The 55,208-nt window shown below is 73.8% G+C and carries 53 protein-coding genes, 1 other RNA gene and 1 riboswitch (2 of these 55 running past the window's edge); of the genes, 27 read left to right on the top strand and 27 right to left on the bottom strand.

All coding sequences use genetic code 11. The features are described 5' to 3' along the window. The 5 genes from OOK31_RS24585 to OOK31_RS24565 form a co-directional block, all read right to left on the bottom strand. On the bottom strand, nt 1–1,592 hold the 5' portion of the coding sequence (locus OOK31_RS24585; RefSeq protein ID WP_267089469.1) for an ABC transporter ATP-binding protein. It extends 247 nt beyond the left edge of the window; the window shows 1,592 of its 1,839 coding nt (coding positions 1–1,592); its start codon is at nt 1,590–1,592; the stop codon falls past the left edge of the window. Next, a complete protein-coding gene (locus tag OOK31_RS24580; RefSeq protein ID WP_267089468.1) occupies nt 1,589–2,824 on the bottom strand; it encodes an energy-coupling factor transporter transmembrane protein EcfT in 1,236 nt (411 codons plus the stop codon). The genes OOK31_RS24585 and OOK31_RS24580 overlap by 4 nt, the downstream gene beginning before the upstream one ends. Continuing rightward, a complete protein-coding gene (locus OOK31_RS24575) occupies nt 2,821–3,519 on the bottom strand; it encodes an SCO2322 family protein (RefSeq protein ID WP_267089467.1) in 699 nt (232 codons plus the stop codon). Before OOK31_RS24575 ends, OOK31_RS24580 begins: the two co-directional genes overlap by 4 nt. Continuing rightward, a complete protein-coding gene (locus tag OOK31_RS24570; protein ID WP_267089466.1) occupies nt 3,516–4,766 on the bottom strand; it encodes a prenyltransferase/squalene oxidase repeat-containing protein in 1,251 nt (416 codons plus the stop codon). The genes OOK31_RS24575 and OOK31_RS24570 overlap by 4 nt, the downstream gene beginning before the upstream one ends. Before the next feature lie 131 nt (nt 4,767–4,897). After that, nucleotides 4,898–4,976, bottom strand: a riboswitch (cobalamin riboswitch). A 134-nt stretch (nt 4,977–5,110) separates the two neighbouring features. Then, complete coding sequence (locus OOK31_RS24565; protein WP_267089465.1) at nt 5,111–6,211, bottom strand: MBL fold metallo-hydrolase; 1,101 nt, start codon at nt 6,209–6,211, stop codon at nt 5,111–5,113. A gap of 172 nt (nt 6,212–6,383) precedes the next feature. On the opposite strand from OOK31_RS24565, the gene OOK31_RS24560 reads away from it, so the two are divergent. The 3 genes from OOK31_RS24560 (at nt 6,384) to OOK31_RS24550 (ending at nt 8,773) form a co-directional block, all read left to right on the top strand. Next, nucleotides 6,384–7,835, top strand: a complete 1,452-nt coding sequence (locus OOK31_RS24560; RefSeq protein WP_267089464.1) for an aldehyde dehydrogenase — start codon at nt 6,384–6,386, stop codon at nt 7,833–7,835. Next, nucleotides 7,835–8,068, top strand: coding sequence for a ferredoxin (locus OOK31_RS24555; RefSeq protein ID WP_267089463.1), 234 nt, complete (start codon nt 7,835–7,837; stop codon nt 8,066–8,068). Before OOK31_RS24560 ends, OOK31_RS24555 begins: the two co-directional genes overlap by 1 nt. 195 nt (nt 8,069–8,263) lie before the next feature. Continuing rightward, a complete protein-coding gene (locus OOK31_RS24550) occupies nt 8,264–8,773 on the top strand; it encodes a hypothetical protein (RefSeq protein ID WP_267089462.1) in 510 nt (169 codons plus the stop codon). A 117-nt stretch (nt 8,774–8,890) separates the two neighbouring features. Here OOK31_RS24550 and OOK31_RS24545 read toward each other — a convergent pair whose 3' ends face one another. Together OOK31_RS24545 and OOK31_RS24540 are read right to left on the bottom strand one after the other, a co-directional pair. Next, nucleotides 8,891–10,042, bottom strand: coding sequence for a serine hydrolase (locus OOK31_RS24545; RefSeq protein ID WP_267089461.1), 1,152 nt, complete (start codon nt 10,040–10,042; stop codon nt 8,891–8,893). Nucleotides 10,043–10,161: 119 nt separating this feature from the next. After that, nucleotides 10,162–10,797, bottom strand: a complete 636-nt coding sequence (locus tag OOK31_RS24540) for a TetR family transcriptional regulator (protein ID WP_267089460.1) — start codon at nt 10,795–10,797, stop codon at nt 10,162–10,164. A 227-nt stretch (nt 10,798–11,024) separates the two neighbouring features. Between OOK31_RS24540 and OOK31_RS24535 the strand changes: the two genes are divergently transcribed. The 5 genes from OOK31_RS24535 (at nt 11,025) to OOK31_RS24515 (ending at nt 15,528) form a co-directional block, all read left to right on the top strand. Next, a complete protein-coding gene (locus OOK31_RS24535) occupies nt 11,025–12,359 on the top strand; it encodes a glycosyltransferase family 4 protein (RefSeq protein ID WP_267089459.1) in 1,335 nt (444 codons plus the stop codon). A gap of 100 nt (nt 12,360–12,459) precedes the next feature. Further along, a complete protein-coding gene (locus OOK31_RS24530) occupies nt 12,460–13,194 on the top strand; it encodes a class I SAM-dependent methyltransferase (RefSeq protein ID WP_266577493.1) in 735 nt (244 codons plus the stop codon). Then, the gene (locus OOK31_RS24525) at nt 13,191–14,282 is read left to right on the top strand and encodes a prenyltransferase (protein WP_267089458.1); all 1,092 of its coding nucleotides are present in this window, start codon (nt 13,191–13,193) and stop codon (nt 14,280–14,282) included. Before OOK31_RS24530 ends, OOK31_RS24525 begins: the two co-directional genes overlap by 4 nt. Nucleotides 14,283–14,481: 199 nt before the next feature. Next, nucleotides 14,482–15,048: a hypothetical protein gene (locus OOK31_RS24520; protein ID WP_267089533.1), complete on the top strand. Its 567-nt coding sequence runs from the start codon at nt 14,482–14,484 to the stop codon at nt 15,046–15,048. Between the two features lie 72 nt (nt 15,049–15,120). Beyond that, entirely contained in the window at nt 15,121–15,528 is a 408-nt protein-coding gene (locus OOK31_RS24515) for a hypothetical protein (protein ID WP_267089457.1), read from the top strand. Here the strand turns inward: OOK31_RS24515 and OOK31_RS24510 are convergent. The 8 genes from OOK31_RS24510 to OOK31_RS24475 all read right to left on the bottom strand — a co-directional run bounded on the left by OOK31_RS24510 (nt 15,525) and on the right by OOK31_RS24475 (nt 23,546). Beyond that, the gene (locus tag OOK31_RS24510) at nt 15,525–16,040 is read right to left on the bottom strand and encodes an RICIN domain-containing protein (protein WP_267089456.1); all 516 of its coding nucleotides are present in this window, start codon (nt 16,038–16,040) and stop codon (nt 15,525–15,527) included. The two genes, OOK31_RS24515 and OOK31_RS24510, sit on opposite strands and share 4 nt — an antisense overlap. Nucleotides 16,041–16,195: 155 nt before the next feature. Further along, the gene (locus tag OOK31_RS24505) at nt 16,196–17,206 is read right to left on the bottom strand and encodes an LLM class F420-dependent oxidoreductase (RefSeq protein WP_267089455.1); all 1,011 of its coding nucleotides are present in this window, start codon (nt 17,204–17,206) and stop codon (nt 16,196–16,198) included. A gap of 120 nt (nt 17,207–17,326) precedes the next feature. Then, nucleotides 17,327–18,127, bottom strand: coding sequence for a DUF5336 domain-containing protein (locus tag OOK31_RS24500; protein ID WP_267089454.1), 801 nt, complete (start codon nt 18,125–18,127; stop codon nt 17,327–17,329). A gap of 153 nt (nt 18,128–18,280) precedes the next feature. Continuing rightward, nucleotides 18,281–19,267, bottom strand: coding sequence for an N-acetylmuramoyl-L-alanine amidase (locus tag OOK31_RS24495; protein WP_267089453.1), 987 nt, complete (start codon nt 19,265–19,267; stop codon nt 18,281–18,283). A 113-nt stretch (nt 19,268–19,380) separates the two neighbouring features. Further along, nucleotides 19,381–20,022 carry a class I SAM-dependent methyltransferase gene (locus tag OOK31_RS24490; RefSeq protein WP_267089452.1) on the bottom strand — a complete coding sequence of 214 codons (642 nt, stop codon included), beginning with the start codon at nt 20,020–20,022 and terminating at the stop codon, nt 19,381–19,383. Between the two features lie 91 nt (nt 20,023–20,113). Then, the gene (locus OOK31_RS24485) at nt 20,114–20,443 is read right to left on the bottom strand and encodes a hypothetical protein (RefSeq protein WP_267089451.1); all 330 of its coding nucleotides are present in this window, start codon (nt 20,441–20,443) and stop codon (nt 20,114–20,116) included. Between the two features lie 151 nt (nt 20,444–20,594). Beyond that, a complete protein-coding gene (locus OOK31_RS24480; RefSeq protein WP_267089450.1) occupies nt 20,595–21,560 on the bottom strand; it encodes a hypothetical protein in 966 nt (321 codons plus the stop codon). Between the two features lie 159 nt (nt 21,561–21,719). Further along, a complete protein-coding gene (locus OOK31_RS24475) occupies nt 21,720–23,546 on the bottom strand; it encodes a serine/threonine-protein kinase (RefSeq protein WP_267089449.1) in 1,827 nt (608 codons plus the stop codon). Nucleotides 23,547–23,778: 232 nt separating this feature from the next. Between OOK31_RS24475 and OOK31_RS24470 the strand changes: the two genes are divergently transcribed. Further along, nucleotides 23,779–24,879, top strand: a complete 1,101-nt coding sequence (locus OOK31_RS24470; RefSeq protein WP_267089448.1) for an NAD(P)/FAD-dependent oxidoreductase — start codon at nt 23,779–23,781, stop codon at nt 24,877–24,879. A gap of 9 nt (nt 24,880–24,888) precedes the next feature. Here the strand turns inward: OOK31_RS24470 and OOK31_RS24465 are convergent, their stop codons facing one another. Next, on the bottom strand, nt 24,889–25,299 hold the full coding sequence (locus OOK31_RS24465; RefSeq protein WP_267089447.1) for an ATP-binding protein: 411 nt from the start codon (nt 25,297–25,299) through the stop codon (nt 24,889–24,891). 85 nt (nt 25,300–25,384) lie between these two features. On the opposite strand from OOK31_RS24465, the gene OOK31_RS24460 reads away from it, so the two are divergent. From OOK31_RS24460 to OOK31_RS24430, 7 genes are all read left to right on the top strand, one after another. Continuing rightward, on the top strand, nt 25,385–26,233 hold the full coding sequence (locus OOK31_RS24460; protein ID WP_267089446.1) for a helix-turn-helix transcriptional regulator: 849 nt from the start codon (nt 25,385–25,387) through the stop codon (nt 26,231–26,233). Continuing rightward, nucleotides 26,193–26,450, top strand: a complete 258-nt coding sequence (locus OOK31_RS24455) for a DUF397 domain-containing protein (RefSeq protein WP_267089445.1) — start codon at nt 26,193–26,195, stop codon at nt 26,448–26,450. Before OOK31_RS24460 ends, OOK31_RS24455 begins: the two co-directional genes overlap by 41 nt. A 53-nt stretch (nt 26,451–26,503) precedes the next feature. Continuing rightward, nucleotides 26,504–28,021: a serine/threonine-protein kinase gene (locus tag OOK31_RS24450; protein WP_267089444.1), complete on the top strand. Its 1,518-nt coding sequence runs from the start codon at nt 26,504–26,506 to the stop codon at nt 28,019–28,021. Next, nucleotides 28,018–29,553, top strand: coding sequence for a serine/threonine-protein kinase (locus OOK31_RS24445; protein WP_267089443.1), 1,536 nt, complete (start codon nt 28,018–28,020; stop codon nt 29,551–29,553). The genes OOK31_RS24450 and OOK31_RS24445 overlap by 4 nt, the downstream gene beginning before the upstream one ends. A 10-nt stretch (nt 29,554–29,563) precedes the next feature. Then, a complete protein-coding gene (locus tag OOK31_RS24440) occupies nt 29,564–31,192 on the top strand; it encodes a serine/threonine-protein kinase (protein WP_267089442.1) in 1,629 nt (542 codons plus the stop codon). An 81-nt stretch (nt 31,193–31,273) separates the two neighbouring features. After that, on the top strand, nt 31,274–33,418 hold the full coding sequence (locus tag OOK31_RS24435) for an acyl-CoA dehydrogenase family protein (RefSeq protein WP_267089441.1): 2,145 nt from the start codon (nt 31,274–31,276) through the stop codon (nt 33,416–33,418). Nucleotides 33,419–33,430: 12 nt separating this feature from the next. Further along, nucleotides 33,431–34,615, top strand: a complete 1,185-nt coding sequence (locus OOK31_RS24430; RefSeq protein ID WP_267089440.1) for a lipid-transfer protein — start codon at nt 33,431–33,433, stop codon at nt 34,613–34,615. A gap of 65 nt (nt 34,616–34,680) precedes the next feature. Here the strand turns inward: OOK31_RS24430 and OOK31_RS24425 are convergent, their stop codons facing one another. Next, entirely contained in the window at nt 34,681–35,733 is a 1,053-nt protein-coding gene (locus OOK31_RS24425; RefSeq protein ID WP_267089439.1) for an amidohydrolase family protein, read from the bottom strand. A gap of 236 nt (nt 35,734–35,969) precedes the next feature. On the opposite strand from OOK31_RS24425, the gene OOK31_RS24420 reads away from it, so the two are divergent. Continuing rightward, nucleotides 35,970–37,295 carry a cytochrome P450 gene (locus OOK31_RS24420; protein ID WP_267089438.1) on the top strand — a complete coding sequence of 442 codons (1,326 nt, stop codon included), beginning with the start codon at nt 35,970–35,972 and terminating at the stop codon, nt 37,293–37,295. 84 nt (nt 37,296–37,379) lie between these two features. Here OOK31_RS24420 and OOK31_RS24415 read toward each other — a convergent pair whose 3' ends face one another. Continuing rightward, on the bottom strand, nt 37,380–37,739 hold the full coding sequence (locus tag OOK31_RS24415; protein ID WP_267089532.1) for a DNA-binding response regulator: 360 nt from the start codon (nt 37,737–37,739) through the stop codon (nt 37,380–37,382). A gap of 240 nt (nt 37,740–37,979) precedes the next feature. Here OOK31_RS24415 and OOK31_RS24410 point away from each other — a divergent pair, with 240 nt between their 5' ends. The 3 genes from OOK31_RS24410 to OOK31_RS24400 all read left to right on the top strand — a co-directional run bounded on the left by OOK31_RS24410 (nt 37,980) and on the right by OOK31_RS24400 (nt 40,963). Beyond that, nucleotides 37,980–38,834: a MaoC/PaaZ C-terminal domain-containing protein gene (locus tag OOK31_RS24410; protein ID WP_267089437.1), complete on the top strand. Its 855-nt coding sequence runs from the start codon at nt 37,980–37,982 to the stop codon at nt 38,832–38,834. 29 nt (nt 38,835–38,863) lie between these two features. Next, entirely contained in the window at nt 38,864–39,940 is a 1,077-nt protein-coding gene (locus tag OOK31_RS24405; protein ID WP_267089436.1) for a Zn-dependent alcohol dehydrogenase, read from the top strand. A gap of 81 nt (nt 39,941–40,021) precedes the next feature. Next, nucleotides 40,022–40,963, top strand: coding sequence for a 3-oxoacyl-ACP reductase (locus tag OOK31_RS24400; RefSeq protein ID WP_267089435.1), 942 nt, complete (start codon nt 40,022–40,024; stop codon nt 40,961–40,963). A 7-nt stretch (nt 40,964–40,970) separates the two neighbouring features. On the opposite strand, the gene OOK31_RS24395 is transcribed toward OOK31_RS24400, so the two are convergent. Next, entirely contained in the window at nt 40,971–41,444 is a 474-nt protein-coding gene (locus OOK31_RS24395; protein ID WP_267089434.1) for a hypothetical protein, read from the bottom strand. A 71-nt stretch (nt 41,445–41,515) separates the two neighbouring features. Here OOK31_RS24395 and OOK31_RS24390 point away from each other — a divergent pair, with 71 nt between their 5' ends. After that, entirely contained in the window at nt 41,516–42,220 is a 705-nt protein-coding gene (locus tag OOK31_RS24390; protein ID WP_267089433.1) for a DUF4913 domain-containing protein, read from the top strand. Between the two features lie 20 nt (nt 42,221–42,240). Here OOK31_RS24390 and OOK31_RS24385 read toward each other — a convergent pair whose 3' ends face one another. Together OOK31_RS24385 and iscB are read right to left on the bottom strand one after the other, a co-directional pair. Continuing rightward, the gene (locus OOK31_RS24385) at nt 42,241–43,296 is read right to left on the bottom strand and encodes a hypothetical protein (protein ID WP_267089432.1); all 1,056 of its coding nucleotides are present in this window, start codon (nt 43,294–43,296) and stop codon (nt 42,241–42,243) included. A gap of 30 nt (nt 43,297–43,326) precedes the next feature. Next, complete coding sequence (gene iscB / locus OOK31_RS24380; protein ID WP_267089431.1) at nt 43,327–44,637, bottom strand: RNA-guided endonuclease IscB; 1,311 nt, start codon at nt 44,635–44,637, stop codon at nt 43,327–43,329. A gap of 593 nt (nt 44,638–45,230) precedes the next feature. Here iscB and OOK31_RS24375 point away from each other — a divergent pair. From OOK31_RS24375 to OOK31_RS24365, 3 genes are read left to right on the top strand one after another with little or no spacing between them, the layout of a single operon-like run. Beyond that, on the top strand, nt 45,231–46,088 hold the full coding sequence (locus OOK31_RS24375; RefSeq protein WP_267089430.1) for a Nif3-like dinuclear metal center hexameric protein: 858 nt from the start codon (nt 45,231–45,233) through the stop codon (nt 46,086–46,088). After that, nucleotides 46,085–46,828 carry a zinc ribbon domain-containing protein gene (locus OOK31_RS24370; protein ID WP_267089531.1) on the top strand — a complete coding sequence of 248 codons (744 nt, stop codon included), beginning with the start codon at nt 46,085–46,087 and terminating at the stop codon, nt 46,826–46,828. Before OOK31_RS24375 ends, OOK31_RS24370 begins: the two co-directional genes overlap by 4 nt. Next, the gene (locus OOK31_RS24365; protein ID WP_267089429.1) at nt 46,828–48,186 is read left to right on the top strand and encodes a bifunctional RNase H/acid phosphatase; all 1,359 of its coding nucleotides are present in this window, start codon (nt 46,828–46,830) and stop codon (nt 48,184–48,186) included. Before OOK31_RS24370 ends, OOK31_RS24365 begins: the two co-directional genes overlap by 1 nt. Nucleotides 48,187–48,316: 130 nt before the next feature. On the opposite strand, the gene OOK31_RS24360 is transcribed toward OOK31_RS24365, so the two are convergent. Both OOK31_RS24360 and rnpB read right to left on the bottom strand, forming a co-directional pair. Further along, nucleotides 48,317–48,517, bottom strand: coding sequence for a hypothetical protein (locus OOK31_RS24360; protein ID WP_267089428.1), 201 nt, complete (start codon nt 48,515–48,517; stop codon nt 48,317–48,319). Nucleotides 48,518–48,594: 77 nt separating this feature from the next. Further along, an RNA gene (gene rnpB, locus OOK31_RS24355) (RNase P RNA component class A) lies at nt 48,595–48,997 on the bottom strand. Between the two features lie 106 nt (nt 48,998–49,103). Here rnpB and OOK31_RS24350 point away from each other — a divergent pair. Both OOK31_RS24350 and OOK31_RS24345 read left to right on the top strand, forming a co-directional pair. After that, entirely contained in the window at nt 49,104–49,862 is a 759-nt protein-coding gene (locus OOK31_RS24350; RefSeq protein ID WP_267089427.1) for a MerR family transcriptional regulator, read from the top strand. Beyond that, a complete protein-coding gene (locus OOK31_RS24345) occupies nt 49,859–50,704 on the top strand; it encodes a hypothetical protein (protein ID WP_267089426.1) in 846 nt (281 codons plus the stop codon). The genes OOK31_RS24350 and OOK31_RS24345 overlap by 4 nt, the downstream gene beginning before the upstream one ends. 106 nt (nt 50,705–50,810) lie before the next feature. Here the strand turns inward: OOK31_RS24345 and OOK31_RS24340 are convergent, their stop codons facing one another. Next, nucleotides 50,811–51,719: a helix-turn-helix domain-containing protein gene (locus tag OOK31_RS24340; RefSeq protein WP_267089425.1), complete on the bottom strand. Its 909-nt coding sequence runs from the start codon at nt 51,717–51,719 to the stop codon at nt 50,811–50,813. 68 nt (nt 51,720–51,787) lie between these two features. Next, the gene (locus OOK31_RS24335) at nt 51,788–53,230 is read right to left on the bottom strand and encodes an RNB domain-containing ribonuclease (RefSeq protein ID WP_267089424.1); all 1,443 of its coding nucleotides are present in this window, start codon (nt 53,228–53,230) and stop codon (nt 51,788–51,790) included. A 311-nt stretch (nt 53,231–53,541) separates the two neighbouring features. Here OOK31_RS24335 and yaaA point away from each other — a divergent pair, with 311 nt between their 5' ends. Then, nucleotides 53,542–54,342, top strand: a complete 801-nt coding sequence (yaaA, locus tag OOK31_RS24330) for a peroxide stress protein YaaA (RefSeq protein WP_267089423.1) — start codon at nt 53,542–53,544, stop codon at nt 54,340–54,342. A gap of 225 nt (nt 54,343–54,567) precedes the next feature. Here yaaA and OOK31_RS24325 read toward each other — a convergent pair whose 3' ends face one another. Next, the gene (locus tag OOK31_RS24325; protein WP_267089422.1) at nt 54,568–54,792 is read right to left on the bottom strand and encodes a DUF6243 family protein; all 225 of its coding nucleotides are present in this window, start codon (nt 54,790–54,792) and stop codon (nt 54,568–54,570) included. A gap of 35 nt (nt 54,793–54,827) precedes the next feature. Further along, nucleotides 54,828–55,208, bottom strand: the 3' portion of a protein-coding gene (locus tag OOK31_RS24320) for a bifunctional DNA primase/polymerase (protein ID WP_267089421.1). It continues 369 nt past the right edge of the window; the window shows 381 of its 750 coding nt (coding positions 370–750); its start codon lies off the right edge, out of view; its stop codon occupies nt 54,828–54,830.

Genomic DNA, 55,208 nt, shown 5'->3' with positions numbered 1-55,208 from the left:
AGCAGCTCGATCAGGCGGGCCTTGGCGGCGTAGTCCAGCCCGCGCGTCGGCTCGTCGAGGAGCAGCAGGGCCGGTCGGCCCGTCAGCACCAGGGCCAGGGCCAGGGTCAGCCGCTGCCCTTCGGACAGGTCCCGGGGGTGGGTGTCGTCCGGTACGTCCGGCAGCAGGGCGTTGACCAGACCGCGGCAGGTGCCGGGGGCGGCGCCCGCGTCGGAGTCGGCGGCGGCGCACTCGGCGGCGACGGTGTCGGCGTAGAGGAGGTCCCGGGGCTCCTGGGGCACCAGGCCCACCCGGCGGACCATCTCGGCGGGCGGCGTACGGTGCGGGGCGCGGCCCCCGACGGTCACCTGGCCGGTGGTGGGGGCGAGGGTACCGACGAGGGTGGCGAGGAGGGTGGACTTCCCGGCGCCGTTGCGGCCCATGAGGGCGACGGTTTCGCCGGGGGCGACGGTGAGGGTGACGTCGCGCAGGACCTCTGCGCGGGCGCGGCGGACGGTGAGGGCCGTTGCGCTGGCCGCTGTGGGGGTGGGGGCGGGTGCGTTCCCGCTGCGGCGCAGCAGGCGGGCGAGTGAGCCGCTGCGCGGGGCCTCTCCCCCACCCCGCCCCTTCCCGAAACCAGGGGCTCCGCCCCCGGACCCCCGCGCCTCAAACGCCGGCGAGGCTGAAAGATCCAGCCTCGCCGGCGTTTGAGGCGCGGGGTCCGGGGCGGAGCCCCGGGAAGCGGCGGCGCGCGTGGACGCGGGCAGGGTGGGGGTCGAGGCCCCGGGCGGGGTGCAGGAGGACAGGCGGGACCTGAGCGGAGCGGCGAGGCGGCGGGCGTCGCGGATCGAGAGGGGGAGGGGGGACCAGCCCGCGAGGCGGCCCAGGGAGACCACCGGGGGGTGGACGGGGGAGACGGCCATGATGTCGGCCGGGGTGCCGAGGACCGGGGCCTCGCCCGGGGCGGGCAGGAGCAGGACGCGGTCCGCGTACTGGACCACCCGCTCCAGCCGGTGCTCCGCCATCAGCACGGTCGTGCCCAGGTCGTGCACGAGGCGTTGCAGTACCGCGAGGACCTCCTCCGCCGCCGCCGGATCGAGCGCGGAGGTGGGTTCGTCCAGGACGAGGACCTTCGGGTGCGGGGTGAGGACCGAACCGATCGCGACCCGCTGCTGCTGCCCGCCGGACAGGGTGGCGATGGGGCGGTCGCGGAGTTCGTTCAGGCCGAGGAGGTCCAAGGTCTCCTCCACGCGGCGGCGCATCACCGCGGGCGGCAGGCCCAGGGACTCCATCCCGTACGCCAGCTCGTCCTCCACCACGTCCGTCACGAAGTGCGCCGGCGGGTCCTGGCCCACCGTGCCCACCACGTCCGCGAGCTCCCGCGGCCGGTGAGTGCGCGTGTCACGGCCCGCGACCGTGACCCGCCCGGTGAGGGTGCCGCCCGTGAAGTGCGGGACGAGCCCGGAGACCGCGCCGAGCAGGGTGGACTTGCCGACCCCGGACGGGCCGACGAGCAGGGTCAGCTCACCCTCCGGGAGGGTGAAGTCCGCGTCGCGGAGGGAAGGGTGCGGGGCGCCGTCGTACGTGACCGACACCTGCTCGAAGCGGATCACCGGGGGGACTCCTTGGACGACGGCGGAGGGACGGGTGCCACGAAGGCCGGGAGCAGGCCGATCAGGACCGCCGCCGCCGGCCACAGCGGCAGCGTCGGCACGACCAGCGGGACCACGCCGGGCCGCAGCGCCTCCGGGTCCACCGACGCCGCGTGGATCAGCAGGGCCGCGACCGCCGCCCCCGAACCGGCGACCAGCCACGCCCGCAGCCCCCACCGGTCCGGCCGGTAGCGGGTGCGGATGCTGCGCCGGCCGCCGAGCCGCAGTCCGGCGAGGGCCAGGACCAGGCCGATGCCGAGCACGGGCAGCCCGTACGCGGCGCCCTCGGCGGCGAGCAGCCCGTACGTGCCCGCGCACATGCCGAGCAGTCCGCCGAGGGTGAGGACGTTGGTGGTGTGCCGTACCGCGGGCGGGACCTCGGCCGTACGGCCGTAGCCGCGCGCGTCCATCGAGGCGGCCACGGCCACCGACCGCTCCAGGGCGCCCTCCAGGACCGGCAGCCCGATCTGGAGGACGGCCTTCACCCCGCCGGTGGGGCGGCCGCGCAGCCGGCGCGCGGTCCGCAGCCGGGCCACGTCCGCGACCATGTTCGGCGCGAAGGTCATGGCCACGACCACGGCCACCCCCACCTCGTACAGGGCGGCGGGCAGCGACTTCAGCAGCCGCGCCGGATTGGCGAGCGCGTTGGCGGCGCCCACGCAGATCAGCAGGGTGGCCAGTTTCGCGCCGTCGTAGAAGGCGAACACCAGCTGCTCGGCGGTGACCCGCCCGCCGAAGCGGACGCCCTGCGCCCACGACGGCAGCGGCACCTCCGGGAGGGTGAACAGCAGGTGCGTGCCGGGGATCGGCGAGCCCAGCAGCACGGAGAAGACCAGCCGCAGCCCGATCACGAACAGGCCGAGCTTGACGAACGCCCCGTAGGAACGGGCCCACGGCGCGTCCGTACGGCGGGCGGCGACCACGTACCCGGCGACGCCGACGATCATCCCGAGGAGCAGCGGATTGGTGGTCCGGGAGGCGGCGGTGGCGAGCCCGAGGGCCCACAGCCACCAGGCCCCCGCGTGCAGCGCGTTGCTGCGCCGGGCCTCGGGAGCCCGCCAGGGGTGGTCCTTCTTCCTGTACGTCGGCCCGTGCGGGGCGCCGGCCCGCCCGGCCGCGCCGGACCGGGCCGGGGGTGCGCCCGCGGGTGCCGCGCCGTGGGTGGTGCGCCGCGCCCCGGCCGGACCGGTCATCGCTTGCGGCGGCGGGACTGCCAGACGGTGGCCGAGCCCAGGGCGAGGAGCGCCGCGATGCCCAGGAACAGGCCCGCGGAGGGGAGGGAGGAGTTCTCGGACCCGGAGTCGGACTCGGCCTCAGGAGCGGCCGGCGCCGACGCCGACGCCGGCGGCTTCGGTTCCGCGTCGGCGATCGGTTCGCCGCAGCCCGTCCTCGGGTAGCCCGAGATCCCGCACAGCAGCGCCGCGCCGTTGTAGCGCAGCGGCTTCGCCACCTCCGCCAGCGCCTCGGCGGCCGTGGCCTCCGGGGCCACCTGGGCGCAGGCGGTGCGCGGGGCCTCCTGCGGCGGGGTCTCGCCGCCGGGGGCCTCCGCGGGAAGCCCGAAGTCGACGACGATCCCGATCCGCTTCTTGCCGGCGGCCGGGGCGGTGCCCGCGCAGGCGGCGTCGAAGTCGGCGGCGGCGCGCGGCTTGGCCGCCTCGTCCCCGGCGTCCTTGCTCACCGCGAAGCGGAAGCCGAGCACCGTGCCGTCCGCCGGCCGGGCCGTGGACGGCCCCTGCGTGGCGTACGCCCAGGTGCCGCCCGTACCGTCCCAGAACGACCAGTAGCGGTAGCTCGCCGCCAGCGCCGGGGTCGCGGCGAACAGGGTCAGGGCGAGACCCAGGACGCCGAGGAGGCCGAGGAGCCCCCGCGGACGGGGACCGCCCGTCACAGCTGGTTCTTCTTCCGGCGGCCGCTCAGCAGGATGCCGATGCCCATGCCGGCCGCGGCGCCCGCGCCGATGATCCACCAGATGTTCTGGCCGCCGGAGCTCTTGTCCTTCTTGCTCTCGACGGGGGTGGCGTCCGCGTCGGCGGCCTGCGGGGCGGGGCCGGTCGCGTTCAGCGCCGTGACCAGGTCGGCGCCGCCGAAGGCCTTCGGGTCGGTGCCCGTCGCGTGCGCGACGAGGACGAGGGTGCCCAGCGCCGCCGGGTTGCCCTGCGACCACTGGGCGGAGTTCTTCTGGAGCCACTCCAGGGCGCCCGCGGCCGACTGCCGGTGCCCGGCCGCGGCCAGGGCGATCACGGCGTCGGCGGTGTTGCCGGTGTCGGGGAGGGGCTGGTCCGCGCCCGGGGTGACGGCCGTCAGGTGGCCGTCCTTCTTCAGGGCCTCGGCCAGGTAGCCGGCCGCGCCCTGGGCGGCGCCCGTCGCGTCGGCGGAGCCCGCCGGGCAGGCCAGGGCGGCGGCCGGGGTGTCCGTACCGGCCGGGTCGACGAGGAGGCCCTTGCCGAGGCCGGCCAGCGCGGCGGCGGCCGTGGCGTCGGCGTTGGCGGCGAGCTTGCCGTCGGCCGGCTGGTACCCGAAGGCGCCCCGGTCGGCGGCCGGCTCGGCGGAGCAGCCCAGCTGGAAGGAGAGGAGGCCGTCGTACGCGGACTTGCCGGCCTTCGACTTCACCTCGGCCGGCTTCTCGCCGGCGACGGAGAGGGCGCTGGCCACGAGGGAGGTCGAGCTGCCCTCGCTGGGGGAGCCCGGGACGTAGGCCCAGCCGCCGTCCTCGTTCTGGACGGACTTCAGCCAGTCCACGCCCTTCTTCACCGTGGCGTCCTGCCCGCCGAGGGCCTTCAGGGCCTGTACGGCCATGGCGGTGGCGTTGGTGTCGAGCGCGGTCGTCGCGTCGCAGGCCTTGGCGGCGTCCGCGCGGAAGGAGGCGAAGCCGCCGTTCGCGCACTGCTGCGCGAGGAGCCAGCGGACGGCCTCCGGGGCGGGCTTCGCCCCGACGGTCCGCTGGGCGAGCAGCGCGATCGACTGGCGCCACACCCCGTCGTACGTCGGATCGGCCTTGCCGAACAGGCCCGACGGGATCACCGGGGGCGCGGAAGGGGCGGCCGGCGGGGCGGTGTCGGCGAGGGCGGCGGGCGCGGAGACCGCACAGAGCACGGCGGAGGCGGCGAGCGCGGCGGCGCTGCGGCGGACGTTCATGGCGGGGCGGGTGCCTCTCGTGCTGGGGGGCGGGAGGCAGGCACGCGAAGGCACCGGGCTCCGGCTCCGTTTACCTCGACGGTGCCGGCCGCCGGGGGCCCCGACGGCACGAGCCGCGCACCTCCGGCACGGGGCATTCCGGCTTGCGTCCCGCACGCGGCGGGCCGGGTCACGGCTGCGGGTCAGCGCCGGATTCGCACCGGCTTCCCCCCGTCCGGAAGGATGGACGACGGGCTCACTCTACCGGCCCGTAGCCCCCGGACCGGGGGGCACGGCCCCGCAGCGCCCCTTACCGGCCACCCCGCCGGAGCGGCCCCGCGCGGCGGCCCGCCCCGGTCCCCCGGTCAGGTGGCGCGGTACTCGACCGGGTCCGTGCCCGGGACGGCTTCGGCGCGGCCCGCTTTGACCAGCCGCCGCAGGTGGGCCTCCGCTTCCGAGACGGCGATGTTCCGGGAGCCGTACGGGATCTGCGCCCAGGGCCGGTTCCACTCCATCCGTTCCGCCAGCGCCCACGGGGTCAGGGGCCGGGCCGCCAGCAGGGCGTGCAGTCCGGCGAGCCGTTCCTCGTGGTGGGCGAGGAGCTCCCGTACGCGGGCGGGCGCGTCGGTGAAGGCGTGCTGATGGGCCGGGAGCACCTCGGCCGGGCCCAGGCGGCCGATCCGTTCGAGGGAGTCGAGGTAGTCGCCGAGGGGGTCGGTGACGCGGTCGCCGGACGGGTCCTCGTAGAGGCCGATGTGCGGGGAGATCCCGGGCAGCAGGTGGTCGCCGGAGAAGAGCCGGCCGTTGCCGGGCAGGCGCGCCGGGTGGGCCTCCTCCAGGTGCAGGCAGACGTGGCCGGGGGTGTGGCCGGGGGTCCAGATCGCCCGCAGCCGGCGCCCGGCGAGCGGCAGCAGCTCGCCGGGGACGATCTCCCGGTCGGGAACGGCGGCCCGCAGCCCGGGCAGGGCCGGGGTCCGGCCGGCCGCGCGGGCCGCCCGGAGCGGGGCGACGTGCTCCTCGGGCGCTCCGGCGGCGGCGAGCTTGTCGCTCATGTAGTCGAACCAGACTCCGGGCTCGGCCGAGCGGGTCCGTACGACGACCTCGGTGTCGGCGGCGTGCATGGCGATCCAGGCGCCCGAGGCCTCCCGGACCTGCCCGGACAGGCCGTGGTGGTCGGGGTGGTGGTGGGTGATGACCACCCCGTGCACATCGGCGACGGCGGTGCCGAGCGCGGCGAGTCCGGCGGTGAGGGTGTCCCAGGAGCGGGGGTCGTCCCAGCCGGTGTCGACGAGGACGGGGCCGCGGTCGGTGTCGAGGACGTGGACGAGGGTGTGTCCGAGGGGGTTGTCGGGGATCGGGACCTTGACCGCCCACACCCCGCCGCCGTGGTCGGTCACCTGGGGCGCGTCCGCCGGCGCGCCCCCCGGTGTGCCCTGTGACGTGTCGTGCGCGATGCCCTCTGGCATGAGACCCCCTGGAGTGACAACAGGAACATGTTCCACTGGTAGCCCAAGTCGACCATCTTCGCCCCCTCCTGACTAGTCACCAGATCTTCCGGGCTGTTCCGTCCTGGCCGTGGACTCCTCGAACTAGAACTGGTATCAGTTTCGAAACGCCCAGCCCCAGGAGGCAGCAGCGATGACCGAGCTCGTGGAACACGGACAACTGTTCATCGGCGGCGAATGGACGGATCCGCTGGGCACCGACACCATCCGGATCGTCTCCCCCCACACCGAGCAGGTCATCGGCAGCGTCCCCCACGCCTCCCGCGCCGACGTGGACCGGGCCGTAGCCGTCGCCCGCAAGGCCTTCGACGAGGGCCCCTGGCCCCGCGCCTCCCTGGAGGAGCGGATCGCCGTCGTCACCCGCATCAAGGACGCCATCCTCGTCCGCCACGAGGAGATCGCCCGCTCCATCAGCTCCCAGAACGGCTCCCCGTACTCCTGGAGCGTCCTCGCCCAGGCCCTCGGCGCGATGATGGTCTACGACTCCGCCATCAAGGTCGCCACCGACTACCCCTACGAGGAACGCCGCCAGGGCGCGCTCGGCCCGATCCTCGTACGCCGTGAACCGGTGGGCGTCGTCGCCGCCGTCATCCCCTGGAACGTCCCGCAGTTCGTGGCCGCCGCCAAGCTCGCGCCCGCGCTGCTCACCGGCTCCGCGGTGATCCTCAAGCCCTCGCCCGAGGCCCCGCTCGACTCCTACATCCTGGCCGACATCGCCCGCGAGGCCGGACTGCCCGAGGGCGTGCTGTCGATCCTGCCCGCCGACCGGGAGGTCAGCGAGTACCTCGTCGGACACCCCGGCATCGACAAGGTCGCCTTCACCGGATCGGTCGCGGCCGGCCGGCGGGTCATGGAGGTCGCCGCCCGCAACCTGACCCGGGTCACCCTGGAACTCGGCGGCAAGTCCGCCGCCGTGATCCTGCCCGACGCCGACCTGGACACCACCGTCGCCGGGATCATCCCCGCCGCCTGGATGAACAACGGCCAGGCCTGCGTGGCCCAGACCCGCATCCTCGCCCCGCGCGCCCGCTACGACGAGATCGCCGCCGCCCTCGCCGCCGCGGCCGGCGACCTGGTCGTCGGCGACCCCCTGAACCCGGCGACCCAGATCGGCCCGCTCGTCGCACGGCGCCAGCAGCAGCGGTCGCTGGACTACATCCGGATCGGCCAGGAGGAAGGCGCCAAGATCCTCACCGGCGGCGGCCGCCCGGCGGGCCTGGAACGCGGCTGGTACGTCGAACCCACCCTCTTCGGCGACGTCGACAACTCGATGCGGATCGCCCGCGAGGAGATCTTCGGCCCGGTCGTCTGCCTCATCCCCTACGGCGACGAGGAGGAGGCCCTGCGGGTCGCCAACGACTCGGAGTTCGGGCTGAGCGGCAGCGTCTGGACCGCCGACGTCGAGCACGGCATCGACTTCGCGCGCGGGGTGCGCACCGGCACCTTCAACGTCAACACCTTCAGCCTGGACATGCTCGGCCCGTTCGGCGGCTACAAGAACAGCGGCGTGGGGCGGGAGTTCGGCCCGGAGGGACTGAGCGAGTACCTGGAGCACAAGATGATCCACCTCCCGGCGGGCGCGTGATGGGCGACCGCTGGCGGGTCGAGGTGGACCGGGGGATCTGCATCGGCTCCGGCATGTGCGTGAACCACGCCCCCGAGGGCTTCACCCTCGACTCGGCCCGCCAGTCACACCCCCGCGCCCCGCAGACGGACGCGAACGAACCCACCCTGACGGCGGCCGAGGGCTGCCCGGTCGAAGCCATCCTCATCACCCTCGCCACGACGGGCGAACCGGTGTTCCCCCCGGAGGACTAGCCCCTCGGACCACCGGCCGGGGCCCGCGAAAACGGGCCCCGGCCCCCGCTCCGGAGACACGCACGACCCCTCCTCCAGTGAGTTCCGGCTCAAGCGGCGGGCCCGGTGCCGGACCCGTGGCCCCCGCCGACGGGGGTTAGTCTGCGCGGAGCCGGCGGACGGACCGGGTGCGGCGGTGCGGTGCGGGGCGGGGACATGGGCAGGACCGGGTGGGCCGTCGTGGTCCTGGTGGCGGCGGCGGTGACGGGTGTTCTCGCCTGGGACGGGCTCGTTCCGAGTGAGCCCGCGGGGGAGTGGGTGTCCGTAGGGGAGGTTTCCGCGCGGGCCGGGGCGGATGTGCCGGCCGGGGTGGTGCGGGACGAGCTCGGGGTCGTTGCCTCGGGGGCCGGGCTGGCCCCGGGCGCGGGCGGTCCCGAGGCCGGGGAGCTCGTCGGCTGCGTCGCGGACTGGACGGGGAACGGGCCCGCCGACGCGGGGCAGTGGGCCGCGCTGGAGGCCGGGCTGACGGCGAAGGGCTGGCGGGTCACGGCCCGCCGGGGCGAGCCCGTACCCGGGACCCGGCTGGAGGAGGGGCCCTGGACCCTGGAGATCACCAACGGCGGGCTCCTCGACACCCTGTCCCTCTACGCCCACCGCTCGGGCGCCCGTTGCGAGGAAGCCTTCCGGAGGGAGGCGGCCCGGCGGGCGGCGACCGAGCGGGGCTGAACCGCCTCAGAGGCGACGGGCGCCCCGGAGGGCCGGGCCGGGGACAGGCCGGAGGCGGGGGTGGGGCGAACGGGAGCCGAACAGCAGGTCCGTTCGCCGCCCCCCGCCCCGGCCCGGTCACTTCCGGCACAGGGCGGTGTCCACGAGGGCCTGGGCGTGCTCGGAAGCCTCGGGGGTGGGCGCCATGTTGGCGGTGACGGCGACCGCGGCGGCGCGGCCGTCGTCGGTGGCGGCGGTCTTCGTGCTGTAGCCGGGGGTGTCGCCGCCGTGGCCCCACAGCAGGCCGCCGCAGCTCAGGGGGACGCTGAACAGGCCGAGCCCGAACCGGGTCCCGGGCTGGTAGCCGGCCCCCGCCGGAGCCGCGACGGTCCTGCGCATCTCGGCGAGCTCGGCCGGCCGCAGCACCTTGCCGCCCAGCAGGGCCCCGTAGAAGCGGCTCAGGTCACCGGGGGTGGAGATCAGCTGGCCGGCGGCCCAGCCCCAGGAGGGGTCCAGTTCGGTGATGTCGTCGAGGGGCTTCCCGGGCCCGGGCGCGTGGTAGCCGCGGGGGTGCGCGCCGCGGATGCCTTCCTCGCCGACGCCGGGGAAGTAGGTGTGGCGCAGCCCGGCCCGCTCGATCACCCGCCGGGTGATCTGTTCGGCGAGGGGCCGGCCGGTGATCTTCTCGACGAGGAGCCCGGCGACGACGTAATTGGTGTTGCTGTACTCCACGCCCGTGCCGGGCGCGAAGCGGGCCTTGTGGGCCAGGGCCACGTCGATCAGGGTGCGCGGCTGGTAGTAGGTGTGGCGCTGCTCGCCGAGGACGGCGTCGAGCATCGACTCGGTGTAGTTGGGCAGCCCGCTGGTGTGCTGGAGCAGCTGGCGGACGGTGATGACGCGGCCGTCGATGCCGTCGCCGCGCAACAGGCCCGGCAGGTGGCGTTCGACGGGGGCGTCGAGCTCGACCTTCCCCTCGCCGACCAGTTGCAGGACGACCGCCGCCGTGAACGTCTTGGTGTTGCTGCCCGCCCGTACCTGGCCGTCGAGCGGGGCCTTCGCCCGCGTCCTCAGGTCGCCGACGCCCGCCGCGTAGTCGCGCACCCGTCCGTCGCGGTCCGTGGTGGAGGCCAGCGCGGCCGGGTAGCGGTCCTCGGACACCAGCCGTTCCACCCCTTGGCGCACCACGTCACCCGTGCCGCGCGCCTGCGCCGCCGAGGGCAGCAGCCCTCCCACGGCCACCGCCGCCAGTACCGCCACCATCACCGTCTTGGACATACCGTGTGAACTCATGCCCCGAGGCTAGGAACCGGGCCCTTCCCCGCACATCGCCCGCCGGCACGAGGACCTGGGTCCTGCCCGCGGCCGCGACCGGTACCCCGGTCCCGGCTCGACGCGGTGCTACAGCGGGATCAGGACTTTTCGGGGGAGGTCAGGTCGATCAGGCGGCAGACCGTCTCGATGTCGATCTTCACCTGGGCGATCGAGGCGCGGCCCGACAGCCAGGTGATCAGGGCCGAGTGCCAGGTGTGCTCGATGACGCGGACCGCCGAGAGCTGTTCCGCCGTCGGCGGGGCGTCCAGCCCCATCGCGTCGAGGATGATGGCCGTGGTCAGCCGGGAGACCGTGTCCACCTCCGGGCTCACGCTGCGGTCCGCGAAGGTCAGCGCGCGGACCATGGCGTCCGCGAGGTGGGGTTCGCGCTGCAGGGCCCGGAAGGCGCGCATCAAGGTCTCCGCGACCCGCTCGGCCGGGTCGTCGGAGGCCGGGGGGCGCTTGCGGAGCGTGGCGTGCATGTGCTGGAGCTGGTCCTGCATGGTGGCCACCAGCAGGTGCACCTTCGACGGGAAGTACCGGTACAGGGTGCCGAGCGCCACGCTGGAGGACTCCGCGACCTCCCGCATCTGGACGGCGTCGAAGCCGCCCCGGCTGGCCAGTTGCGCGCTGGCGTGCAGGATCCGGCGGCGGCGTGCCTCCTGGCGCTCCGTCAGGGGAGGGGACGCCGGTGTGGTCGCCGGTGTCGTGACGGCCTTCGCTTCCGCTGTCATGTGTCCCGTTCCTGGCGTTCCGTGTCGGTGCGGCGGCTGATTCCGGGATGGCCCGCGGCCCAGCATGTCAGGCGTGCGAGCCGTGGCGCGAATCACCCGCTCCGCCTCTTACGGTGTGGTTTCCGGCCGGTAGATTCAATGGTCTTCGACGGATCAAGTCTGAAACTTGTTCTACATTATCCGAGCGGTTACGCTCCGGCGAAAGTGCAGGGAGAAGGGGGCCGAGAGTGACCGCAGAGGCCATGGTGACGAGCCCTTTCGCGGGTTCCGCCACCGACGGCGACCGCCCGTTGCGCATCGCACTCCTCACCTATAAGGGGAACCCGTTCTGCGGCGGGCAGGGCGTCTACGTCCGCCACCTCTCGCGCGAGCTCGTGAAGCTGGGCCACAGCGTCGAGGTCATCGGCGCGCAGCCCTACCCGGTCCTCGACACCGGCGCCACGCTGACCGAGCTGCCGAGCCTGGACCTGTACCGCAGCCCCGACCCCTTCCGCACCCCCAAGCGCGACGAGTACCGGGACTGGATCGACGCCGTCGAGGTCGCCACCATGTGGACCGGCGGCTTCCCCGAACCGCTGACGTTCTCGCTGCGCGCCAGGCGCCACCTCCAGGCGCGCGCCGGGGAGTTCGACGTCGTCCACGACAACCAGACCCTCGGCTACGGACTCCTCTCCGACCTCGGCGCCCCGCTCGTGACGACGATCCACCACCCGATCACCGTCGACCGCAAACTCGACCTCGCCGCCGCCAAGGACCGCAAGAAGCGGGCCTCCGTGCGGCGTTGGTACGCCTTCACGCGCATGCAGGGCCGCGTCGCCCGCCGCCTCCCCTCCGTGCTCACCGTCTCCGGCTCCTCCCAGCAGGAGATCGCCGAGCACCTGGGCGTGCGCGAGGGCCGCATCCACGTCGTCCACATCGGCGCCGACACCGACCTGTGGTCGCCCGACCCGTCCGTGGCCGAGGTGCCCGGGCGGATCGTGACCACCTCCAGCGCCGACGTCCCGCTCAAGGGCCTCGTCCACCTCGTCGAGGCCCTCGCGAAGCTCCGTACCGAGCGCCCCGACGCCCACCTCGTCGTCGTCGGCAAGCGCGCCGAGAGCGGACCCGTCGCCCGCGCCATCGAGAAGTACGACCTCCAGGACGCGGTGCGCTTCGTCAAGGGCATCACCGACGCCGAACTCGTCGACCTCGTGCGCAGCGCCGAAGTCGCCTGCGTGCCCTCCCTCTACGAGGGCTTCTCCCTCCCGGCGGCCGAAGCCATGGCCACCGGCACCCCGCTCGTCGCCACCACCGGCGGAGCCATCCCCGAGGTGGCCGGCCCCGACGGCGAGACCTGCCTGGCCGTACCGCCCGGCGACGCGGGGGCGCTGGCCGCCGCGCTGGGCCGGCTGCTGGGGGACGCCGGGCTGCGCGCCCGCCTCGGAGCCGCCGGACGGGACCGGGTCCTGTCCCGCTTCACCTGGGCCAAGGCCGCCGAGGGCACCGTCCGCCACTACCGCGCCGCCATCGAGCAGCAGCAGCGCGCCGTGGCCGCCGGCCGTGGCCGCCGGGCCTCGCGGTGACCTGTCGCCCCCACCGGCCGCTCCGCACCACCCGCTCCACCCGCAGTCCCCACCACTTCCTCCACCCCCTCCACCCCCGCGACCGCGAAGGCAGGACCCCGTGCTGACCGTCGATTTCTCCCGGTTCCCGCTCGCCGCAGGCGACCGTGTGCTCGATCTGGGCTGCGGCGCAGGCCGGCACGCCTTCGAGTGCTACCGGCGAGGCGCCCAGGTGGTCGCCGTCGACCGCAACGGCGAGGAGATCCGCGAGGTCGCCAAGTGGTTCGCGGCCATGAAGGAGGCCGGCGAGGCCCCGGCCGGCGCCACCGCCACCGCCATGGAGGGCGACGCCCTCGCCCTGCCCTTCCCCGACGAGTCCTTCGACGTCGTCATCATCTCCGAGGTGATGGAGCACATCCCCGACGACAAGGGCGTCCTCGCCGAGATGGTCCGCGTCCTCAAGCCCGGCGGCCGCATCGCCATCACCGTCCCGCGCTACGGGCCGGAGAAGATCTGCTGGGCGCTCTCCGACGCCTACCACGAGGTCGAGGGCGGCCACATCCGCATCTACAAGGCGGACGAGCTGCTCGGCAAGATGGAGGCCGCGGGCCTCAAGCCGTACGGCACCCACCACGCGCACGGCCTGCACTCCCCGTACTGGTGGCTCAAGTGCGCCTTCGGCGTCGACAACGACAAGGCCCTGCCCGTCAAGGCGTACCACAAGCTGCTGGTCTGGGACATCATGAAGAAGCCCCTGGCCACCCGCCTCGCGGAGCAGGCCCTCAACCCGGTCATCGGCAAGAGCTTCGTGGCCTACGCGACGAAGCCGCACCTGCCCGTCGGCGCGGCCCAGTGAGCTCGCCGGGGCGCACCGCACCCGAACACCTCGTCCTGGACGGCGTACTGACCGCCGAGGAGGCCGCCCTCACCGTCGCCGGGATCCTCGGCGCGCAGCGCGCGGACGGGGCCATCCCCTGGTTCCGCGGCCACCACCTCGACCCGTGGGACCACACCGAGGCCGCCATGGCCCTCGACGCGGCCGGCGAGCACGAGGCGGCGGAGCGCGCCTACGACTGGCTCGTGCGCCACCAGAACCAGGACGGCTCCTGGTACGCCGCCTACGCCGACCGGCCCGAGGGCGTCGACACCGCCGAGCCGCAGGACGCGAGCCGCGAGTCGAACTTCGTCGCGTACATAGCCGTCGGCGTCTGGCACCACTACCTGGCCACCGGCGACGACGCCTTCCTGGACCGGATGTGGCCGGCCGTCGTGGCCGCCGTCGAGTTCGTCCTCGGCCTCCAGCAGCCGGGCGGCGAGATCGGCTGGAAGCGGGAGGCGGACGGCACCGCCGTCACCGACGCCCTGCTGACCGGCTCCTCCTCCATCCACCAGGCGCTGCGCTGCGCCCTGGCCATCGCCGAGCACCGCGGCGATCCGCAGCCGGACTGGGAGCTGGCGACGGGCGCCCTCGCGCACGCCGTCCGCCGGCACCCGGAGCGCTTCCTCGACAAGTCCCGCTATTCGATGGACTGGTACTACCCGGTCCTGGGCGGGGCGCTGACGGGGGAGCAGGCGAAGGCGCGCCTCGCGGAGCGGTGGGAGGAGTTCGTCGTACCGGACCTCGGGGTGCGGTGCGTCCTGCCGAACCCGTGGGTGACGGGCGGGGAGTCCTGCGAGCTGGCGCTCGCGCTGTGGGCGACGGGGCAGTCCGACCGGGCGCTGGAGATCCTGCGCTCCATCGGCCACCTGCGCGACGGGAACGGCATGTACTGGACGGGTTACGTCTTCGAGGACCGGGCGGTCTGGCCGGTGGAGCAGACGACCTGGACGGCGGGGTCGCTGCTGCTGGCGGTGGCCGCGCTGGGCGGGGACGAGGCGACCGGGCAGGTCTTCGGCGGCCTCACCCTGCCGACGGGCCTGGAACCGGAGTGCTGTAGCCGCTGAACGGCGCGGGGCCGCCCGGCGTGGCCCGGCTGCTTCTACCGCCCCCCGCGGCGACCCGAACGGGTCGCCCGGGTGGCGCAGCCGCGGGGGCGGGGTGAGGCTGCGGGGGACACCTCAGTCCCCGGAGGCACCCGTGTCCGTACCCACAACCGTCCGATTCCGACGCGCCCTCACGGCGGTGGTCCTGTCCACCGCCCTGCTGGCCGGAGCCACCGCGTGCGGCGGCGACCGGGGCGCGCGGGAGGAGCTCTCCATGGCCTCCGCCGCCGAGCTGGCCGCCCTCGCGCAGGCGGAGCCGGCCGCCGCGGAAGCCGATGAGGCGGCCGCGGCGACGCCCTCGCCGAGCACCTCGGCGGAACGGCAGAAGTTCGCCAAGACCCGCTTCGTCGCCAACGCCGGCCTCGCGGCCGGGGCCACCTACCAGTGGATCATCAAGCCGTACCGCGCGGGCAAGTTCAAGAAGGGCGCGAGCGGCCGTACCTTCGCGCTCATCAAGGCGGGCCTCGCGGGCGCCTTCGCGTACAACCGGCTGAAGGCGGCGGCGGAGAACGCCAAGGGCGATCCGCTGCTGTCGAAGGCGATGGTCCCGCTGACGGCCGGCATCGAGTCCCTCAAGGGCCTCGGCGCCAAGCTCCGCAAGGGCCAGGCGGGCGACGCCGACATCGACTCCTTCAACAACGTCATCAACGGCGTCAAGGAAGCCGGCAAGGGCGCGGGAGCCACGGTCACCGACCAGGTCCCGAGCCTGTCCCAGCTGGGCGGCTAGCCGGGCGGACAGCCCCCGACGTACCGGACCCGTCCGCTCCGGCGGGCGGGTCCGGCTGTTTCAATGGCCGGTGTGATCGAGTTCGCGCTGTTCGCGCTCCTGGCCGCCGCGACCGGCTGGCTGGTGCGCCGCAAGCACCGCCAGAGGCTGGCCGCCGGGAGCCCCCAGGGCATCCCCGGCATGGCCCGCTGCCCCGCCGGGTCGGGCCGCTGGCGCCCCGGCCGCCTCTACGCCGACCAGGGCGCCCCCCGCTGGCAGCCCGGCCGGGGTCCCGCCGTGCCCCTGGAGGGCGCCCGTGCGACCGGCGTACGGGTCCCCACCGTGCGGGAGGGCATCTCCATCAACCCGGGCTCGCGGATCGTGACCTGCGCCCTGCCGCGGGACGGCGGGGCCGTGGAGATCGCCGTGATGCCGCTGGACCTGCGGCCGCTCCTGGAGGCCGTCCCGCAGACCGAGGCCGGCGATGGTGGTGTGGGCTAGAACCAGAGCTGGTTCTTGCCCCAGTGGCAGTCCCACTGGGTGGCCGGGTCGCCGTTGCTGGTGCGCCAGCCACCGATCTCCAGGCACTTGCCGCTGTTCACGTTGACCAGGTACAGGTTGCCTTCGCCCAGGTAGTAGGGCTTCCACTTCTGGTTGGCGCCGCCGTGGCAGTCCCACTGGCCGATGGCGGCGCCGTTGGCGGTGGACCAGGCCTTGACCTCAAGGCACTTGCCGCTGTGCCGGTTGTAGATGAGGGTCCCGTCGGTGTACTCGATCCCGGTCCACTTCTGGTTGTCGCCGTCGGTGCAGTCCCACTGGTTGATACCGGCCCCGTTGGCCGTGGACCAGCCACCCACTTCCAGGCACTTGGCGCTGTTCCAGTTGCCCAGCCAGCTCCACCTGGACAGATCGACGGCGGAGGCGGGCGCGGCGGGCAGGGCCATCGAGATGAGCAGGGCCCCGCAGGCGGTACTCAGGACACGGCGGACGGACTTGGCGATGTTCAGGCGCACGAAAAAATCCCCCTCATACGGCCGATCGCGGTCGGCTTCGACGAAATCGAGCCTGACCTTAAGTGATCTTCAATCTGCCGTCGAGTCGTTTCCACCCCTCGGTCTCGCCCTCAAGTGCCCTGCGGGCGTGGGTCATTCGCCAGCCGGTCACAGCACTAGCTGTTCAGCTCCGCCAGGACCCGCAGGGTGTGCGGGTCCGGGGCGGTGACGAGGAGGTCGGTGACGGGGCCCTTGCGCCACAGCTCCAGCCGCTCCGCGATCCGCTCGCGCGGCCCGACCAGGGAGATCTCGTCGGCGAACGCGTCCGGTACGGCCAGCACCGCCTCCTCGCGGCGCCCGGCCAGGAACAGCTCCTGGATGCGCCGGGCCTCCTCCTCGTAGCCCATGCGGCCCATCAGGTCGGCGTGGAAGTTGCGGGCCGCGTGCCCCATGCCGCCGATGTAGAAGCCCAGCATGGCCTTGACGGGGAGCAGTCCCTCGGCGACGTCCTCGCAGACCTGGGCCCGGGCCATCGGCGCGATCATGAACCCGTCGGGGAGTCCGGTCAGGGAGGCCTGGTAGGCGTCGGTGCGGGTGGGCGACCAGTAGAGCGGCAGCCAGCCGTCCGCGATCCGGGTGGTCTGGGCGATGTTCTTGGGGCCCTCGGCGCCCAGCAGCAGCGGCAGGTCGGCGCGCAGCGGGTGGGTGATGGGCCTGAGGGGTTTGCCGATGCCGGTGCCGTCGGCGCCCCGGTACGGGTGGCTGTGGAAGCGGCCGTCGAGGGCGACGGGGGCCTCGCGGCGCAGCACCTGGCGGATGACGTCGACGTACTCGCGGGTCGCGGTGAGCGGGCTGGAGGGGAAGGGGCGCCCGTACCAGCCCTCGACGACCTGCGGCCCGGACAGTCCGAGGCCGAGCATCATCCGGCCGCCGGAGAGGTGGTCCAGGGTGAGGGCGTGCATGGCGGTGGCGGTCGGGGTGCGGGCGGCCATCTGTGCGATGGCGGTGCCGAGGCGGATCCGGGAGGTGTGGGCGGCGATCCAGGTGAGCGGGGTGAAGGCGTCGGAGCCCCAGGCCTCCGCGGTCCACACCGAGTCGTAGCCGAGGCGCTCGGCCTCGGTGGCGAGGTCGAGGTGGGCCGGGCTGGGCCCGCGGCCCCAGTAGCCGAGTGCGAGTCCGAGGCGCATGGCGGTTCCCCCCAGTGTCCGGCGACCAGTATCTGACGATCCGTCAGGCGGACTGTAGGGCAACGGCCCCCCACCCGGAAGGGCGGGGGGCCGTGAGCGAGCCGGAGCCGGGGGTCCCGGTCAGCCGCGCTGGATGTCCGAGGTGTCGTTCAGCACGCCGCGGCGGCCGTCCTGGGTCTGGGCGATCAGGGTGGCCGGACCGCGCTGGTCGACGGCCAGGTACCAGGTGCCCGGCGCCAGCTCCGCGATCGGGGCGGGGGAGCCGTCCTCGCCGAACAGCGGACGGGCCACCGGCACCGCGAACCAGAACGGCGTGAAGTCCGCCGCCGGCGCGGGAGCCGGAGCGGAGTCCTGCGGACCGGGCGCCGGGGCCGGGGAACCGCCGTACGGCGGGACGGGCTGCGGGGTGACGCCGTAGCCGGGGTGCTGCTGCTGCCCGCCCGGGTACCCGTACCCGGCGCCGGGCTGCGGCTGGCCGCCGTACGGCGGGGCCGCGACGGGCTTCGGCTCGGGCACGAGCGGCCCCGCCAGCGCGGGGATCTTCGCCCCGGCGAGCGCGACGCCCGCCAGGACGGCGACGGCGAGGAAACCGAGGATCGCGCCGGCGCCGTTGGCCGAGCTGAGGATCATCACCCACAGCCCCGACCAGGCGGCCGAGACCGCGAGGACGGTGCCCCACGCGAGCAGCGGCAGACCGGCGATCTTGCGGCCCTCGGGCAGGAAGCGGGCGCCGACCAGGAGACCGGCGGCGATGAAGCCGAGCAGGAAGACGGAGGGCAGGGCCAGGCCGCTGAAGTCGGTGTTCCACGCGCTCGCGGAGACGCCGGCGGTGGAGTAGAAGTCGAGGAGCGAGGCGATGAACAGCAGCGCCGCTGCTCCGATCACCACGCCGTCGCCTCGAGTGAGGGAGCGGATGTTCACGTCTCTGGTGTCCTTCTCGGTCTTGGTCGGTCCCGTGGTGCCGCGGTCGCGGAGTGCTCGCCGTCGCCGTCCGTGGCGGGAGCGGGCGGGCGGCACCATGGTACGGAGGTTTCCCGTGGCCGAGAGGATCGGGGCGGGGCGGTCCCCCGAGGACTACCCCCCGAGGAAGCCGACGATGCCGTCCGCGATGCCCTGGGCCGCCTTCTGCCGCCACTCCGGACTCGTCAGCTGCGCCGCGTCCTTGGCATCACGCATGTTGCCGCATTCGATGAACACCTTGGGCCGGGTCGAGAGATTGAGACCGCCCAGATCGTCACGGACCACCAACCCGGTGCCGGAACCGAGGTAGTTCGCGGGCGCGGAGCCGGTGGTGCGGGCGAAGTTCCCCGCGATGCGCTCGCCCAGGTCCCGGGAGGGGCCGACGATCTTCGAGGTGTCCGCCGCGCCGCCCTTGACCCTGGCCGGGAGGATCACGTGGAAGCCCCGGCTGCCGGAGGAGACCCCGTCGGCGTGTACGGAGACCACGGCGTCGGCCGCCGCCTCGTTGCCGATCCGGGCCCGCTCGTCGATGCAGGGGCCGAAGGCGCGGTCGGCCTCGTGGGTCAGGCGTACGGTCACGCCCCTGGCCTCCAGCAGGGCCCGGGCGCGGCGGGAGACGTCCAGGGAGAAGTCCGCCTCGCGGTAGCCGGAGTTGGTTGCGGTGCCGGTGGTGTCGCACTCCTTGCGGGCCGTGCCGATGTCCACCTGCTTGTCGATCTCTGCGGTGTGCTGGAAGTTCCCGGTGTTGTGGCCGGGGTCGATGACCACCGTCCGGCCGGCCAGCGGGCCCTTGGCGGGGGCCGTGCCGGCGCTGGCGCTGGTACTCGGGGTGGCGCTGTTCGGCTTCGCGTCCGCGGAGGCCGGGTGCGAGGCCGAGCCGGAGGCCGATGCGGAGGCCGATGCGGGCAGCGCCTGGGGCGGCTTCGCGTCCGGCCCCGCCCCGGAACCCGACAGCACCTGGGTCAGCACCCAGCCCGCCAGGCAGGTCGGGGCCAGGACCGCCACCGCCACCGCGAGGGTGGAGCGGCGGGTGTACCAGGGCCGGTCCGGGCTGATCGAGGAGCGGGACTCGGGGAGCGGGGGGCTGTCGTCGTAGCGCACGCGGTGATGCTAGACCCGCTCCCCGGGAGTCCGGGGGACCATGGGCCGAACGAGGGCGCGGTGCGCTTATATGTCCGCACGGCCCGCGGGGCCGCCCGGCCCGGGCCCCTGCGTCAGATGCCCTCGGCCGTGCGCCGCAGTACGCGCAGGGAGTCCGTGACGGAGATCTCCTCGAAGGACCCGGAGGCCAGGGCGCGCAGGTAGATCCGGTACGGGGCCTGCCCGCCGTCGGCCGGGTCCGGGAACACGTCGTGGATGACCAGCAGCCCGCCCACCGCGAGGTGCGGGGCCCAGCCCTCGTAGTCCCCGGTGGCGTGCTCGTCGGTGTGGCCGCCGTCGACGAAGACGAAGCCGAGCGGCCCGCCCCACACCGAGGCCACCTGAGGGGACCGGCCCACCAGCGCGATGACGTGCTCCTCCAGACCGGCCGCGTGCAGGGTCCGGCGGAAGGACGGCAGCGTGTCCATCAGCCCGACCTGCGGATCCACCACCGTCGGGTCGTGGTACTCCCAGCCCGGCTGCTGCTCCTCGCTGCCCCGGTGGTGGTCCACGGTCAGCGCGGCCACCCCGGCCTCGCGGGCGGCGTCGGCCAGCAGGATCGTGGAGCGCCCGCAGTACGTCCCGACCTCCAGCAGCGGCAGCCCGAGCGCCCCCGCCTCGGCCGCGGCCGCGTACAGCGCGAGCCCTTCCCGTACGGGCATGAACCCCTTGGCGGCCTCGAAGGCGGCGAGGGTCTCCGGCTTGGGGGTGGCCATGTCGTTCCTCCTGCTGAGCGGCGGGTGTGCCGGGTCATGCTGCCCTACCGCCCGGTAGCCGTCCATGGCCGGGGTCGCCTCCGCCGTGCGCTCAGACCGTGAGGGCGAGGAATCCCAGGACGTACGCGGTGGCGAAGATCAGCGGCACCCACTGTTCGACGTGGGTCAGCGGCAGGTACTTCCGCCAGTCCCGCCCCTCGCCCAGGAGGAACCATTCCGCCTCGGAGTACGCGAAGGCGGGGAGCTTCTTCTCCAGCGCGCCGATCACCACGAACTTGGCCCCGTTGAGCTGGCGGTACGAGCGCACCATCACGAACCAGGTCAGGCACTGCGTCAATAAGATGATCAATCCGGCGACGGCGGCCAGTACCGGGGCGTCCTGCCACTTGCCCCCGGCCGTGGCCGCCACCGCGGCGACCACGGCGGAGTTGAGCGAGACTTGTACTGGTCGAGCACCGCCGCCTGGTACTTCTCACCCGCGAGCCCGTAGTCCGCCGGCCCGACCTGCTTGTTCCACAGCTTCTCGTCGATGTTGTCCAGGGCGCACAGTCTCACCACGGCCCGACGCCGTGTCAGGAGATTCGCCCGCTCCGGACGGGCAGCCCGGACAACGGGCCGATCATCGGCTCCAGTTCGCGGTCGAGCAGCCGCCGCACCGTACGGAACCAGCGCAGGCGCGGCACGACCGGGTCGAAGCGGGTGAAGGTCGCGTTCCAGTGCTGGTCGAAGGAGACGACCCCCCTGAGCGGGAACTCCCACCCCAGGCCCTTCCTGCGGGGCCCGGGCTCCGGCCAGTCCGGGAGCTCCGGCATCGCCGGCCACCCCGGAGCGGGTACGGCGGCCACCGCCGGCCGGCCGGAGCGGTCGCCGTACGCCCGCGCGGCCGCCACGCGGAAGGCGTCGTACACCTCGGGCCCGGTGTAGATCAGCAGGACCAGCCGGGTCGGTGCGACGGTGCGCAGGGCCTCGGTGAACTCCCACACCGTGCCCGGACCGGGGGCGGCCGACAGCATCACCACGTGGGCGCCCTCGATCAGCTCGCTCACCGTGCCCTGCCAGTCGTCCAGCGGGAGGTAGCCGCGCTCCGCCCCGAGCAGGGGCAGCCGCTCGCCCGGCTCGCCGATCGCCACGACCCGGCCGAGCCGGGCGAACTGCCGGACCAGGAAGTCCTCCTCCGTCAGCCAGGGCAGCTCCAGCGGGGACCGGGTCCACCAGCCCGGTGCGTCGTCGGGGGACCGGGCCAGGCTCCGGTCCAGGACGAAGGGGCGCAGGTACAGCACGTACGACACGGTGCGCAGCTGCTCGAACGAGGTGATGACGGGGGTCAGGTGGCGCCGGGCGCGGATGCGGACCTTGCGTCCGAGCCAGAAGACCGTCCAGCCGAGGACGACGGCCACGAGGGCGATCGGCACGCCCGCCCACAAGGGCAGCGCCGACGATCCCTCCTCCTGCCTGAGGGTGCTGTTGAGCAGGGCGGTGCCCAGCATGGCGACGAGCGGACCCACGATGCGCATGGTCAGCCCCAGCGACAGCAGCATCCGGCCCCGGGAGGTCCGCCGGCCCGGGCCCCCAACTGGTAACTCCCGTGCCTGTCCTGCTGGTTGTGCGGTCCCACCCATGACGCCCCCCGGATCGACGGATCTGTATGATCCCCTCCCGCCGCCGGGAGGGACAGGGGTTCGGCCGTGTCCGGCGGGTCAGCGGCCGAAGAGGCGGGAGAGGCCGCCGCCCAGTTCCGAGATGCGGTCCTCGCGCAGGGCCCGCCGGAAGGCGTCGCGGGTCTCCGTCACCTCGTGGGTCAGCCAGTGGGTGTTGCCCGCCGTCAGGTGCAGCCGGTGCAGCAGCACCTTGAGGTGGGTGAGCGCACGGCCCGGAGCCCCGGCCCCGCCGACGCTCCGCAGCACCCGGTACGCGGTCTCGGGGTCACCGCGCTCCGCCAGCGCGCCGAGGTCGGGGTACAGCCGCAGGTACAGGGGTGCGGCGGTGGCGAAGTCGCCGAGCAGCCAGGCGTCGTGCGCGAGGCGTGCGCGTACGTCGAGGAGGACCGGGCTGTCGGGCGGCAGCCGCCGCTCCATGTCGGGCAGGAGCGGCGCCAGCCAGGCGCGCTCGGCGTGCGCCTGCGCGGGGCTTTCCGGGCCCCGCCAGCCGTCGTGGGCTGCGTCGCCGCGCTGGAGGGCCCCGGCCAGGTGGTACCGGGCGGACAGGGTGACGGGGTCGTCGGCCCCGAGGACCCGGACGGCCTGCTCGATGACCTCGCGGAGTTCGGCCTCGTGGCGCCGGCCGTCGCCGGGTCCGTAGGCCGCGGCCTCACCGACGTGCGCGGCGCGCGCCGCGATGGTGTCGGGGTGCTCCAGTCCGAGGACCCGCACCATCCTGGGCAGGATGCGCTCCAGGTGGGAGGGCGTGTGTCCGCGTACGGTCATGGCCCGGTGGTAGGCGGCCCGTACCGTCAGGGCGTCCTGCGTCCCCAGTTCCTCCGACAGGTCGGCGACCAGCATGTCCAGCCGTGCGACGAGGTCGGCGGGGGCGTCCGCCAGCAGCTGGGTCAGCCGCCGTTCCAGCATCGCGCGGACCGGGTCCCCGGCGGCCGTGTGCACGGTGGGGGAGTAGGCGGGGCGCGGCGGCCAGGACGGGTCCGGGGCCGCCGTCGGCGGGAGGGCCGGGGCGGGAGCGGGCGCCGGGGTTCCGGAGGTCTCGCGGGCGAGCTCCGTCAGCCTGCGGCTCACCTCCTGGGCGCCCTCCGGGCGATCCGCCGGGTCCTTCGCGAGCAGGTCCAGTACGAGGGAGTCCAGCGCGGGCGGAAGCCCCTCGCGCAGGGAGCCGGGTGCGGGCGGCGCCACGGTGAGGTGCTGGGCGAGGAGTTCGTGCATCTCGCGGGCGGGGAAGGGGCGCTGCCCGGTCAGCAGCTCCATGAGCACGCAGCCGAGGGCGTACAGGTCGGCCCGCCCGTCGACGGGGACCCCGTTCGCGCCGCCGGTCCACCGCTCCGGCGCCATGTACGGGAACGAGCCGATGATCATCCCGGTGGCCGTCAGCTCCGTACCGGCGGAGCCCTGGGCCTTGGCGATGCCGAAGTCGAGGACCTTCACCACCCCGCTCTCGGTGACCATCACGTTGGCCGGTTTCACGTCCCGGTGGACGATCCCGGCGTCGTGCGCCGCCCCGAGCGCGTCCGCGATGCGCGCGGTCCACTCCAGGGCGTCGGCCAGCGACGGCAGCCCGGCGTCCAGGACGTCGGCGAGGCTGCGGCCCTGGAGCAGCTCCATCACCAGGAACACCGCGCTGCGGCCGCCCCGTTCGGTACGGCCGAAGTCGTGGATGGTGGCGATGTGGGGATGGGCGAGATTCCCGGCGAGGCTCGCTTCACGCTCGAACCTGCGGGTCTCCTCCGGGGTTTCGGGATACCCGATCTTCACCGCGACCCAGCGGCCCACCCGTGAGTCCTTGGCCCGCCACACCTCACCGAAGCCGCCCCGGCCGAGCAACTCGTCGAGCTCGTAACGGTCCTCGATCTTCTCCCGCACGCCGCCTGGCCCCCGTCACCCCGTGATCGTCCACTCGCACCGCATTATCTCTGAGGACCGGGGGCGGGGTGCGGAGACCACCGCACGGTTCCGGCCGCCTGGTCGGAGCCGTCGTGTCGGTCGTCTGTCGGGGGCTGTCGGTCCGCTGGGGGCGGCCTGTCGGCGGGGTCCGGGACCTTTCAGGAGACGGCCCCCGGAACTCACCGGGCGGCCCCGATCCCGAGGAGTCACCGTGCACACACCCGTCACGATCATCGGCGCCGGACTCGGCGGACTCACCCTGGCCCGCGTCCTGCACGTCCACGGCATCCCCGCCACCGTCTACGAGGCCGAGTCCTCCCCGTCGGCCCGCGCGCAGGGCGGGCTGCTCGACATCCACGACTACAACGGACAGCTCGCCCTCAAGGCGGCCGGCCTGATGGACGAGTTCCACGCCATCGTCCTGGAAGGCCGCGAGGCGACGCGCGTCCTCGACCGGAACGGCACCGTCCTCCTCGACAAGCCCGACGACGGCAAGGGCGGCCGCCCCGAGGTGCAGCGCGGCGAGCTGCGGCAGATCCTGATCGACTCGCTCCCCGCCGGCACCGTCCGATGGGGGCACAAGGTCACCGACGTCCGCTCCCTCGGCGGGGGCCGCCACGAGGTGACGTTCGCCGACGGCGCCACCGTCGACACCGCCCTGCTCGTCGGCGCGGACGGCGCCTGGTCACGCGTCCGGCCGCTGCTCTCCGCCGCCACCCCCGAGTACGCCGGCACGTCGATGGTCGAGACCTACCTCTTCGACGCCGACACCCGCCACCCGGCCGCCGCGAAGGCGGTCGGCGGCGGGATGCTGATCGTGCCCGTCCAGGGCCGGGAGATCTTCGCCCACCGCGAGAGCGGCGACACCCTGCACACCTACGTGGCACTGAACGAGCCGCTGGAGTGGTTCGCCGACATCGACTTCACCGATCCCGCCGCGGCCCGCGCGCGGATGGCGCGGGAGTTCGAGGGCTGGGCGCCGGAACTCACCGCGCTGATCACCGACGGCGACACCGCGCCCCTCCTGCGCCCCCAGTACACCCTGCCGTCCGGCCACCGGTGGGACCGCGTACCGGGGGTCACCCTGCTCGGCGACGCCGCCCACCTCGGACCCTCGAACGGCGAAGGCGCCAACCTCGCCATGCTGGACGGCGCCGAACTCGCCGAGGCCCTCGCCGCGCACCCCGACGACACCGAGGCCGCGCTCACCGCGTACGAGCGGGTCATGTTCCCCCGTAGCGCCGAGGTCGTCACCTTCGAAGGTGCGGAGGAGGGCCTGCTCGCCATGCTCATGGAGGAGCAGGCCCGATGAGGGCGGGGTTCAGCCGTCGCACTCGAACCACACCGTCTTGCCGCCGGGCAGCGGATCGGTGCCCCAGCGGTCGGTGACGGCCTCCACCAGCAGCAGCCCCCGCCCGCCCTCCGCGTACGGGTCGTCGTGCGCGGCGGGCTGCGGGAGTTCGGCGGAGCCGTCCGCCACCTCCACCCGCAGCCCCTGCGGCCGCCGCAGGATCAGGACCGTGCACCCCCGCCCGGGCACGTGCCGGACGACGTTGGCGACCAGCTCGGTCAACGCCAGCTCGGCGCCGTCGGTCAGCTTCGCGAGCCCCCACCGGTCGAGGTACATCCGCAGGATCCGGCGCATGTGCCGGGCCGAATGCTCACTGACGGTGAAGCCCATGCGGTAGCTGGTGCCAATCTCCGCCGGAGAAAGCCCAGTTGCGTGATTCATGTCACCAGCCTGAACCGACGTCGTTACGCTCGGCTACAGACCGAAACGAACGCCGTACGGCGTGGACTTGAGGGGTGACCGCCTCATGGTCAACATCCGCGACCTCGACCCCAGCGCCTCACCGCTGGACTACTACGGCGCGGAACTGCGCCGCCTGCGGGAGGATGCCGGGCTGAAACAAGGGGAGCTCGGTGGCTCCATCTTCTGTACGGCTTCGCTGGTCGGCCAGATCGAAACGGCGAGGAAGATCCCGACCCGGGACTTCTCGGAGCGGATCGATGCGGCTCTCGGGACCGACGGCCTGTTCTCCCGCCTGGTGGGGCTGGTGCTGAGGAGCCAGCTTCCGGTGTGGTTCCAGGCGTACGCCGAGATGGAGGCGAGGGCCTCGTACATCTCGACCTTCCAGGCGCAGCTGATTTACGGGCTGCTGCAGACGGAGGAGTACGCGCGGGCGGTGCTCGGCGTGCGGAGTCAGGAGAAACTTGACGGCAAGGTGGCCGCGCGAATGGAGCGGCAGCGCATCCTGGACCGCGAGAACCCGCCACTGATGTGGGTCGTCCTGAGTGAAGCCGTACTGCACCAGGAGATCGGGGGTCGGGACGTGATGCGGAACCAACTTGCCCATCTGTTGGAGCTGCGGAGCCGGGAGTGGGTGAGGGTGCAGATCCTTCCCTTTGAGGCCGGCGCACATGCCGGGCTGATGGGCGAGTTCAGCATGCTGAGGTTCGAGGACGACCCAGACATCCTCTATACCGAGGACTTCGTCCAGGGCCATATGACGGCTAATCCGCAAGCTCTCAGGGAGGGTTCACTCCGTTACGATCACTTGCAGGCCGCCGCACTCTCACTGGAGGACTCGGCGGCACGGATCACCCGTGTAATGGAGGAACGTTATGGACACCATCCCGAACTCGACGGGCGCACGGTGGCGTAAGTCCTCGTACAGCGGTGACACCGGCGGCAACTGCGTCGAGTGCGCCCCCATCGGCGCCGCCGCCTGGCAGAAGTCCTCGTACAGCGGTGACACCGGCGGCGACTGTGTCGAGGTTGCCGCCCAGTGTCTCGTCGCCGTGCGGGACTCCAAGAACCCCGAGGGGCCGGCTTTCACCGTCAGCCCCGCCGCCTTCGCCGCGTTCGTGCGGGGGCTCTGAGCCCGTCGGCGGATCTGTATGATCGCCTGCCGTACCTGAGAGGGCGGGGGCGCATGCAGGGTTTAGGGCCGTTCCGGTCCGTCGCCGTGCTCGGGCAGGGCCGGATGGGCCGGGTATCGCTGGCCGTCGCGCCGGACGGGCGCCTCGTCGCGGTCAAGCAGGTGCACGCCGGGCTGGCCGAGGACGACGGGTTCCGGGCGCGGTTCCGGCGTGAGGTGGACGCCTCGCGGAGGGTGTCGGGCGCCCACACCGCGCCCGTGATCGACGCCGACCCGGACGCGGAGACGCCCTGGCTGGCCTCACAGTTCGTGCCGGGCCCCTCGCTGCGCGAGGTCCTGGCGGCGGCCGGGCCGCTCGCGGAGGAGCCGGTGCGCCGGCTCGCGGCCGGGCTGGCGCACGCGCTGGCCGACGTACACGGCGCGGGCCTGGTCCACCGGGACCTCAAGCCGTCGAACGTGCTGCTCGCCGCAGACGGCGTACGGGTCATCGACTTCGGCATCGCGCGCGCCGTCGGGGACCAGACCCGGATCACCCGCACCGGCGCGCTGGTCGGCTCGCCCGCCTTCATGTCGCCCGAGCAGATCACGGGCGGGGAGCCGACCCCGGCGAGCGACGTGTTCTCCCTCGGAGCCACGCTCGTGACGGCCTGCACGGGGAAGCCCCCCTTCGCGGGGAACTCGGTACCGAGGCTGCTGCACGAGGTCGTGCACGGCGAACCGGACCTGAGCGCCGTCCCGCCCGGGCTGCACGGGATCGTCGCCCCCTGCCTGGCCAAGGACCCGGCCGCCCGGCCGACCCCGCGCGAACTGCTGACCATGGTCGGCGCGGTCGAGCCGGCGGTGCGGCCGTGGCCGGAGGCGGTGCACGCGCTCATCGCGGCGCAGCAGACCGAGACCGGCCGGCTCGTCGCAGGAGTCCCCCCGCCCCCGCCCCCGGCCGGGGCGGGGCGGACCCGGCTGCTGGTGACGGCCGGGATCCTGGCCGCGTGCGTCGCCGTCGGGCTGACGGTGGGCCGGCCCGTCGTCGAGGAGGTCTACTACCGGATCGTGCCCGAGACCGTCCCGACGCCCGGGACCGCACCGCTGTCCCAGGTGGCCGACAAATACGTACCGAAGTCGTTCGCCTGCAAGGACGTCGTCGGCAAGGTGACCCTGCCGTCCGACTTCGGCGCGCCGCGCGGCAAGGGCTTCGCGGAGGGCTCCGTCTCCGGGTGGCCGCTCTGGGACAACCTCTGTGTCTGGAACAGCCGCTACGGCGACGAGACCTACGTCCTGTGGAACCTCTACGTCTCCCGGCCGGGCGGCAGCACCGGAGCCGAACAGGCCAAGGAGCACCACGAAGGCAGGTACGTGCGCGGCAGGACCCGGCGGGACCTCGGCCTCGGTTTCGCGGAAGAGGCCCTGTGGCTGCCGCCGGAGACCGACGAGGACGCGCCCTGCGCCCTCTACCTGCGGGACGTCAACCAGACGGTGTTCGTCCAGGTGAAGGGCAACCGCTACCCCGTCGGCTCCTGCGAGGCCGCCGCGAAGGACGCGGGCCGTAGCGCGCTGGCGGTGATGGCGCGGCCATGAGGCGGCTCAGGGAGTCCGACCCCGTCGCGGCCGGTCCGTACCGGCTGCTCGCCGAGCTCGGTCGGGGCGGCATGGGCCGGGTGCTGTTGGGGGCCGCGCCCGACGGGCGGCTCGTCGCGGTCAAGCAGGTGCACGCCCGGCTCGCCGACGACGACGCCTTCCGGGCCCGGTTCCGGCGGGAGGTCGCGGCCTCCCGGAAGGTGTCGGGGGCGTTCACGGCGGCGGTGATGGAGGCCGACGCGGACGCGGAAACCCCGTGGCTGGCCTCGGTGTTCGTGCCCGGGCCTTCGCTGGGGGCGGCGGTGGAGGCGGCCGGGGCGCTGCCCGAGGAGACCGTACGCCGCCTCGCGGCCGGACTGGTCACGGGACTCACCGAGATCCACCGGGCGGGCCTGATCCACCGGGACCTGAAGCCCGACAACGTGCTGCTGTCCGAGGACGGTGTCCGGGTCATCGACTTCGGCATCGCGCGGGCGGCCGAGGGCGCGGGGGACACCGAGCTGACGCAGACCGGGCAGATCGTCGGCTCGCCCGCCTTCATGTCGCCCGAGCAGGCCGAGGGCAGGGAACCGACCCCGGCCGCCGACGTGTTCTCGCTCGGCTCGGTGCTCGTACTGGCCGCCACCGGCCGCAACCCCTTCGCGGGGGCCTCCACCTTGCAGACCCTGTTCAACGTGGTTCACGCGGAGCCCGAGCTGTCGGGTCTCCCGCCGGGGCTGCGCCCGGTCGTGGAGCGGTGCCTCGCCAAGGAGCCGGGCGCCCGGCCGGCCCCGGAACAGCTCCTGGACCTCCTGGGGCCGGTGGCGCCCGGGGAATGGCCGCCCGCCGTGCGCCGGCTGATCGCCGTGCAGCGGGCGGACATCGAGCGGCTGCTCGACGCCGGCCCGGAAGGGGCGACGGTGTCCGCGCCCACGGCCGTGCTCCCGCAGGCCGTGACCGGGCCGCGCGGGCGTTCCCGCAAGGCGGTGGCACGGGCCGTCGCCGCCGGGGTGGCCGTGCTCGGGGCGGGGGCGTACCTGCTGGGCCCGGCGTCGCCGCCGCAGAACCGGGCAGCCGAACCGGACCGGTACGCGAGGATGCCGGTCTGCCCGGAGGTGGCCGGGAAACTGCCGCTGCCGCCGGGGGAGCGCAAGCAGTCCATGGACTACTACGAGGAGATGGGCAGCGGCGCGCGCACGGCCTGCTCCTGGTACGAGCCGCCGCACGAGGTGCGGGGCGGCGGCACGGACCAGCCGCCGAGCCCGCACGCGTCCGTCTCCTGGGACCTGAGCCGCAGTGGCAGCGGCGCCGGCAACGGGACGGAGCGCCGGCGCGAGAGCTTCGGCGAGGGGCGGCGGCCCGAGACGGGTGTGGGGGCGGGCGACGCCGCGTACTGGGGCACCCCCGGACCGGAGGGCACCTGCGTACTGGCCGTCCGGGACGGCAACCTCGAGGTGCGGGTGTACCTCGGGGGCGACCGGCATCCCGCCGGGAGCTGTGAGACGGAGGCGAAGGGTATCGCCCGCGCCGCGTTGGCGGCGATGCCGCGATGAGAGGGCAGGCATGGAGCTGATAGGGCCGTCGGGGCCGTCCCAGGTGGGGCCGTTCCGGGTACTGGGCGTGCTCGGCGAGGGCGGCATGGGCCGGGTGCTGCTGGGCACCGCGCCCGACGGGCGGCTGGTCGCCGTCAAACAGGTCCTCGCGCGGTTCGCCGACGACGAGGGGTTCCGGGCCCGGTTCCGGCGGGAGGTCGCCGCCTCCCGGAAGGTGTCCGGGGCGTACACGGCGGCGGTGATGGAGGCCGACGCGGACGCGGAAACCCCGTGGCTGGCCTCGGTGTTCGTGCCGGGGCCCTCGCTGGGGGCGGCCGTGGAGGCGGCCGGGGCGCTGCCCGAGGAGACCGTACGCCGCCTCGCGGCCGGTCTGGCGTCCGCTCTCGCCGAGATCCACCGGGCGGGGCTCGTCCACCGGGACCTCAAGCCCGAGAACGTCCTCCTCGCCGAGGACGGCGTACGGGTCATCGACCTGGGCATCGCGCGGGCCGCCGAGAGCGGCATCGACACCCGGCTGACGCACACCGGGCTGGTGATCGGCTCGCCCGCGTTCATGTCGCCCGAGCAGGCGGAGGGCCGGGAACTCACCGCCGCCAGCGACGTGTTCTCGCTCGGGTCGGTGCTGTTCCTGGCCGCCACCGGGCGCAACCCGTTCGCGGGGACGTCGACGCTCCAGACCCTCTACGACGTGGTGCACGCGAAACCCGAACTGGACGTGGTCCCGGCCGGGCTGCGCCAGGTCGTGGAGCGCTGCCTGGCCAAGGACCCGGCGGCCAGGCCGGCCCCGGCCGAGCTGTTCGCCCTCCTCGGGCCGGTCGTCCCGGCGGGCCGGCAGCCGTGGCCTCCGGCGGTGCACCGGATGATCGCGGAGCAGGGCGCGGCCATCGACCGCCTGCTGGGCGGCCCCCCGGCCCGGACGGCGGTCCGGCCGCAGCCGGAGGCCCCGGAGCCCGCCCCGGAACCGGAGACGGTCGTGGCCGAGCGGGTTCCGGAGCCGACCCCGGCCCCGGAGCCCGTGCGTGCCGCCCCCTCCCTCGTACCGCTGCCGGAGGAAGCGCCCGTCACCGTCGGCTCCCTGGCCCCCGGACGGAGCCCGCGGCCTGCGTCCCTGCTCGCACTTCTGGTGGTGGCCGGTGCGCTGGTGGTGACCGGCCTCGGCTTCGTGGTGTACTCGCTGCAGTCCGGCGAGCAGTGGGACCAGTCCGGATACAAGAGGCCGGACAGTTGCGGCAAGGCGGCCCCCAAGCTGCCCCTGCCGGTGGCGGACCGGGCGCAGAAGCTGGACTCCGGGCCGGGCGCGGATCCCCTCCGCCCCGTCGTGCGCTGCTACTGGTTCACCGCGGGAGCGTCCCGCGCGGTCGTGGAGTGGGACGTGCAGCTCAGCGGCAAGGGGCAGGACGGGACGCAGGAGCAGCGCAAGCGGCTCGACCTGGACAGCAAGCAGGGGGTGGTCGAGTCCGCGGACGTGGGGTTCGGTGAGCGGGCGATGTGGAAGGGCGGCTGCGAACTGGTCGTCCATGACCAGAACCTCAGGCTCTACGTGTCGACCGATCACGGGAAGGGCACCGACCCGATCGACTGCCGGCCCGAGGCCGAGAAGATCGCCCGCGCCGCCCTCAAGGCCGTGCCGTCCAACTGACGCCCCCGGCCGGGCTGCGGCGGCGAAGAACACCTTCATCTGACCTTCCGTCAGATTGGAACGTGTTCTAGTCTGCCGCGCATGGGCATCGGAATCACGCAAGAACAGCGGGAGTTGGCCGAGGCCGTGCGCGGGTGGGTGGCGCGGGCCGTGCCGGGCGAGGCCGTGCGCAAGCTGCTCGACAGCCCGCCCCAGGCGGGGACGCGGCCCGGCTACTGGGACGCCCTGACCGCGTCCGGACTGCTGACGCCCCACCTGGACGGCGGGACCCTGCTGGACCTGGCCGTCGCCGTGGAGGAGGCCGCCCGGGCGGCGCTGCCCGGGCCCTTCCTGCCGAGCGCGCTGGCCTCCGTACTCCTGGACCGGGCCGGGGCCCAGCCCCTGGAGGGCCGGGTCGGGGCGGTCGCCCTGGGCCCCGGCAGCCTCACCGCCGTCGCCGTCGAAGGCGGCGGGCACCTCCTCGACGGCGCCGCGCCCCCCGTCCTCGGCGCCGGCGAGGCCGAGCTCCTGCTCCTCGCCGCCGAGACGGGACACGGCACCCGCTGGTTCGCCGTGGACGCCGCCGCCCTGGACATCCGCACGCACGAGAGCGCCGACCCCACCCGCCCCACCGCCGAGGTCCGGGCGCGCGGCGTCGCCGTCCCGCCCGGCCGGCTGCTGGAGCTGGACGCGGCCCTGGTCCGCGACCTGGCCTGCGTACTCTTCGCCGCCGACGCCTGCGGCACCGCCGCCTGGGCGGTCCACACCGCCGCCGAGTACGCGAAGACCCGCGAGCAGTTCGGCCGGCCCATCGGGCAGTTCCAGGGCGTCAAGCACCTGTGCGCCGACATGCTGGTCCGGCTGGAGCAGGCCCGGGCCCTGGCCTGGGACGCCGCCAACAGCGCCGACCCCGCAGCGGGCGAGAGCCCCGAGGCGCGCTCCCTCGTCGCCGCCCTCGCCGCAGGCGCCGCCCTGGACGCCTCGTACTCCTGCGCCAAGGACTGCGTCCAGATCCTCGGCGGCATCGGCTTCACCTGGGAGCACGACGCCCACATCCACCTGCGCCGGGCGCTCGTCGCCCGCCAGCTCCTCGGCCCCGGCGACGGCCACCGCATCCGCGCCGTCCGCCTCGCCGCCGCCGGAGCCCGCCGCGAGCTGCGCCTCGAACTCCCCCCGGCCGCCGAGCAGTACCGCCCCGCTGCCCGCGCCGCGGCCCGCGACGCGGCGGGCCTGGACCCGGCCGCCGCCCGGCGGGTCCTCGCGCCCACCGGATACGCGGCCCCCTACCTCCCGCCTCCCTACGGACGCGGCGCCGGCCCCCTCGAACAGCTCGTCGTCCAGCAGGAACTGAAGGAGGCCGGGGTCAGGCTCGCCGACCTCGGCATCGCCACCTGGATCCTGCCCTCCCTGCTCGCCTACGGCACCGAAGCGCAGCGCGAGGCGTACGTCCTGCCCACCCTGCGCGGCGACACCACCTGGTGCCAGCTCTTCTCCGAGCCGGACGCGGGCTCCGACCTGGCCTCCCTGCGCACCCGGGCGGAGCGGCTGGAGGACGGCTCCTGGAAGGTGAACGGGCAGAAGGTGTGGACGAGTTCCGCGCAGAGCGCCGACTTCGGGATCCTCCTCGCCCGCACCGACCCGGCCGCCCCCAAGCACAAGGGGCTCGGCTACTTCGTCGTCGACATGCGCACCACCCCCGGCATCGACATCCGGCCCCTCAAGGAGATCACCGGTGACGCCCTCTTCAACGAGGTCTTCCTCGACGAGGTGATCCTGCCCGCCGACGCCCTCGTCGGCGCGGCCGACGGCGGCTGGAAGGTCGCCCGCAACACCCTCGGCAACGAGCGCGTCCACATGGCCGACCAGATGACCTTCGACACCGGCCTGGAAGCGCTCATCGCCCGCTCCACCGACCTCGACGGCTCCTACCGCGCCCGCGTCGGCGCCCTCGCCGCCGAGGCGCACGCCCTCGCCTGCATCGGCCTGCGCACCACCCTCCAGCAGGTGTCGGGCCTGGAGCCGGGCGCGGGAGCCTCCGTACGCAAGCTCGTACAGACCCCCCACCAGCAGCGGACCGCCGAGCTCGCGCTCGAACTGCTGGGCCCGGCGGGCGCGGTACGGGAGGGGGCGGGGGAGCGAGCGGTGCACGGCATGCTCATGTCCCGCTGCCTGACCATCGCCGGGGGCACCACACAGGTCCAGCTCAACGTCGTCGCCGAGCGGATCCTCGGCCTCCCCAGGGACTAGGAGTCATCGGGCATGAAGTCGTACATCGTGGGTGTCGGCATGACGAAGTTCGAGAAGCCGGAGTCGCGGGACTGGCAGTACTGGGACATGGTCAAGGAGGCCGGCTCGGCCGCCCTCGCGGACGCGGGCGTCGACTACGGGCTCGTCGAGCAGGTGCCCGTCGGCTACTGCTTCCAGGCGTCCACCGCCGGCCAGCGGGCGGCCTACGAACTGGGCCTGACCGGCGTCCCCGTCTACAACGTGAACAACAACTGCGCGACCGGCTCGACCGCGCTGATGATGGCCCGCCAGTTCGTCCAGGGCGGCATCAGCGACTGCGTCCTGGCCCTCGGCTTCGAGAAGATGAAGCGCGGGGCGCTCGGCGGCGGCGCCGACGGCGGAGACTTCAAAACGTCTCCCGTGGCCCGCCACTACGGGATCATGGCCGCCGCGCACGGCTTCGAGATGTCCCCGCCCACCGCGCAGATCTTCGGGAACGCGGCCCGCGAACACATGGAGCGGTACGGGACCACGCCCGCCCAGCTCGCGGCCGTCGGAGCCAAGAACCACCGGCACTCCGCGAACAACCCGAACGCCCAGTTCCAGGACGTGTACACGGTCGAGGAGATCCTCGCCGCGAAGCCCATCCACGACCCGCTGACCAAGCTCCAGTGCTCGCCCACCTCCGACGGGGCCGCGGCCGCCCTCGTGGTCTCGGAGCGGTTCGTCGTCCGGCACGGGCTGCACGACAAGGCCGTCGAGATCGTCGCCCAGGCCATGACCACCGACACCGCCGACAGCTTCGGCGGCTCCTGCATCGACGTGGTCGGCAAACCCATGACGGCGGCCGCCGCCCGGCAGGTGTACGAGGCCTCCGGGCTCGGCATCGAGGACGTCGACGTCGTCGAACTGCACGACTGCTTCTCGGTGAACGAACTCCTGACGTACGAGGCGCTCGGCATGTGCGCGGACGGAGCCTCCGGCAAGCTCGTCGAGAGCGGCGCCACCACCTACGGCGGCCGCTGGGTGGTCAACCCGTCGGGCGGCCTGATCTCCAAGGGGCACCCGCTGGGCGCCACCGGGCTCGCGCAGGCGGCGGAACTGGTGTGGCAGCTGCGCGGCGAGGCCGGCCCGCGCCAGGTCCCGGGCGCGGGGGTGGGCCTGGCCCACAACATCGGGCTGGGCGGGGCGGCCGTGGTGACCCTGCTGCGCAAGTAGCCCCGTACGAGCCAGTGCTGTGACCGCCGTCCCGCCCCGGGTGTCCGGGGCGGGGCGGCGGGCCGTCACAGCGCCGCCAGCCGCGGCATCAGGCGCAGGGCGTTCTCCCGGTTGACGCCCCGCCGCTGCAGGGCGGTGAAGGCCGGGTCGGCCGCCAGCGCGGGCACGGCCACGTCCACGACCATCGCGGCGGGCGCGGCCGGCCAGTCGCTGCCGAACAGGATCCGGTCGGCGCCCGCCGTCGCCAGCAGGGTGCCCGCCGGGGACAGCGGGCCGGCCGTGTCGTAGTAGAAGCGGTGCAGGTGGTCGCGGACCACCGCCGGCTCCACGGGCGGGTCGAAGCAGCCCCCGAAGGCCTCCATGCGGGTGGCGATGTGCGGGAGGAAACCACCGCCGTGCGGCAGGATCACCGACAGGTTCGGGAAGCGGTCCAGGGTCCGGTTGCGGATCATGTTCGCGGCGGCGCGGGTGGTGTCGAGGAGGAAGTCGCACAGGAAGTTCGGCAGGCCCGGCACGGTCGCCGCCCCCGGAGGACCGCCGGGCAGGTTGTGCGGATGGGTGTCCACGACGGCCGAGCGCTCGTCGAGCTCGGCGAAGATCCGGTCGTAGGAGGGGTCCCCGAGGTAGACGCCGCCGTGGTTGGCCGTCACGTTCACCCCGACGGCCCCCAGCTCGTCCAGCCCGTACCGCAGGGCCCAGAGCGAGGCCTCCTGGTCCTCGAGGAACAGCGGGGCGTGGAAGACGAACCGCCCCGGATGGGCCTCCACCGCCGCGGCCGCCGCCTCCAGGGTGACCGCGACGGCCTCCCGCAGCTGCGCGGAGCCCTCGTACCGGGCCGGCAGCATCGGCTTGAGCACGGCGACGGCGATCCCGGCCCGGTCCATCACGTCCAGCGCCGCGCCCGCCTCCCAGCGCGCCCACGGCGGCAGCGCCTTCGGGTTCACCAGGCCCTTCCCCTCGGCCCACGCCCGCCACTGCGGGGCGCAGAAGTGGTGGTGGACGTCGATCACCGCCCCGCTGCCGTCGTCCGGCGCCGCCGCGCCGTCCGCCCGTACCCGCGCCGCCGTCGCTGACGTCGCCGCGCCCGCGCCGAAACCACCGGAACCGTACTCAGGCATACGCGCCTTCCCTTCGATCGGACCGACCGGACTTCCACCGGGCCCGGTGCACCGGGCCCGTGCACCGGGCCGTGGAACGCAATCACCGTCACCCCCGGCCGGCCGCGCGCCGCACCCGCCCGGACATTCCACGGAGGGAGCTTTCGCCTCCGAACGGGTCAATGCCGTTTCGTCCGCCCCGCCTCCCGGGAAAGGAGGCGTCTGTCGAATCCGGGTTACCTGAGAGGTATGGGCACGTGACGACTGAACGGGTAGTGGCAGTGGGCGACGGCCCCACGCTCGAAGCCGCGGTGGCGGCGGCGACGGCGAGTCCGCCGGAATTCCGGACCTGCCCCCATCCGACGTACCGGACCCTGCGCGAGCAGGCCCCCGTGGTGCGGCTGACCCCGGGCCATGGAGTGGACACGTATCTCATCACCCGGTACGAGGAGGCCCACGCCGCCCTCGCCGATCCCCGCATCGGCAAGGACATGCACGAGGCCATCGACCTCTACCACGCGCTCTTCGGGGACGCGTGCGAGACGCTCGACGACAACCTCCTCTTCGCCGACCCGCCCCGGCACACCCGGCTGCGCCACATCGCCAAGACCGCCTTCACCCCGCGCCACGTCAAGGACCTGCGCCCGCACATCGAGGAGCTCGCGAACGAGCTGCTGGACCGGTGCCCCACCGACGAGCCCGTCGACCTGATGGCGGCGTTCGCGCTGCCCCTGCCCGTCATGGTCATCTGCGAGCTGCTCGGCATCGTCGGGGACGAGCGCACCCAGGTCCTGAAGTGGTTCTCCGTCGTGACCCGCTCCCGGTTCAGCAGGGACATGAAGGGCGACCTGGTCGAGGCCGAACACTGGCTGCGGGACTACTTCACCGAGCACATCCGGCGCACCCGTGAGAACCCCACGGACGACTTCCTGACCATGCTGGTGGAGACGCCGCACGAGGAAGAGCCGCTGACCGACCACGAACTCGTGTCGATGATGTGGGTGCTGCTCTTCGCCGGTCACAAGACGACCACCCTCCAGATCGGCAACTCCGTCTTCAACCTGCTCACCCACCCCGAACAGCTCAGGGCCCTCCAGGAGGACCGCGAACTGCTCCCGCAGGCGATCGAGGAACTCGTCCGTTACGAGGGCTCCGTGGAAACCTCCACCTTCCGGTACGCGAAGGAGGACGTGGAGCTCGGCGGGACGGTCATCCCCAAGGGTGCGATCGTGCAGATCGCCCTGACCGCCGCCAACCGGGACCCGGAGAAGTTCCCCGAGCCGGACACCCTGGACATCACCCGCGAGCACCTCCAGCGCGAACACATCGGCTTCGGCTTCGGCCCCCACTTCTGCCTGGGCGCCCCGCTCGCCCGGCTGGAGCTGGAGATCTGCCTGACGGCGCTCCTCGACCGCTTCCCCGACATGGTCCTGGCGCTGCCGTCGGCGCAGCACGGGGACTGGCTCAAGGGGCCCTTCCCGGCCTTCCGGGGCCTGGAGAAGCTCCCGGTGGTCCTGGACCCCTCGCGGACCGTCGACGACTGGACCGCCGACGGCCGGACCACCCCGGACCCGGCCGCCTGACGCCGCCCCCGTTCCAGCCTCCTCCGCCGGCCGGCCCGCCCAGGGGCGGGCCGGCGGAGGTCTTTGCGTACGCCCTGGGACGGCCTACGGCGCGTCCAGCGCCGGGTCCACCACCGTCTCGCCCATGGCCGCGCGGCGCACCGAGTCGGCCAGGTCCCCGTCCGGGCCGTCGCGCAGGACCAGCCCCGCCGCGCCCGCCGCGAGCGCCGCCTCCCGCAGGCCGGGGTGCGCCGAGCCGGTCAGCACCAGCACCCGGCACTGCGGATCCTCGGCCAGCAGCGCGCCCACCGAGGCGACCTCCTCCACCAGCGCCACCTCCGGCCGGGCCTGCGGCGAGGCCACCACCTCGATGTCGGGCTGGAGCCCGAGCCGGACGGCGAGCGCCGGGTTCGGCGGGTCCAGCAGGACGCGCAGGGATCGGGAGGTTCGGTGCGTCACGGGCATCTCGTCCACCCGGGAAGGGTATCCACCAGGGTCCCGGGCAGGGGCAACACGCCACGCCCCACGCTGATCTGACGTGAAGTCAGGAGTCTTCCCAAGTGCTGGGGCGTGCGTTATACATTCCTTCACCAGTCCTAGAACGCGTTCTAGAACCGGTCCGCATACGACCTCGGTGCGGCCGACGGTGCGGACGGTCGCGCCGAGGTCTTCCAAAGATCAGAAGCCAGAAGGAGCAGCATCCTCATGCCGATCGATGCCGCGAAGGCCCTCGCCGCCGAACCCCGCACGGGGGACATCGGCTGGGACCACAAGGACATCCAGCTCTACCACCTCGGCCTGGGCGCGGGCCTGCCCGCCACCGACCCCGACGAGCTGCGCTACACCCTGGAGTCCAAGCTCCACGTGCTCCCCAGCTTCGCCACCGTCGCCGGCGCCGGCATGGCCATGCTCGGCGGCCTCGCCGCACCCGGCATCGAGGTCAACCTCGCCTCCGTCCTGCACGGCGGCCACTCGATCGAGCTGCACCGGCCCATCCCCGTCAAGGGGCGGGCCACCTCCACCTCGAAGGTCGCCGCCGTCTACGACAAGGGCAAGGCGGCCGTGATCGTGCTGCGCTCCGAGGTCGCGGACGCCGACGGCCCGCTGTGGACCAGCGACGCGCAGCTCTTCGTCAAGGGCGAGGGCGGCTTCGGCGGCGAGCGCGGGCCCTCCGTCAGGGCCGTGCAGCCGGAGCGGGCCCCCGACCGCACCGAGGAGCGGGCCATCCGCGAGGAGCAGGCCCTGCTCTACCGGCTCTCCGGCGACTGGAACCCCCTGCACGCCGACCCGGAGTTCGCCAAGCTGGCCGGCTTCGACAAGCCGATCCTGCACGGCCTGTGCTCGTACGGGATGACCCTCAAGGCCGTCGTCGACACCGTGCTCGGCGGCGACGTCTCCCGGGTCCGCGCCTACCGCACGCGCTTCGCCGGGATCGTCTTCCCCGGCGAGACGCTGCGCATCCGGATGTGGCAGGAGAGCGGCCGCGTCCTGGTGTCGGTGACCGCCGTCGAACGGGACGACGCGCCGGTCCTCGCCGACACCGTCGTCGAACACGTCTGAGACAGCCAGCCCCCGGAAGGAGCCGCACCGTGCGCGCAGCACTGCAGAGCGAGATAGGCCAGGACAAGCTGGAGGTCGTCGACGACATGGAGGCCGTGGGCCTCGGCCCCGGCAAGGTGAAGATCCGGATCAAGGCCACCGGCCTGTGCCACTCCGACCTCTCCGCGATGAACGGCGTACTGCCGCAGCCCGCACCCTTCATTCCCGGCCACGAAGGCTCCGGCGTCATCGCCGACGTCGGCGACGGGGTCACCCACCTCAAGCAGGGCGACCGGGTCCTCGTCTGCTGGCTCCCGCCGTGCGGGCACTGCCCGGCCTGCAAGCGCGGCCAGGGCCACCTGTGCCTGGAGAGCCTGGTCAACGCGGGCACCCCCAACTTCCGGCGCGGGGACGGCGACATCTTCGGCTTCGCGGCCACGGGCACCTTCGCCGAGGAACTCGTCGTCGACGCCAAGTGCGCCGTACCCATCCCCGACGACGTGCCCTTCGACATCGCCGCGCTCATCGGCTGCGGCGTCACCACCGGCCTCGGCGCGGCCATCAACACCGCCAAGGTGGAAGCCGGTTCCTCCGTCGCCGTCATCGGCTGCGGCGGCGTCGGCATCTCCGTCATCCAGGGCGCCAAACTCCAGGGCGCGGCGCAGATCATCGCCGTCGACCCGGTGGAGTCGCGGCGCGCGGCGGCCCTGCGCTTCGGCGCGACGGAGGCGATCAGCCCCGACGCCTTCGAGGACGCCAAGGGCCGGATCACGGCGGGGGAGGGCTTCGACTACGTCTTCGAGGTCGTCGGGAAGTCCGTCACCGCGCAGACCGCCTACAAGATGACCCGGCGCGGCGGCAGCGTCGTCATCGTCGGCGCGGGCGCCCTCGACGACACCTTCCAGATCGACATGTTCTCGCTGTTCTTCGACGAGAAGAAGATCCTCCCGTCGATGTACGGCGGCGGGGACGTCCTGCGCTCCTACGAGCGCACCATCGCGCTGTGGCGGGCCGGCCGGGTCGACCTGGCCGGGCTGATCACCCATCGGGTGCAGCTCGCCGAGATCAACGACGCCCTCGACCAGATGCGCACGGGCGTGGCCCTGCGCACCTGCATCGAGATCTGACCGCACCCGACCGCACCGACCGCACCGACCGCACCGACCGCACCTGACCGAACCCTGATCCGTTCTGAGAGGAACCGGTAGATGTCACTGCCACTTGAGGGGCTCAGCGCCATCGTCACCGGCGCGGGCCGCGGCCTCGGCCGCGCCGAGGCGCTCGAACTCGCCCGGCTCGGCGCGAGCGTGGTCGTCAACGACTTCGGGCAGCCCGGCCGCGACGGATCGGGGGAGGCCTCGGCCGCCCCCGCGCAGGAGGTGGCCGAGGAGATCCGCGCGGCGGGCGGGCAGGCGGTGGCGCACCTGGGGGACGTGGCCGACTTCGCGCAGGCCCGGGAGCTGGTCGAGCTGGCGGTCAGCAGCTTCGGCAAGCTCGACGTCCTCGTCAACAACGCGGGCATCCTGCGCGACCGGATGGTCTTCTCCATGTCGGAGGAGGAATGGGACTCGGTGATCCGGGTCCACCTCAAGGGCCACTTCAACACCACGCACTTCGCCTCGGTGCACTGGCGGGAGCGGTCCAAGGCGGCGGGCGGCCCGGTCTACGGCCGCATCGTCAACACCTCCTCCGAGGCCTTCCTCGGCGGCTCGGCCGGCCAGCCCAACTACGCGGCGGCCAAGGGCGGCATCGTGGGCCTGACCACCTCGACCGCCCTGGCCCTCGCCAAGTACGGAGTCACGGCCAACGCCATCTGCCCGCGGGCCCGTACCCGGATGACGGAGGACGTCTTCGCGGGCTTCCAGGCCCCCGAGGAGGGCAAGCTCGACGCCCTCGCCCCCGAACACGTCGCCCCGCTGGTCGGCTACCTGGCCTCCCCGGCCTCGGCGAAGGCCAACGGCCAGCTGTTCGTCGTCCACGGCGGGATCGTCGTCGTGATGGAACGCCCCAAGGTGGCGGCCAAGTTCGACACCACCAAGGAGTCCTTCTCCTACGAGGAACTCGACGAACTCCTCACCCCGCACTACGACTCCCGCCCCCCGAACGAAACCTTCGCCGCCGCCGAGGTCCTGGGCCTCAAGCACGACTAGGCCGCCTCTAGCCGGTCTCGGCCGGCCACGGGTCCTGGTCGGTGAGGAAGTCGACGTGGCGCAGTTCGGCGGGCTCCAGGGGGCCGAGCCCGAGCAGCTCGGGATCGTCCCGGACCTCCCGCCAGAACTCCGCCTCGCTCGACGCGGTCCCGAGGGCCACCCACGGCGCGCCGTACGCCGTCCTCGCCACCCACACCCCGAGCCGGCGGCCACCCGCGTCGAAGAGCTCCTCGCCGACCGGCAGCTCCTGCAACTCACCGACCAGGACCGGCGTGTGCCGGTGGTGCGGGCACTCGGTCCGCAGGCGCGACTCCTCCCACCGGGTACGAAGCCGCTCCACCGCGGCGTCGGCCGCGGAATCGGCGGCGTCCACCGCCCCCTGCGCGAAGTTCGGGGCGCCGGGCCGGACCACCCGCACCAGCAGGTCGTGCCCGCACGGCCCGTAGCTGAACAGTCTGAAGATCTCGATCGGGGAACCCACGGTTCCATTCTGCCGCGCGCTCGTATGATCATGGGATTCGTCAGCCGGTGTGAGAGGCGTGCATCAGTTCCATGGACAGCTCAGCGATCGAGCACGCGCAGCGGGTGGCGGCACGGGTCACGGCCGAGGCCGGCGGCGAACAGTGGAAGAGCCACCACATGACGCTGACCTTCTTCCTGGCCGGCGCCCGCTCGGCGCACGAGGAGGAGCAGCGCGCCCGGCAGCTCGACGACTGGCGGGAACGCCTCGTCGCCAGCCTCGAGGCGGACGCCTACGCCGAGGTCGCCGAGCTCCAGGAGCAGCTCCTGGAATGGATCCTCGCGGAGCTCCGGCAACGCGACACCGCACTGGACGCGCTGCTGCGGGCGTACTCCCCGCCCAAGCCGCCGCGCGAACCGCGTTCGGTCTTCCCCATGCCGGCGTCGGAGGTCCACAACGGCGAGGCCGAGTTCTACTTCGCCGACGTCTTCGACTTCGTCACCGGCTACCTGGCCCACACCGTCCGCCGCCCCCTGGACGGCACGACGGCCACCTGGTGCCCGCGCTGGTGGGACCACCAGGAGGCGGGCGCCCGACTGTCCGCGCTCTGGCTGGCCTGGGAACACCTGCGGCACGACCCGGGCCTGGGCATGACCACCTGGTGGATCCAGCACGCCGACCCGCACCTGCGCGTCCTGATGGACCCCGCCCGCGGCCCCTTCGCCGCCTGCTCCCCCAAGGCCCACACCACGACCCCCTTCGCCCCCCTCCCGGTGGACCCGTACGACCCGTCGTAGACCGTCTCAGGCCGTCGCCCTCAGCCCAGGGGGGCCTGCTGGAGGGGGACCGGGCGTTGGGGTGGGGTCGGCAGGGGGTCCAGGTGGACGGGTGGGGGTGGGGCCACCGGCTGGGTGAGGCCCACGAGGCCGCAGGGGGTCTCCGTGGTGGCGTACGGGAGGTGCAGGCGGCCTTCCGCCGTCCACAGGCCGGTGCCGAGCCAGCCCGCCGGGGTGCCGAGCCGGAAGACGTACCGGTCGGCCGGGCGCCACAGCGCGAGCTCCGTCTCGCCGACGCGCAGCGCGACCCCGCAGGTCTCCGGCATCAGGACCTGACCCGGCTGCACGGCGAAGGGGTGCGCGTCCGCGATGCGCAGGCACTCGGGGAAGCGGACCGGGCGGGCGCTGCCCAGGACGCCCCAGCCGAGGCGTTCCTCGCCCGGGGCGTCCGAGCGGATCACCAGCAGCCCGCTGTCGGGGGCGGCCAGCAGCAGCCGGTCGTCGCTGTCCTCGGAGATCTGGAGCAGCGGGCTGATCTCGCCGCCGCGCTCCAGGTCCACGGCGACGGCTTTGGTACGCCCGTCCAGTGCGCGGTCCAGAGCCAGCAGCCGGCCCGCCCGGTCCAGCCACACCCCGCCGGAGCAGCGGCCCGCTAGGACGGCGACCCGCTCGGGCCCGCCGGAGCCCCCGGCGACCCGCCAGACGGCGCTCTCCTCGGCCCCCACCGCCAGGGCGTAGGCGCCGAGCCCGTCCGGGGACGGCGGCAGCAGGCGGACCCGTAGGCCCTCCTGCGCCTCGATCCCGCCGAGCTGGAGCTCCCCGGTGCGCGGGCCGGCGGCGGCCCCCGAGGGGTACAGCAGCGCGAAGGCGTGCCGGTCGGCGACCCGGCGCCGGATCAGCACCCGCCCGTCGGCCAGCGGCAGCACCTCGCTGTCGGCCTCCTCGGGCTGCGCGAGCGGCAACGGCACCGCGTACGGCTCGGGCCCGCCCAGCGTCCAGCGCTCCGGGTACCGCGCCTCACCCTCCCCGGCCAGCCGGGCGGCGTACGCCCCGTCGGCGGCGATGGTGAACCCGCACGCCACAGCACAGGCAGTCATTCTGAGTCCCTCGTTCGATCCGGGTGCCCGTCAGGCAGCGATGGCGGGCTCCTCGGGCCTGGTGGCGTAGGCGTAGCCATCGGCTCGTTGGATGAGGCGGAAGTGCTTGTGTCCGATGCCCTGGATGAGGCCGTACGCGGTTTTGACGTTGAACCTGCCGGTGGCGCGGACGGCGATGCGGCCGGTGTGCGTGCCTGCCTTCTTGCCGGTGGGGACGACGGCACGGGCAAGGTCTCCGGTCTGGTAGCCGAAGGACGTCTTCTGCCTGGGCAGCCGCAGACGGGGGAAGCCGTACTTGTCGGTGCGGGTGCGGGCGTAGGTTCCGCGTCCGGTTGCGGTGACCGTGAGGACGCGCGCTGGGGCACGGGTGACGGTGTTCAGGTGGCCGACACACAGGGCGTCGAGGGTGTGCGTTTTGGGCAGGCCGTTCCGGGCTCGGTTCCATTTGGTGCGGCCCCCCGAACCGGTGCGCACTGTGGGGAAAGCGGCGTCGAGGGCGCGCCACAAGGCCCAGCGGGTGACGTTGACGGCTGCCGCGTCATGGAGCGGGGTTTTGGCCTGGGCGAGGATGCGGGCCAACTGCTGCGGGGATTTCTTGAGGAAGTCCCCGACAGGATGGTCGGACTTCTTCTCGTTGCAAGGAACGCACGCGGTGCACAGGTTGGAGACGCGGTCACTTCCGCCGTGTGAGCGGGGGTGGATGTGGTCGATGTTGAGTGGCACCCCGGTAGCGCCGCAGTAGGCGCAGGTCCGGCCCCACTTGGCCAACAGGCATTCGCGGACTTCCGTGCCGTGCAAGGTGCCGTGCTGGTACTCGATTCCCTCCAGCGGCCTGCCGTTCGACATGGCGTGGGTGTCGAACGCGACGAGTTCCACGTGCACCGCGCGGACGGGTGCCCAGCGTGCGAGCCGCGCGGTCCACGACATGGTCGTGTCCACCCGGTGACGCAGCGACGGGGCGAGCCAGCCCCTGGGGCGGGTCCGGTTGGAGAAACGGGGCGCGCGGTGGCGTAGGTTTCGGCTGCGCCTGCCGCGCCGGTAGGCAGCACGAGCGGTGAGTTTGTCACGGATGGCTCCGCCCCGGTGGGTGAGTTCGACCGCATACATGCCACGGCGCTCACCGTCCTTCGCGGTGAACACGGCGATACCGGTGTGCTTCGAGCCGGGGTCGATCCCGAGCTCCACACCGTCCACCTGCGATTCGGCGGCCGCGCGGTCCTTGAGGCGGATCACGAACGGAGTGTGCCGGGCCACGACAGCCCGACCCCCCTTGAGGAGCTTGCGAGCCCTCGCGGGGCTGGCTGGTTGCAGCGGTGTGCCGTGCTTGTCCAGGACGAACACGACAGGGTGGCCCTCACGGACCCTCTCCTCAACCCTACGGTTGAGGGTGACGCGCCCGTCGCCAGGTGAAGCATCGGGCATCTCCCCTCGCACATGTACTGCGCCGGGCGCCTTACGGCCTTCGGGTCCCGTTTCGTCCCCGATCCGGGGGGTGTCTGCTGACTCGAATTCGAGAGCAAGCTGCTGAGGAAGCACAGCTCGGTCGGTCTTCTGTCCTACGCGGTACGTAGCCAACTTCGTTCACCTCCAAATATGTCTTGTCGGCTGGTGCTGATAACGGCGGCCCCCAACCACAGCGGCTGAAGACCCCTCCTTGTCGGGAAGGGATCCCGTTATCCGGGCCGTCACCTCCGGTGGCGAAGCTAGTTTTCGTACTTCCTGCCGAACAACACCACCAGCCCTGCTTCACGCATACGGGTGTCAGGGCGGTGATTCGCCTGTGGTGGGGGAGGTGGTTGTGCTGTGCGACAAGCGTGACTGCCGCGGACAAGGTCCTGGACGACCCCCGGGGCGTCCTGGTCAAGTAACCCCCAGGGCCTTCGGCGCCCCGGAGGTGAAGAAGCCCCCCAAAAAAGGGGCGGTAGCCTTGGGCTGTGCCCCGTCTCTCTGAAGTCATCGCCGCGCTGGACGCTCTCTGGCCCCCCTCGCGGGCCGAGGAGTGGGACGCCGTCGGTACCGTCTGCGGCGACCCCGATGCCGAGGTCACCCGGGTGCTGTTCGCCGTGGACCCCGTACAGGACGTCGTCGACGAGGCGGTGAAGCTCGGTGCCGATCTGGTGGTCACCCACCATCCCCTCTATCTGCGCGGCACCACCACCGTCGAGGCGGGCACCTTCAAGGGCCGTGTCGTACACACGCTGATCAAGAACGACATCGCGCTGCACGTCGCCCACACCAACGCCGACACCGCCGACCCGGGTGTCTCCGACGCCCTGGCCGGCGCCTTGGACCTGCGCGTCACCGGTCCCCTCGTGCCGGATCCCACCGACCCGGCGGGCCGCCGGGGCCTCGGCCGGATCTGCGAGCTGGACCACCCGCAGACCCTCCGCGAGTTCGCGGCCCGCGCCGCCGCCCGGCTGCCGCGGACGGCGCAGGGCATCCGGGCCGCCGGTGATCCGGACGCCCTCATCCGTACCGTCGCCGTCAGCGGCGGTTCCGGCGACAGCCTCTTCGCGCAGGTCCGCGCCGCGGGCGTCGACGCCTTCCTCACCGCCGACCTCCGTCACCACCCGGTGTCCGAGGCCCGCGAGCAGAGCTCGCTGGCCCTGGTCGACGCCGCCCACTGGGCCACCGAGTGGCCCTGGTGCGAGCAGGCCGCGGCCCAGCTCGACGCGATCTCCGAGCGCCACGGATGGGGTCTGCGGACCCACGTCTCGCGCACGGTCACCGACCCCTGGACGGCGCACGCGCCGTCCGTCACACCCCCTTCCCACACAGGAGCCCCCAACTGAACGCCGAGCCCGCCGACCAGATCCGACTTCTCGACGTCCAGGCCCTGGACGTCCGGCTGTCTCAGCTCGCCCACAAGCGCAAGTCGCTGCCCGAGCACGCCGAGGTCGACTCCCTGACCAAGGACCTCAGCCAGCAGCGTGACCTGCTCGTCGCCGCGCAGACCCAGGCCAGCGACGCCGCCCGCGAGCAGACGAAGGCGGAGCAGGACGTGGACCAGGTGCGTCAGCGCGCCGCCCGCGACCAGCAGCGCCTGGAGACCGGTGTCGGCATCTCGGCCCGGGACCTGGCGAACCTGCAGAGCGAGGTCGTCTCCCTCGCCAAGCGGCAGGGCGACCTGGAGGACGTGGTCCTGGAGGTCATGGAGCGTCTGGAGGCCGCGCAGGAGCGCGTCACCGAGCTGACCGACCGGGTCGCCGCCCTGGAGGCCAAGCTCGTCGACGCCACCGCGCGCCGCGACGCCGCCACCGGTGAGATCGACACCGAGGTCGCCAAGATCGGCAAGGACCGTGAGGTCATCGTCGGCTCCATGCCGGCCGCCCTGATCGCCCTGTACGAGAAGATCCGCGCGAAGCAGGGCGGGGTCGGCGCCGCGCGCCTGTACCAGCGCCGCTGCGAGGGCTGCCGCCTGGAGCTGGACATGGCCGAGGTCAACGAGATCAAGGCCGCGCCCCGCGACCAGGTCGTCCGCCACGAGAACTGCGGCCGCATCCTGGTCCGTGCGGCGGACTCGGGCATCTGATGCGGAGGTTCGTCGTGGAGGCGGACGGCGGCTCCCGGGGCAACCCGGGGCCCGCCGGCTACGGCGCGGTCGTCCTCGACCCGGCGACGGGCGAGACCCTCGCCGAACGCGCCGAGTTCATCGGCGTCGCGACGAACAACGTCGCCGAGTACAAGGGCCTGATCGCCGGCCTCAAGGCGGCGCGTGAGTTGGACCCGGACGCGGCGGTGCGGGTCCGCATGGACTCCAAGCTCGTCGTCGAGCAGATGTCGGGCCGCTGGAAGATCAAGCACCCGGACATGAAGCCGCTCGCCGCCGAGGCCGCGAAGGTACTGCCGCGCGCGCAGGTCACCTACGAGTGGATCCCGCGCGAGATCAACAAGCACGCCGACCGGCTCGCCAACGAGGCGATGGACGCAGGCAAGCGCGGCAAGCAGTGGGAGCCGTCCCGCTCCACGGCGGACCTGGCCCCGTCCGGGCCCCCCGGTGACGCGGCCGCGGGCGCCGCGGCCGTGCGCGCCGCGCTGGCCTCCGGCGGCGGTACGGGTTCCCGTGCGGCCGTCGTCGCGGACGCCCGGGCCGCCTCCGCCGTGGCGGGGGGCGCCGACACGCTGTTCGCCGACCCGGACGCCGCTGCCTCCGGCGGCGGTACGGGGACCCGCGCGGCCGGCGCCGAGGGCGCCCGTTCCGCGACGCTCGCGCCCGGCCGTGTCCCGGCCCCGGCATCCGGATCCACCGGCTGGGGTCCGGACCTCGGGACCCCCGCCACCTTCGTGCTGCTCCGCCACGGCGAGACGGCGCTGACCCCGCAGAAGCGCTTCTCCGGCAGCGGCGGCACCGACCCGGAGCTGTCCCCGGCCGGCCGCCGCCAGGCCGCCGCCGTCGCCGAGGCGCTGGCCGCGCGGGGCACCGTACAGGCCGTCGTCAGCTCGCCGCTGCTCCGCTGCCGGGAGACCGCGCAGGCCGTCGCCGACCGGCTCGGGCTGTCCGTCGCCGTCGAGGAGGGCCTGCGCGAGACGGACTTCGGCGCCTGGGAGGGCCTGACCTTCGCCGAGGTACGGGAACGCTTCCCGGACGACCTCCAGGCATGGCTGGACTCCCCGAAGGCGGCCCCGACCGGCGGCGGCGAGAGCTTCACCGCCGTCACCCGCCGGGTCTCGGCGACCCGCGACCGGCTGCTGTCCGCACACGCGGGCCGTACGGTGCTGCTGGTCACGCACGTGACCCCGGTCAAGACGCTGGTCCGGCTCGCGCTGGGCGCCCCGCCGGAGTCCCTGTTCAAGATGGAGCTCTCGGCCGCGTCCCTGTCGGCGGTGGCCTACTACACCGACGGCAACGCCTCGGTCCGGCTCCTGAACGACACCTCGCACCTGCGCTAGGCCCTTACGGAAGCCCCCTGCCGTTCCGCTCCGCGCGGACGCGGGGGGCTTCCGGCCGTCCGGGCAGGCCTAGGGCCTGTCGTCAAACTCCCGTCTGCCCCGGGCGACGACGCGAGTTTGACGACAGGCCCTAGTCCCCGCTGCCGCCGTCGTCCTGGGCGGTGCGGCCGCGGCGGCGGTTCTTCTCGGCGCGGCGTACCACGTCGCCCGCGCCGAGGGTCAGTGCCGCGACCGCCCGGACCCAGCGGGGTCCGCCGCGCGAGGCCCACACCACGCACACGCAGCCGCCGACGGCCAACGCCAGGGCCACGCCCAGTACCAAAGTGATCATGTGCCTGGTCTTCCCGGAGCCGGACAACGCAAAACCCGCCCTGAACCGGGGAGAACCCCAGGTCAGGGCGGGTCGGCAGAACGAGTCGGCCTGTACGCCGGGTTCTGTCGCCCGGTGACCTCACGGTCGCCGGGGAGACGGCCATCCATCTAGGGCCGGCGTTGCCGCCGGCCTCGTGCGGTCTACCCGCGAACATCGGGCGGGCAGCCCTCGAGCGTTCGCGCAGGACCCTCCGGGGAGGATCCCTCTTGACCTTGCTCCGGGTGGGGTTTACCTAGCCGCCTGAGTCACCTCAGGCGCTGGTGGTCTCTTACACCACCGTTTCACCCTTACCGAGGACCGAAGTCCCCGGCGGTCTGTTTTCTGTGGCACTGTCCCGCGGGTCACCCCGGGTGGCCGTTAGCCACCACCCTGCCCTGTGGAGCCCGGACGTTCCTCGGCGGGATCCGGGGACCCCGACGCGGCCGCCCGGCCGACTCGTCTGTCGTGACGACCATGCTACCGGCTGCCCACCCGGCGGCTTGACCCAGCGGCTCGACCCCGGCGGCTTGACCTTGACGCAACGGCAGGGTTTCTACTGGTGGCCATGCGGATCGGAGAGATCGCCGCGCTCGTCGGGCTCACCACCCGGGCGATCCGGCACTACCACCATGTCGGACTGCTCCCGGAGCCGGAGCGGCGCCCCAACGGCTACCGGGCCTACACCGTGCGCGACGCCGTACTGCTGGCCCGCGTGCGCCGGCTCACCGAACTGGGGCTGAGCCTCGACGAGGTGCGCGACGTCCTCGCCGACGACGCCGGACGGGAACTGGCCGAGGTCCTGGCGGAACTCGACGCCGACCTCGCCCGCCAGGAAGCCGAACTGGCCGGGCGCAGGCGGCGGCTCGCACTGCTGCTCGCGGCCGGGCCCGGCGAGACCGAGCCGCTCTCGCCGGGGCTCGCCGCGCTGCTGGCCAAGGCCCCGGCGACGGACTCCCCGGCCGCCGCGCTGGACCGCGAGCACCTGACCCTGATCGACGCCTCGGGCGCCGTCGGGGAGGAGGTGTACGCCGCGCTCGCGGCCGTCGCCGCCGACCCGGGCGTCCTCGCCCTCTACGAACGCCTCGACGCGCTCGCCGACGCCCCCGAGGACGATCCCCGCATCGGCCCCCTCGCCGACGCGCTCGTCGCCGCCGTCCCCGCCGAGGTGTTCGCGGCGATCCCCGCCGGCGGTCCGGCCGCGCCCGGCTTCACCGAGGCCCTGCTCGCCGAGTACGCCCCCGCCCAGGCGGAGGTCGTCCGCCGGGTGATGGCCGCCTTCGCGGACCGGGTCCGGAGCCAGGGCCAGGGCGGGGACCAGGCATGAGCGCGGCCGTGCGCGCGGCCCGGCTCGCGGCGGCCGTCGTGATCCCGGGCGAGCTGGTCCTCGTCGTCTGCCTGGCCGCCGGCCTGCGCCCGCCCGGCCCGCTGCTCGTCGCCGCCGAGGTGCTCGTCCTCGGGGCGCTGGCCCTGGAGGCCGGGGTGCTGTGGTCCCTGTACGCGGCCGCCCGCGCGGGGGGAGCCCGCCCGGGCGCCGCCCGGCGGGAGGCGGTACGGGCCGCCGTGCCCGAGCAGGTCCGGCGGCTGCTGCTGCACGAGCTGCGGGCCACCGCCTCCCTCGGCCGCTGGGCGCTGCGCCGCCGGTACGGGGTGCGCCCCGGCGATCTGGCCGCCGCCTACACCGGACCGCAGACCGCCATGATGTACGGCCTGCTCTTCGTGTCGGTGATCGAGACCGTCGCGCTGGCCGTGCTGATCCCCTGGCCGGCCGTGCACCGGGTGATGCTGGTCCTCGACGTCTACGGGGTGCTGGTGCTGCTGGCCCTGCACGCCGCCTGCGTGACCCGGCCGCACGTGGTGCGCCCCGACGGGACGCTGCGGATCCGCTACGGGGCCCTGTTCGACCTGACCGTCCCGCGGGAGGCGGTGGCCTCGGTCCGGGTGGAGCGCCGCTACCCGGAGGGCAGGCTCGTCACCCTGTCCGGGGAGGACGGGGACGGGGTGCTGGACCTGATCGTGGGCAGCCAGACCACGGTGACGCTGGAGCTGCACCGGCCGCTGGAGTTCCGCCGGCCGCTCGGCGCCCGCGCCTTCGCCCGTACGATCCGCTTCCACGCGGACGACCCGCGCGCGCTGGTGAGCGCGGTACGGCAACCCGCACCCCCGTGACGGGCTGCCGCACTGCGTGGGGACTCTCCGGGGGGAGGAGGAGTCGTAGGGCGAGGGTGACAAGGCGGGCGGGCCCTGTCTTGCACAAAACGGCTCTGGCGCGGAGTCAGTTCCCGGGCGGCAGCAGCAGGCTGCTGATCCGGCCCGGCATCCGGTCCAGCGGCGACCCCGGCGGCAGGCCGCCGCGCAGCGCCGCGAACCGGGCGGGCGGCAGCCCCGTCATGGCCTTCACCTCGCGCCCGAAGTGGGCCTGGTCGTGGTAGCCGCAGAGGGCCGCGACCAGCGCCGGCGGCGTGCCCCGGGCGAGCAGGCGCAGCGCGTGCTGGAGGCGGAAGATCCGGGCCACCGCCTTGGGCGGCAGCCCGACCTGCTCACGGAAACGGGCCCGCAGGTGGCGGGCGCTCCAGCCGGTCTCGGCGGTCGCCCGGGCCAGCGAGCCCGGCCCGCTGTCGGCCCACAGCCGGGCCAGCGCCCCGCGCACCTCGGGGGCGGGGGCCGGGCCCCGGTCCAGGCGGGCGGTGAAGACGGAGTCGAGCAGCCGGAAGCGTTCGGGCCAGCCGGGCAGGGACTGGAGCTGCTCGGTGAGGTGGCGTCCGCCGGGGCCGAGCACCTCGGCGAGGTCGACCCGGCTGTCCTCGAAGTGCGCCATCGGGATCCCGAAGAGCCGGTAGGCGCCGAGCGGGCTCATGTTCACCTCCAGCCCGTGCACCGCGCCCGAGTGCACCCCGATCGCGGAGACCGTACGGGGCCCGCCGACCAGGGCCCGGGAGGGGGCGGCGGGGTGCAGCCGGGCGGTGGCGGGCTCGCCGCTGCGGGTGACCCACAGGCCCTCGTCGAAGGTGAAGACGAGGGTGACGTGGCCGGTGGGCAGCTCCAGGCGGCGCCGGGGCGCGGGGAAACGGGTCCGGAAGCCGGTGTAGTTGACGATGTGCGGGCGCAGGGCGGCGGCCGGCCGGGCGGACGCCGAACCGGGCGTGGCGGTGGGCGCTCTCGCGGGCAGGACGGCGGAACCCATCTGCGGTCCCTCCCCAGGCTGTCGGTGCGCAGATGATGACAGGCGCGGGGGCGGGGGGCCAGGCGTAGCTACGCCGGAGTGAAGAGGATCTTCGAGGTGCCCGGGTCGGCCTGTGCGAGGCGTACCCGGATCCGGTCGCCGAGGGGGAGCTCGGCCGAGGGGGACTCGACGCGGCCGACGACCGCCGGGTCCTCCAGGTGGACGGTGCCGACCAGCGGGTCCTGTTCCTTGACGTCGATGACGGTGGCTTCGAAGGTCTCCCCGACGCGGTCCTTGAGCAGGGCCGCCTCGACGAGGTCCACGCACTCGCGCTCCACGGTGTTCGCCAGCCGGGTGCCGTCCGCCATCTCGCGCGGCAGCTCCGCCAGCGCCTCCAGCACCCACCCCGGGGGCTCCGCCCCGGCCACCGCCGCCACGCACAGCTCGCCGGTGTAGCGGTCGACGAGGCGCCGCAGCGGGGCGGTGCAGTGCGCGTACGGGGCGGCGACCGCCGCGTGCAGGGCGGGGTCGGGGACCTCGCCGCCGGTGAAGACGGTGTACCCGGCGCCGCGCAGCAGGGCCGTGCACTCCTGGAGGAAGGCGGCGTGCGCGGGGCGGTGCGGATCGAGGGAGCGCACCAGCCGGGCGTACGGGACGTGGTGCGGCCAGTCGATCCGCAGGGCCTTCGCCGCGCGCCGCAGCCGGCCGACGGCGCCGTCGGGGGCGGCGGGGAGGGTGCGCAGGACGCCGGTGCCGGTGGCGAGCATCAGGTCGGCGGCGGCCATGCCGGTCATCAGGGAGATCTGGGCGTTCCAGCCGTCGGCGGGGAGCGGGGCCCGGTAGGCCAGGGCGTAGCCGCCGTCCTGGGCGACGACCTCCTGTTCGGGGACGTTCAGGGAGATGCCGCCGCGCTCGGCCTCCAGGGCCTCGCGCAGGGTTCCGATGTCCTTCAGCAGGGCCAGGGCGGGTTCGGCGGTGCCGGAGTCGACGGCCTTCTGGACGCCGTCGTAGTCGAGCCGGGCCCGGCTGCGGACCAGGGCGCGGCGGACCTCGGTGGTCTCGACGCGGCCGTCGGAGTCCAGGTCGAGCCGCCACAGCAGGGCCGGGCGGGTCCGGTCGGGCAGCAGGCTGGCGGCGCCCTCCGAGAGGACGGTCGGGTGCAGGGGCACCCTTCCGTCGGGGAAGTAGAGGGTGGTGACCCGCCGGTGGGCCTCGGCGTCGAGGGCGCCGCCGGGGGTGACGAAGGCGGTGACGTCGGCGATGGCGTAGTGCACGCGGTAGCCGCCGGTGGATCGTTTCGCCAGGTGCATGGCCTGGTCGAGGTCGACCGAGTCCGGGGGGTCGATGGTGAAGAGGGGCAGGTCGGTGGCGTCGTAGGACGGCAGCCGGGGGTCGGCGGCGGCCCGGTCGGCCTCGGCGAGGACCTCGGCCGGGAACTCCCCGGGCACGCCCAGCTCCGTCCGCAGTTCGCGCAGCGCGGCCCGCAGGGCAGCCCCGTCTGCGCCGGTCATGTGCATGTGGCGGCGTGGCATGGCTCGAGCCTAGGCCGTCTCTTCCGGATCTTGCCTGACCCGCGCCGCCCGGCACCGCACCTCGCCGCGTTGGCGGAGCACCCGAGTACGTCCAGTACACGGGAGCCCCGCCAACGCACCGATGCACGGCACCGGACGACGCGGGCTTGACCGGCAAGATCCGGAAGAGACGACCTAGGCCCTGTACGGCCGGTTTGCCGGGAAAGTACCCTCGGGGCGCCGGGGGTGAACCGGGGGTGGGCCGTCCGGTCTACCCTGGCTCGGGGGCCGCACCCTCTGCTCGTGTAGTGAAGTACTGAAGGAGAACCACCGTGCTCGTGCTGCTGCCGCCCTCCGAGGGAAAGGCCGCCGGCGGTTCCGGCGCACCGCTGGAACCGCAGTCCCTGTCCCTGCCGGGGCTGGCCGGCGCGCGTGCGGTCGTCCTGGAGGAACTGGTCGAGCTGTGCGCGGCCGACGAGCTCAAGGCGCGCGAGGTGCTCGGCCTCAGCGAAGGGCTGCGCGGCGAGGTCGCGAAGAACGCCGCCCTGCGCGAGGCCGTCGCCCGCCCGGCGGGCGAGATCTACACCGGCGTCCTCTACGACGCGCTGGACCTGGCCGGTCTGCCGGACGCGGCGCGGGCTGCCGCCGAGCGTTCGCTGCTGGTCTTCTCCGGGCTGTGGGGCGCGGTGCGCGTCACCGACCGGATCCCGTCGTACCGCTGCTCGATGGGGGTCAAGCTGCCCGCGCTGGGCGCGCTCGGCGCGTACTGGCGTGCGCCGATGGCCGAGGTGATGCCCGAGGCGGCGGGGGACGGCCTCGTCCTCGACCTGCGGTCGGCGGCGTACGCGGCCGCGTGGAAGCCGAAGGGGGAGACGGCGGGGCGGGCGGCCACCGTGCGGGTGCTGCACGCGCAGATCGTGGACGGGGTGGAGAAGCGGTCGGTGGTCAGCCACTTCAACAAGGCCACGAAGGGGCGGCTGGTGCGGGACCTGCTGCTCGCGGGAGCCGTTCCCTCGTCCCCGGCGGAACTGGTCACGGCCCTGCGGGACCTGGGCTACGTGGTGGAAGCCGAACCGCCGGCGAAGCCGGGCCGGGCCTGGTCCCTCGACGTGGTCGTGACCCAGATCCACTGAGGCCGGGCCGTCGCCGGCCGTCCGCTGCGCGGGGCCGGTCCCCTACCCGCCCTTCCTCCGTTCCCGCCTCAAACGCCGGCGCGGCTGGGGGGTGGTGCGGGCCCGGCGCCCGGCGCGGCTCACCACACGTCGCTCCGCGCCCGCGCCTCAAACGCCGGCGGGGCTGGATGGGTGCGGGCCCGGCGCCCGGGCGCGGCTTACTGCCCGGCGCTCCGCGCCCGCGCCTCAAACGCCGGCGGGGCTGGATCCGTCGCCCGACTGGCCGGCGGCGGCCTCGGCTGCGGCGGCCTTCTCGCGCATCTTGCGCACCAGCTCCGCCTTCTGGTCGGCTGCGCCCTTGCGGTCGAGGTTGCGGTGCGGACCGTTGTTCTGACGTTCGGCGCGGGACAGCTTCTTGCGGTGGCCGCCGCCCTGGCCCACGGGGTTGTTTATGTTCTTGCTGTCGGTCATGGGTTCTCCCGGTAAACGTCAGGTTCAGGTGCGGCCTAGCGGCCCAAGGGCCAGGCCACGGCGGACGGGGTGTGGTCGGTGGTGCCCGCGTAGGTGGCGCAGGCGTCCGTGAGGGTTTCCAGCAGGGTCAGGGGGTCCGGCAGGGCGTACGTCATGTCGCGCAGCCAGCTCACCGCGAACTCGCCCGGCAGCGTCGCCGGCGGGAGCAGGACGTAGCTGCCGCGGCAGTGCCAGCGCAGGCCGGGGTGTTCGTCCATCGTCTCGGGGTGGCAGTCCAGTTCGCAGGGCCACCATTCGTCCTCGTCCTCGGGCGTCCCGCGGGTCGCCGTGAAGAAGAGCATCCGGGCGTGGTCACCGGTGCCGCCGGACTCGGCGACGGGGCCGACCTCGATGCCGGCGGCCAGCAGGCGTTCCAG

The sequence above is a fragment of the Streptomyces sp. NBC_00249 genome (assembly GCF_026342355.1).
Taxonomy (GTDB): domain Bacteria; phylum Actinomycetota; class Actinomycetes; order Streptomycetales; family Streptomycetaceae; genus Streptomyces.
The sequence above is the reverse complement of the archived record's forward strand: the minus strand, read 5'-3'. Positions and strand labels throughout refer to the sequence as shown.

What these genes read in the sequence shown, in the direction of transcription:
- OOK31_RS24580 (WP_267089468.1), bottom strand. Translation starts at nt 2,824, where the DNA reads ATGACCGGTCCGGCCGGGGCGCGGCGCACCACCCACGGCGCGGCACCC.
- OOK31_RS24570 (WP_267089466.1), bottom strand. Translation starts at nt 4,766, where the DNA reads ATGAACGTCCGCCGCAGCGCCGCCGCGCTCGCCGCCTCCGCCGTGCTC.
- OOK31_RS24565 (WP_267089465.1), bottom strand. Translation starts at nt 6,211, where the DNA reads ATGCCAGAGGGCATCGCGCACGACACGTCACAGGGCACACCGGGGGGC.
- OOK31_RS24560 (WP_267089464.1), top strand. Translation starts at nt 6,384, where the DNA reads ATGACCGAGCTCGTGGAACACGGACAACTGTTCATCGGCGGCGAATGG.
- OOK31_RS24555 (WP_267089463.1), top strand. Translation starts at nt 7,835, where the DNA reads ATGGGCGACCGCTGGCGGGTCGAGGTGGACCGGGGGATCTGCATCGGC.
- OOK31_RS24550 (WP_267089462.1), top strand. Translation starts at nt 8,264, where the DNA reads ATGGGCAGGACCGGGTGGGCCGTCGTGGTCCTGGTGGCGGCGGCGGTG.
- OOK31_RS24545 (WP_267089461.1), bottom strand. Translation starts at nt 10,042, where the DNA reads ATGAGTTCACACGGTATGTCCAAGACGGTGATGGTGGCGGTACTGGCG.
- OOK31_RS24540 (WP_267089460.1), bottom strand. Translation starts at nt 10,797, where the DNA reads ATGACAGCGGAAGCGAAGGCCGTCACGACACCGGCGACCACACCGGCG.
- OOK31_RS24505 (WP_267089455.1), bottom strand. Translation starts at nt 17,206, where the DNA reads ATGCGCCTCGGACTCGCACTCGGCTACTGGGGCCGCGGGCCCAGCCCG.
- OOK31_RS24490 (WP_267089452.1), bottom strand. Translation starts at nt 20,022, where the DNA reads ATGGCCACCCCCAAGCCGGAGACCCTCGCCGCCTTCGAGGCCGCCAAG.
- OOK31_RS24480 (WP_267089450.1), bottom strand. Translation starts at nt 21,560, where the DNA reads ATGCTGCTGTCGCTGGGGCTGACCATGCGCATCGTGGGTCCGCTCGTC.
- OOK31_RS24465 (WP_267089447.1), bottom strand. Translation starts at nt 25,299, where the DNA reads ATGAATCACGCAACTGGGCTTTCTCCGGCGGAGATTGGCACCAGCTAC.
- OOK31_RS24460 (WP_267089446.1), top strand. Translation starts at nt 25,385, where the DNA reads ATGGTCAACATCCGCGACCTCGACCCCAGCGCCTCACCGCTGGACTAC.
- OOK31_RS24455 (WP_267089445.1), top strand. Translation starts at nt 26,193, where the DNA reads ATGGACACCATCCCGAACTCGACGGGCGCACGGTGGCGTAAGTCCTCG.
- OOK31_RS24450 (WP_267089444.1), top strand. Translation starts at nt 26,504, where the DNA reads ATGCAGGGTTTAGGGCCGTTCCGGTCCGTCGCCGTGCTCGGGCAGGGC.
- OOK31_RS24445 (WP_267089443.1), top strand. Translation starts at nt 28,018, where the DNA reads ATGAGGCGGCTCAGGGAGTCCGACCCCGTCGCGGCCGGTCCGTACCGG.
- OOK31_RS24440 (WP_267089442.1), top strand. Translation starts at nt 29,564, where the DNA reads ATGGAGCTGATAGGGCCGTCGGGGCCGTCCCAGGTGGGGCCGTTCCGG.
- OOK31_RS24435 (WP_267089441.1), top strand. Translation starts at nt 31,274, where the DNA reads ATGGGCATCGGAATCACGCAAGAACAGCGGGAGTTGGCCGAGGCCGTG.
- OOK31_RS24430 (WP_267089440.1), top strand. Translation starts at nt 33,431, where the DNA reads ATGAAGTCGTACATCGTGGGTGTCGGCATGACGAAGTTCGAGAAGCCG.
- OOK31_RS24425 (WP_267089439.1), bottom strand. Translation starts at nt 35,733, where the DNA reads ATGCCTGAGTACGGTTCCGGTGGTTTCGGCGCGGGCGCGGCGACGTCA.
- OOK31_RS24415 (WP_267089532.1), bottom strand. Translation starts at nt 37,739, where the DNA reads ATGCCCGTGACGCACCGAACCTCCCGATCCCTGCGCGTCCTGCTGGAC.
- OOK31_RS24410 (WP_267089437.1), top strand. Translation starts at nt 37,980, where the DNA reads ATGCCGATCGATGCCGCGAAGGCCCTCGCCGCCGAACCCCGCACGGGG.
- OOK31_RS24400 (WP_267089435.1), top strand. Translation starts at nt 40,022, where the DNA reads ATGTCACTGCCACTTGAGGGGCTCAGCGCCATCGTCACCGGCGCGGGC.
- OOK31_RS24390 (WP_267089433.1), top strand. Translation starts at nt 41,516, where the DNA reads ATGGACAGCTCAGCGATCGAGCACGCGCAGCGGGTGGCGGCACGGGTC.
- OOK31_RS24385 (WP_267089432.1), bottom strand. Translation starts at nt 43,296, where the DNA reads ATGACTGCCTGTGCTGTGGCGTGCGGGTTCACCATCGCCGCCGACGGG.
- OOK31_RS24365 (WP_267089429.1), top strand. Translation starts at nt 46,828, where the DNA reads ATGCGGAGGTTCGTCGTGGAGGCGGACGGCGGCTCCCGGGGCAACCCG.
- OOK31_RS24360 (WP_267089428.1), bottom strand. Translation starts at nt 48,517, where the DNA reads ATGATCACTTTGGTACTGGGCGTGGCCCTGGCGTTGGCCGTCGGCGGC.
- OOK31_RS24350 (WP_267089427.1), top strand. Translation starts at nt 49,104, where the DNA reads ATGCGGATCGGAGAGATCGCCGCGCTCGTCGGGCTCACCACCCGGGCG.
- OOK31_RS24345 (WP_267089426.1), top strand. Translation starts at nt 49,859, where the DNA reads ATGAGCGCGGCCGTGCGCGCGGCCCGGCTCGCGGCGGCCGTCGTGATC.
- OOK31_RS24340 (WP_267089425.1), bottom strand. Translation starts at nt 51,719, where the DNA reads ATGGGTTCCGCCGTCCTGCCCGCGAGAGCGCCCACCGCCACGCCCGGT.
- OOK31_RS24335 (WP_267089424.1), bottom strand. Translation starts at nt 53,230, where the DNA reads ATGCCACGCCGCCACATGCACATGACCGGCGCAGACGGGGCTGCCCTG.
- OOK31_RS24325 (WP_267089422.1), bottom strand. Translation starts at nt 54,792, where the DNA reads ATGACCGACAGCAAGAACATAAACAACCCCGTGGGCCAGGGCGGCGGC.